Annotated in this window: 67 protein-coding genes and 1 tRNA gene (1 of these 68 only partly in view); 24 read left to right on the plus strand and 44 right to left on the minus strand. The window is 64.5% G+C overall.

Annotated elements, in window-relative coordinates; genetic code table 11:
• Positions 1-277: 277 nt before the first annotated feature.
• The 5 genes from ACXIQ9_RS11025 to petC all read right to left on the minus strand — a co-directional run bounded on the left by ACXIQ9_RS11025 (position 278) and on the right by petC (position 3,548).
• Positions 278-349 (minus strand) — tRNA-Val (locus ACXIQ9_RS11025).
• Between the two features lie 55 nt (positions 350-404).
• Positions 405-1,178 (minus strand): precorrin-4 C(11)-methyltransferase, encoded by a 774-nt coding sequence (gene cobM / locus ACXIQ9_RS11030; RefSeq protein WP_459016677.1) that lies wholly within the window; start codon positions 1,176-1,178, stop codon positions 405-407.
• The gene (gene lgt, locus ACXIQ9_RS11035; protein ID WP_459016725.1) at positions 1,175-2,017 is read right to left on the minus strand and encodes a prolipoprotein diacylglyceryl transferase; all 843 of its coding nucleotides are present in this window, start codon (positions 2,015-2,017) and stop codon (positions 1,175-1,177) included. Before lgt ends, cobM begins: the two co-directional genes overlap by 4 nt.
• 11 nt (positions 2,018-2,028) lie before the next feature.
• Positions 2,029-2,961: a cytochrome f gene (gene petA, locus ACXIQ9_RS11040; protein ID WP_459016678.1), complete on the minus strand. Its 933-nt coding sequence runs from the start codon at positions 2,959-2,961 to the stop codon at positions 2,029-2,031.
• A gap of 38 nt (positions 2,962-2,999) precedes the next feature.
• Positions 3,000-3,548: a cytochrome b6-f complex iron-sulfur subunit gene (gene petC, locus ACXIQ9_RS11045; protein WP_010317981.1), complete on the minus strand. Its 549-nt coding sequence runs from the start codon at positions 3,546-3,548 to the stop codon at positions 3,000-3,002.
• 132 nt (positions 3,549-3,680) lie between these two features.
• On the opposite strand from petC, the gene ACXIQ9_RS11050 reads away from it, so the two are divergent.
• Positions 3,681-4,016 (plus strand): DUF3067 family protein, encoded by a 336-nt coding sequence (locus ACXIQ9_RS11050; protein ID WP_247479229.1) that lies wholly within the window; start codon positions 3,681-3,683, stop codon positions 4,014-4,016.
• A gap of 1 nt (position 4,017) precedes the next feature.
• On the opposite strand, the gene tatC is transcribed toward ACXIQ9_RS11050, so the two are convergent.
• Positions 4,018-4,821, minus strand: coding sequence for a twin-arginine translocase subunit TatC (gene tatC / locus ACXIQ9_RS11055; protein WP_247479227.1), 804 nt, complete (start codon positions 4,819-4,821; stop codon positions 4,018-4,020).
• The gene (locus ACXIQ9_RS11060; RefSeq protein ID WP_459016679.1) at positions 4,818-6,536 is read right to left on the minus strand and encodes an Rqc2 family fibronectin-binding protein; all 1,719 of its coding nucleotides are present in this window, start codon (positions 6,534-6,536) and stop codon (positions 4,818-4,820) included. Before ACXIQ9_RS11060 ends, tatC begins: the two co-directional genes overlap by 4 nt.
• A gap of 59 nt (positions 6,537-6,595) precedes the next feature.
• Between ACXIQ9_RS11060 and gmk the strand changes: the two genes are divergently transcribed.
• Positions 6,596-7,165: a guanylate kinase gene (gmk, locus tag ACXIQ9_RS11065; RefSeq protein WP_459016680.1), complete on the plus strand. Its 570-nt coding sequence runs from the start codon at positions 6,596-6,598 to the stop codon at positions 7,163-7,165.
• A 58-nt stretch (positions 7,166-7,223) separates the two neighbouring features.
• On the opposite strand, the gene psaJ is transcribed toward gmk, so the two are convergent.
• Entirely contained in the window at positions 7,224-7,340 is a 117-nt protein-coding gene (gene psaJ / locus ACXIQ9_RS11070) for a photosystem I reaction center subunit IX (protein ID WP_010317976.1), read from the minus strand.
• A 38-nt stretch (positions 7,341-7,378) separates the two neighbouring features.
• Positions 7,379-7,858, minus strand: a complete 480-nt coding sequence (locus tag ACXIQ9_RS11075; protein WP_010317975.1) for a photosystem I reaction center subunit III — start codon at positions 7,856-7,858, stop codon at positions 7,379-7,381.
• 65 nt (positions 7,859-7,923) lie between these two features.
• On the opposite strand from ACXIQ9_RS11075, the gene tsaD reads away from it, so the two are divergent.
• Positions 7,924-8,991: a tRNA (adenosine(37)-N6)-threonylcarbamoyltransferase complex transferase subunit TsaD gene (gene tsaD, locus ACXIQ9_RS11080; protein WP_459016681.1), complete on the plus strand. Its 1,068-nt coding sequence runs from the start codon at positions 7,924-7,926 to the stop codon at positions 8,989-8,991.
• Between the two features lie 36 nt (positions 8,992-9,027).
• Positions 9,028-9,210 carry a high light inducible protein gene (locus ACXIQ9_RS11085; protein WP_424163534.1) on the plus strand — a complete coding sequence of 61 codons (183 nt, stop codon included), beginning with the start codon at positions 9,028-9,030 and terminating at the stop codon, positions 9,208-9,210.
• Here ACXIQ9_RS11085 and ACXIQ9_RS11090 read toward each other — a convergent pair.
• A complete protein-coding gene (locus ACXIQ9_RS11090; RefSeq protein WP_459016682.1) occupies positions 9,207-10,370 on the minus strand; it encodes a type IV pilus twitching motility protein PilT in 1,164 nt (387 codons plus the stop codon). The genes ACXIQ9_RS11085 and ACXIQ9_RS11090 overlap by 4 nt on opposite strands.
• A 102-nt stretch (positions 10,371-10,472) precedes the next feature.
• Between ACXIQ9_RS11090 and wecB the strand changes: the two genes are divergently transcribed.
• Positions 10,473-11,615, plus strand: a complete 1,143-nt coding sequence (wecB, locus tag ACXIQ9_RS11095) for a non-hydrolyzing UDP-N-acetylglucosamine 2-epimerase (protein ID WP_459016683.1) — start codon at positions 10,473-10,475, stop codon at positions 11,613-11,615.
• Here the strand turns inward: wecB and ACXIQ9_RS11100 are convergent.
• Positions 11,612-12,811 (minus strand): efflux RND transporter periplasmic adaptor subunit, encoded by a 1,200-nt coding sequence (locus tag ACXIQ9_RS11100; RefSeq protein WP_296415980.1) that lies wholly within the window; start codon positions 12,809-12,811, stop codon positions 11,612-11,614. The two genes, wecB and ACXIQ9_RS11100, sit on opposite strands and share 4 nt — an antisense overlap.
• A 115-nt stretch (positions 12,812-12,926) precedes the next feature.
• On the opposite strand from ACXIQ9_RS11100, the gene ychF reads away from it, so the two are divergent.
• Positions 12,927-14,018, plus strand: coding sequence for a redox-regulated ATPase YchF (ychF, locus tag ACXIQ9_RS11105; RefSeq protein ID WP_296415982.1), 1,092 nt, complete (start codon positions 12,927-12,929; stop codon positions 14,016-14,018).
• A gap of 9 nt (positions 14,019-14,027) precedes the next feature.
• Here the strand turns inward: ychF and ACXIQ9_RS11110 are convergent, their stop codons facing one another.
• Positions 14,028-14,282, minus strand: coding sequence for a hypothetical protein (locus ACXIQ9_RS11110; RefSeq protein ID WP_247479738.1), 255 nt, complete (start codon positions 14,280-14,282; stop codon positions 14,028-14,030).
• 37 nt (positions 14,283-14,319) lie between these two features.
• The gene (locus ACXIQ9_RS11115) at positions 14,320-14,466 is read right to left on the minus strand and encodes a hypothetical protein (RefSeq protein ID WP_010317965.1); all 147 of its coding nucleotides are present in this window, start codon (positions 14,464-14,466) and stop codon (positions 14,320-14,322) included.
• A 140-nt stretch (positions 14,467-14,606) separates the two neighbouring features.
• On the opposite strand from ACXIQ9_RS11115, the gene ACXIQ9_RS11120 reads away from it, so the two are divergent.
• Entirely contained in the window at positions 14,607-14,819 is a 213-nt protein-coding gene (locus ACXIQ9_RS11120; RefSeq protein ID WP_010317963.1) for a Nif11-like leader peptide family natural product precursor, read from the plus strand.
• Positions 14,820-14,837: 18 nt separating this feature from the next.
• On the opposite strand, the gene arfB is transcribed toward ACXIQ9_RS11120, so the two are convergent.
• Both arfB and ACXIQ9_RS11130 read right to left on the minus strand, forming a co-directional pair.
• Positions 14,838-15,272 carry an alternative ribosome rescue aminoacyl-tRNA hydrolase ArfB gene (gene arfB / locus ACXIQ9_RS11125; protein ID WP_296415984.1) on the minus strand — a complete coding sequence of 145 codons (435 nt, stop codon included), beginning with the start codon at positions 15,270-15,272 and terminating at the stop codon, positions 14,838-14,840.
• Positions 15,273-15,281: 9 nt separating this feature from the next.
• Positions 15,282-15,518 (minus strand): hypothetical protein, encoded by a 237-nt coding sequence (locus ACXIQ9_RS11130; RefSeq protein WP_010317959.1) that lies wholly within the window; start codon positions 15,516-15,518, stop codon positions 15,282-15,284.
• A 59-nt stretch (positions 15,519-15,577) separates the two neighbouring features.
• Here ACXIQ9_RS11130 and ACXIQ9_RS11135 point away from each other — a divergent pair, with 59 nt between their 5' ends.
• Complete coding sequence (locus ACXIQ9_RS11135) at positions 15,578-16,060, plus strand: early protein (E6) (RefSeq protein WP_459016684.1); 483 nt, start codon at positions 15,578-15,580, stop codon at positions 16,058-16,060.
• Here the strand turns inward: ACXIQ9_RS11135 and ACXIQ9_RS11140 are convergent.
• Complete coding sequence (locus ACXIQ9_RS11140; protein WP_296418713.1) at positions 16,034-16,189, minus strand: hypothetical protein; 156 nt, start codon at positions 16,187-16,189, stop codon at positions 16,034-16,036. The two genes, ACXIQ9_RS11135 and ACXIQ9_RS11140, sit on opposite strands and share 27 nt — an antisense overlap.
• Before the next feature lie 39 nt (positions 16,190-16,228).
• Between ACXIQ9_RS11140 and ACXIQ9_RS11145 the strand changes: the two genes are divergently transcribed.
• Together ACXIQ9_RS11145 and ACXIQ9_RS11150 are read left to right on the plus strand one after the other, a co-directional pair.
• The gene (locus tag ACXIQ9_RS11145; protein ID WP_010317956.1) at positions 16,229-16,351 is read left to right on the plus strand and encodes a hypothetical protein; all 123 of its coding nucleotides are present in this window, start codon (positions 16,229-16,231) and stop codon (positions 16,349-16,351) included.
• Between the two features lie 33 nt (positions 16,352-16,384).
• A complete protein-coding gene (locus ACXIQ9_RS11150; protein ID WP_010317955.1) occupies positions 16,385-16,567 on the plus strand; it encodes a hypothetical protein in 183 nt (60 codons plus the stop codon).
• Here ACXIQ9_RS11150 and ACXIQ9_RS11155 read toward each other — a convergent pair.
• Complete coding sequence (locus ACXIQ9_RS11155) at positions 16,564-17,781, minus strand: MFS transporter (protein ID WP_459016685.1); 1,218 nt, start codon at positions 17,779-17,781, stop codon at positions 16,564-16,566. The genes ACXIQ9_RS11150 and ACXIQ9_RS11155 overlap by 4 nt on opposite strands.
• Before the next feature lie 2 nt (positions 17,782-17,783).
• On the opposite strand from ACXIQ9_RS11155, the gene ACXIQ9_RS11160 reads away from it, so the two are divergent.
• On the plus strand, positions 17,784-19,445 hold the full coding sequence (locus ACXIQ9_RS11160; RefSeq protein WP_459016686.1) for an alpha/beta fold hydrolase: 1,662 nt from the start codon (positions 17,784-17,786) through the stop codon (positions 19,443-19,445).
• Here the strand turns inward: ACXIQ9_RS11160 and ACXIQ9_RS11165 are convergent.
• The 14 genes from ACXIQ9_RS11165 to ACXIQ9_RS11230 form a co-directional block, all read right to left on the minus strand.
• On the minus strand, positions 19,390-20,409 hold the full coding sequence (locus ACXIQ9_RS11165) for an ABC transporter permease (RefSeq protein ID WP_459016687.1): 1,020 nt from the start codon (positions 20,407-20,409) through the stop codon (positions 19,390-19,392). The two genes, ACXIQ9_RS11160 and ACXIQ9_RS11165, sit on opposite strands and share 56 nt — an antisense overlap.
• Positions 20,406-21,923: an ABC transporter substrate-binding protein gene (locus tag ACXIQ9_RS11170; RefSeq protein WP_459016726.1), complete on the minus strand. Its 1,518-nt coding sequence runs from the start codon at positions 21,921-21,923 to the stop codon at positions 20,406-20,408. The genes ACXIQ9_RS11165 and ACXIQ9_RS11170 overlap by 4 nt, the downstream gene beginning before the upstream one ends.
• Positions 21,924-22,015: 92 nt before the next feature.
• Positions 22,016-22,207, minus strand: coding sequence for a hypothetical protein (locus ACXIQ9_RS11175; RefSeq protein WP_050778503.1), 192 nt, complete (start codon positions 22,205-22,207; stop codon positions 22,016-22,018).
• A 162-nt stretch (positions 22,208-22,369) separates the two neighbouring features.
• A complete protein-coding gene (locus ACXIQ9_RS11180; RefSeq protein ID WP_459016689.1) occupies positions 22,370-23,680 on the minus strand; it encodes a homoserine dehydrogenase in 1,311 nt (436 codons plus the stop codon).
• A 39-nt stretch (positions 23,681-23,719) separates the two neighbouring features.
• Positions 23,720-24,142 (minus strand): SufE family protein, encoded by a 423-nt coding sequence (locus tag ACXIQ9_RS11185; protein WP_247479193.1) that lies wholly within the window; start codon positions 24,140-24,142, stop codon positions 23,720-23,722.
• Positions 24,142-24,594: a hypothetical protein gene (locus tag ACXIQ9_RS11190; RefSeq protein ID WP_247479191.1), complete on the minus strand. Its 453-nt coding sequence runs from the start codon at positions 24,592-24,594 to the stop codon at positions 24,142-24,144. The genes ACXIQ9_RS11185 and ACXIQ9_RS11190 overlap by 1 nt, the downstream gene beginning before the upstream one ends.
• Before the next feature lie 5 nt (positions 24,595-24,599).
• On the minus strand, positions 24,600-24,905 hold the full coding sequence (locus ACXIQ9_RS11195; RefSeq protein ID WP_010317941.1) for a hypothetical protein: 306 nt from the start codon (positions 24,903-24,905) through the stop codon (positions 24,600-24,602).
• Entirely contained in the window at positions 24,902-25,486 is a 585-nt protein-coding gene (locus ACXIQ9_RS11200; RefSeq protein ID WP_459016690.1) for a 5-formyltetrahydrofolate cyclo-ligase, read from the minus strand. Before ACXIQ9_RS11200 ends, ACXIQ9_RS11195 begins: the two co-directional genes overlap by 4 nt.
• Positions 25,486-25,959, minus strand: a complete 474-nt coding sequence (gene ruvC / locus ACXIQ9_RS11205) for a crossover junction endodeoxyribonuclease RuvC (RefSeq protein WP_010317939.1) — start codon at positions 25,957-25,959, stop codon at positions 25,486-25,488. Before ruvC ends, ACXIQ9_RS11200 begins: the two co-directional genes overlap by 1 nt.
• Before the next feature lie 5 nt (positions 25,960-25,964).
• The gene (bchI, locus tag ACXIQ9_RS11210; protein ID WP_010317938.1) at positions 25,965-27,053 is read right to left on the minus strand and encodes a magnesium chelatase ATPase subunit I; all 1,089 of its coding nucleotides are present in this window, start codon (positions 27,051-27,053) and stop codon (positions 25,965-25,967) included.
• Positions 27,050-28,387 carry a DUF3370 domain-containing protein gene (locus ACXIQ9_RS11215; protein WP_459016692.1) on the minus strand — a complete coding sequence of 446 codons (1,338 nt, stop codon included), beginning with the start codon at positions 28,385-28,387 and terminating at the stop codon, positions 27,050-27,052. The genes bchI and ACXIQ9_RS11215 overlap by 4 nt, the downstream gene beginning before the upstream one ends.
• Positions 28,388-28,398: 11 nt before the next feature.
• The gene (locus ACXIQ9_RS11220; RefSeq protein WP_459016693.1) at positions 28,399-29,448 is read right to left on the minus strand and encodes a serine hydrolase; all 1,050 of its coding nucleotides are present in this window, start codon (positions 29,446-29,448) and stop codon (positions 28,399-28,401) included.
• Positions 29,449-29,533: 85 nt separating this feature from the next.
• Positions 29,534-30,253, minus strand: a complete 720-nt coding sequence (locus tag ACXIQ9_RS11225; protein WP_459016694.1) for an RNA methyltransferase — start codon at positions 30,251-30,253, stop codon at positions 29,534-29,536.
• Positions 30,250-30,636, minus strand: coding sequence for a c-type cytochrome (locus tag ACXIQ9_RS11230; RefSeq protein ID WP_247479176.1), 387 nt, complete (start codon positions 30,634-30,636; stop codon positions 30,250-30,252). The genes ACXIQ9_RS11225 and ACXIQ9_RS11230 overlap by 4 nt, the downstream gene beginning before the upstream one ends.
• A gap of 74 nt (positions 30,637-30,710) precedes the next feature.
• On the opposite strand from ACXIQ9_RS11230, the gene petG reads away from it, so the two are divergent.
• Positions 30,711-30,824: a cytochrome b6-f complex subunit V gene (gene petG, locus ACXIQ9_RS11235; RefSeq protein ID WP_006041770.1), complete on the plus strand. Its 114-nt coding sequence runs from the start codon at positions 30,711-30,713 to the stop codon at positions 30,822-30,824.
• A 2-nt stretch (positions 30,825-30,826) separates the two neighbouring features.
• Here the strand turns inward: petG and rsmD are convergent, their stop codons facing one another.
• The 7 genes from rsmD to ACXIQ9_RS11270 form a co-directional block, all read right to left on the minus strand.
• The gene (gene rsmD, locus ACXIQ9_RS11240) at positions 30,827-31,375 is read right to left on the minus strand and encodes a 16S rRNA (guanine(966)-N(2))-methyltransferase RsmD (protein WP_459016695.1); all 549 of its coding nucleotides are present in this window, start codon (positions 31,373-31,375) and stop codon (positions 30,827-30,829) included.
• Positions 31,372-31,998 (minus strand): imidazole glycerol phosphate synthase subunit HisH, encoded by a 627-nt coding sequence (hisH, locus tag ACXIQ9_RS11245; RefSeq protein ID WP_459016696.1) that lies wholly within the window; start codon positions 31,996-31,998, stop codon positions 31,372-31,374. Before hisH ends, rsmD begins: the two co-directional genes overlap by 4 nt.
• The gene (locus ACXIQ9_RS11250) at positions 31,995-33,053 is read right to left on the minus strand and encodes an LOG family protein (RefSeq protein WP_296418127.1); all 1,059 of its coding nucleotides are present in this window, start codon (positions 33,051-33,053) and stop codon (positions 31,995-31,997) included. The genes hisH and ACXIQ9_RS11250 overlap by 4 nt, the downstream gene beginning before the upstream one ends.
• A 74-nt stretch (positions 33,054-33,127) precedes the next feature.
• Positions 33,128-33,451: a thioredoxin gene (trxA, locus tag ACXIQ9_RS11255; protein WP_010317921.1), complete on the minus strand. Its 324-nt coding sequence runs from the start codon at positions 33,449-33,451 to the stop codon at positions 33,128-33,130.
• Between the two features lie 205 nt (positions 33,452-33,656).
• Complete coding sequence (locus ACXIQ9_RS11260) at positions 33,657-34,820, minus strand: GuaB3 family IMP dehydrogenase-related protein (protein ID WP_010317920.1); 1,164 nt, start codon at positions 34,818-34,820, stop codon at positions 33,657-33,659.
• Positions 34,821-34,889: 69 nt separating this feature from the next.
• On the minus strand, positions 34,890-35,507 hold the full coding sequence (locus ACXIQ9_RS11265; protein WP_459016697.1) for a CAAD domain-containing protein: 618 nt from the start codon (positions 35,505-35,507) through the stop codon (positions 34,890-34,892).
• Positions 35,508-35,576: 69 nt separating this feature from the next.
• Positions 35,577-36,719, minus strand: coding sequence for a homocysteine biosynthesis protein (locus tag ACXIQ9_RS11270; protein ID WP_459016698.1), 1,143 nt, complete (start codon positions 36,717-36,719; stop codon positions 35,577-35,579).
• 45 nt (positions 36,720-36,764) lie between these two features.
• Here ACXIQ9_RS11270 and gyrA point away from each other — a divergent pair, with 45 nt between their 5' ends.
• Together gyrA and crtL are read left to right on the plus strand one after the other, a co-directional pair.
• On the plus strand, positions 36,765-39,395 hold the full coding sequence (gyrA, locus tag ACXIQ9_RS11275; protein ID WP_459016699.1) for a DNA gyrase subunit A: 2,631 nt from the start codon (positions 36,765-36,767) through the stop codon (positions 39,393-39,395).
• Positions 39,396-39,442: 47 nt separating this feature from the next.
• A complete protein-coding gene (crtL, locus tag ACXIQ9_RS11280) occupies positions 39,443-40,690 on the plus strand; it encodes a lycopene beta cyclase (protein WP_459016700.1) in 1,248 nt (415 codons plus the stop codon).
• Here crtL and arsS read toward each other — a convergent pair.
• Both arsS and ACXIQ9_RS11290 read right to left on the minus strand, forming a co-directional pair.
• The gene (gene arsS, locus ACXIQ9_RS11285) at positions 40,680-41,705 is read right to left on the minus strand and encodes an arsenosugar biosynthesis radical SAM (seleno)protein ArsS (RefSeq protein ID WP_459016701.1); all 1,026 of its coding nucleotides are present in this window, start codon (positions 41,703-41,705) and stop codon (positions 40,680-40,682) included. The two genes, crtL and arsS, sit on opposite strands and share 11 nt — an antisense overlap.
• On the minus strand, positions 41,702-43,288 hold the full coding sequence (locus ACXIQ9_RS11290) for a glycoside hydrolase family 57 protein (protein WP_459016702.1): 1,587 nt from the start codon (positions 43,286-43,288) through the stop codon (positions 41,702-41,704). The genes arsS and ACXIQ9_RS11290 overlap by 4 nt, the downstream gene beginning before the upstream one ends.
• A gap of 66 nt (positions 43,289-43,354) precedes the next feature.
• On the opposite strand from ACXIQ9_RS11290, the gene ACXIQ9_RS11295 reads away from it, so the two are divergent.
• From ACXIQ9_RS11295 to ACXIQ9_RS11305, 3 genes are all read left to right on the plus strand, one after another.
• Entirely contained in the window at positions 43,355-43,861 is a 507-nt protein-coding gene (locus ACXIQ9_RS11295) for a LabA-like NYN domain-containing protein (protein WP_010317913.1), read from the plus strand.
• Between the two features lie 73 nt (positions 43,862-43,934).
• Positions 43,935-45,575 carry a 2-isopropylmalate synthase gene (locus ACXIQ9_RS11300; protein WP_296418112.1) on the plus strand — a complete coding sequence of 547 codons (1,641 nt, stop codon included), beginning with the start codon at positions 43,935-43,937 and terminating at the stop codon, positions 45,573-45,575.
• Positions 45,575-46,423 (plus strand): carbohydrate ABC transporter permease, encoded by an 849-nt coding sequence (locus tag ACXIQ9_RS11305; RefSeq protein ID WP_010317911.1) that lies wholly within the window; start codon positions 45,575-45,577, stop codon positions 46,421-46,423. The genes ACXIQ9_RS11300 and ACXIQ9_RS11305 overlap by 1 nt, the downstream gene beginning before the upstream one ends.
• On the opposite strand, the gene ACXIQ9_RS11310 is transcribed toward ACXIQ9_RS11305, so the two are convergent.
• Together ACXIQ9_RS11310 and ACXIQ9_RS11315 are read right to left on the minus strand one after the other, a co-directional pair.
• A complete protein-coding gene (locus ACXIQ9_RS11310; RefSeq protein ID WP_459016703.1) occupies positions 46,424-47,584 on the minus strand; it encodes an aminotransferase class I/II-fold pyridoxal phosphate-dependent enzyme in 1,161 nt (386 codons plus the stop codon).
• Complete coding sequence (locus ACXIQ9_RS11315) at positions 47,584-47,946, minus strand: hypothetical protein (protein WP_459016704.1); 363 nt, start codon at positions 47,944-47,946, stop codon at positions 47,584-47,586. The genes ACXIQ9_RS11310 and ACXIQ9_RS11315 overlap by 1 nt, the downstream gene beginning before the upstream one ends.
• 92 nt (positions 47,947-48,038) lie before the next feature.
• Here ACXIQ9_RS11315 and ACXIQ9_RS11320 point away from each other — a divergent pair, with 92 nt between their 5' ends.
• Both ACXIQ9_RS11320 and ACXIQ9_RS11325 read left to right on the plus strand, forming a co-directional pair.
• On the plus strand, positions 48,039-48,284 hold the full coding sequence (locus tag ACXIQ9_RS11320) for a Nif11-like leader peptide family RiPP precursor (RefSeq protein WP_029626399.1): 246 nt from the start codon (positions 48,039-48,041) through the stop codon (positions 48,282-48,284).
• A gap of 12 nt (positions 48,285-48,296) precedes the next feature.
• Complete coding sequence (locus ACXIQ9_RS11325) at positions 48,297-48,773, plus strand: DUF427 domain-containing protein (RefSeq protein ID WP_459016705.1); 477 nt, start codon at positions 48,297-48,299, stop codon at positions 48,771-48,773.
• Here ACXIQ9_RS11325 and ACXIQ9_RS11330 read toward each other — a convergent pair.
• Positions 48,770-48,967: a hypothetical protein gene (locus ACXIQ9_RS11330; protein WP_296416017.1), complete on the minus strand. Its 198-nt coding sequence runs from the start codon at positions 48,965-48,967 to the stop codon at positions 48,770-48,772. The genes ACXIQ9_RS11325 and ACXIQ9_RS11330 overlap by 4 nt on opposite strands.
• A 138-nt stretch (positions 48,968-49,105) precedes the next feature.
• On the opposite strand from ACXIQ9_RS11330, the gene ACXIQ9_RS11335 reads away from it, so the two are divergent.
• The 4 genes from ACXIQ9_RS11335 to ACXIQ9_RS11350 all read left to right on the plus strand — a co-directional run bounded on the left by ACXIQ9_RS11335 (position 49,106) and on the right by ACXIQ9_RS11350 (position 50,469).
• On the plus strand, positions 49,106-49,471 hold the full coding sequence (locus ACXIQ9_RS11335; protein WP_247479146.1) for an AbrB family transcriptional regulator: 366 nt from the start codon (positions 49,106-49,108) through the stop codon (positions 49,469-49,471).
• Between the two features lie 103 nt (positions 49,472-49,574).
• On the plus strand, positions 49,575-49,853 hold the full coding sequence (locus tag ACXIQ9_RS11340) for a hypothetical protein (RefSeq protein ID WP_296416018.1): 279 nt from the start codon (positions 49,575-49,577) through the stop codon (positions 49,851-49,853).
• Positions 49,853-50,134: a cell division protein SepF gene (locus ACXIQ9_RS11345; RefSeq protein ID WP_296416019.1), complete on the plus strand. Its 282-nt coding sequence runs from the start codon at positions 49,853-49,855 to the stop codon at positions 50,132-50,134. Before ACXIQ9_RS11340 ends, ACXIQ9_RS11345 begins: the two co-directional genes overlap by 1 nt.
• A 32-nt stretch (positions 50,135-50,166) precedes the next feature.
• Positions 50,167-50,469, plus strand: coding sequence for a hypothetical protein (locus ACXIQ9_RS11350; protein ID WP_296416020.1), 303 nt, complete (start codon positions 50,167-50,169; stop codon positions 50,467-50,469).
• Between the two features lie 3 nt (positions 50,470-50,472).
• On the opposite strand, the gene ACXIQ9_RS11355 is transcribed toward ACXIQ9_RS11350, so the two are convergent.
• Complete coding sequence (locus ACXIQ9_RS11355; protein ID WP_010317901.1) at positions 50,473-50,844, minus strand: hypothetical protein; 372 nt, start codon at positions 50,842-50,844, stop codon at positions 50,473-50,475.
• 44 nt (positions 50,845-50,888) lie between these two features.
• On the opposite strand from ACXIQ9_RS11355, the gene ACXIQ9_RS11360 reads away from it, so the two are divergent.
• Positions 50,889-51,249 carry the 5' portion of an RluA family pseudouridine synthase gene (locus tag ACXIQ9_RS11360; protein ID WP_459016706.1) on the plus strand. Its footprint extends 272 nt past the window's final position, so the window shows 361 of its 633 coding nt (coding positions 1-361); it begins with the start codon at positions 50,889-50,891; the stop codon falls past the right edge of the window.

Raw genomic sequence — 51,249 nt, forward strand, 5'->3', positions numbered from 1 at the left:
ACCCACTCGCAGAACTGGTTCCACGCAGAAGCGCCTTGGCGCTGCTGGAGGGTGGTCGTCATGAGTACGGGAAAGAAGTGCCGTGCGCGAACGCCTGGCGGTTTATGAAGAGCTGGATATATCCAGCAATGAAACTTTAAGCGCTGTTCACGCTCGCCGTGCCCGCTTCCGATGCCGGCTGGTGATGGAAGTGATCAGCTCGGCTTATGGCCATGTGCCCCGAAACACAAAAAAGCCGGGCGCAGTTTGCTGCGCCCGGCCAGGGGGTTCAAACAAGTGGGCGATACTGGATTCGAACCAGTGACCCCTTCCGTGTGAAGGAAGTGCGCTACCGCTGTGCTAATCGCCCGCGTGCGCTCATCGCTCGCGCAGACAGAGCTTAGATCATGGCCCGCGCGGCGGGCCTACTCAGCGCCGCCGCGGAAGAGGTGGTTGTGGCTCGCTGAATAGAGCTTGGAGCGGGGGTCCCCAGGGGCCGCCAGGGCGGGGCTCACCACGTAGAGGGTCGTGCGGATCAGCTCGCGCTCGCGGCTGACCCGATCGATGTCCTTCAGGGGGACAACGCTGATCCACTCATCGGGCCAGCTGACGCGATAGCCAATCGCCACAGGGGTGTCCGCTGGATAGTGCAGCAGCAGTTCACGCTGCACCTCCTCGACGTGCCGAGCACTGAGGTACAGGCAAAGCGAGGCCTTGAGCGATGCCAGACGCTCCAGGGACTCGCTCTCTGGCACGCCGGTTCGCCCCCCTGCCCGTCCAAGCACAATCGTCTGCACCAGTCCGGGAATGGTGAGCTCGCTGTTCAGGCGGGCGGCAGTGGCCTGATAGGCACTGAGTCCGGGGACGACCTCCACGGCAACATCGGCATCGAGCAAGCGGCAGAGCTGTTCGTTGAGGGCGCTGTAGAGGCAAGTGTCTCCGTCATGCAGGCGCACCACGCGCTTGCCCTGCTTGACGCGATCAAGCATCAGCAGCATCACCTCCTCCAAGGTCAGGGTGCTGGTTCGGATCCGCTCGCACTCCTGGGGCGCCATTGCCGCCAACTGCGGATTCACCAGCGAATCGGTCCAGATCAGGACCTCCGCTTGTTCAATCGTTCTGGCTGCGCGCAGGGTCAGCAGATCGGGAGCGCCTGGGCCCGCTCCAACAATCCAGACCTTTCCCGTGGTCGTGCTCATGGCTGCACTCCGCTGGGGTCGGGTAGGGGGCGTTTGCGGCCATAGAGCCAGTAGAGGCCCAAGCCACCCAGCGCGATCAAGACCAGGCTGATCAGCTGGGCCATGCGCAGTCCACCGGCGCAGTAGGGCGGCGTCCCCATCAGGCAGAGCGGATCAATCCGCAGTCCTTCAATCCAAAGGCGACCGCAGCTGTAACTCATCAGATAGACGCAGCTCAGGGCGCCAGCAGGCAGTGCGATCCGCCCTTCCATCCCCCGCCGAAACAGCCAGAGCAGCAGCAGCAGGACGCCCAGGTTCCAGATCGACTCGTAGAGAAAGGTCGGGTGAAAGGTCGATTGATCGAGAAATTCAACCGGTCGGTTCGAAAACGGGATGGTCAGCTTCCAGGGAAGGTCCGTGGGAAGACCGAAGGCCTCGGAATTAAAAAAGTTCCCCCAGCGACCGATGGCCTGGCCGAGCGCCACCGAGGGAAGCAGGACATCCAGCAGATTCCAGAAGGCGATCTTGCGCCAGCGGCTGTAGAGGATCACCGCCAAGGTCCCACCAATCAGGGCCCCATGGATGGCAATGCCGCCGCGCCAGATGGCCAGTGCATCCAGCCAGTTGAAGCGGTACTGACGCCACTCAAAGGTGACGTAGTAGATCCGAGCACCAACGACGGCCGCCAGGACCAGCAGCGGCAGCAGATCGGCGATCAGCGTCGAATCGATGCCCCGCTCTTTGCCAAGGCGCGTGGCCAGGGCGAGTCCGCAGAGCACCGCAATCGCGATGAGCAGCCCGTACCAACGCAAAGAAAATGGCCCCAGCTGAAATAGCAAGGGGCCAGGGGAGGTGAACACAGCGAAGGGCATCAAAGGCCTTCGGCGGCCTGCACCTTCTCGAACTGCTTCTTCTTCAGAACAAGCATGATCTGGGCAAGAGCCACGGCGGCGAAGAAGGCCAGCAAGCCGTAGATGCGCACAGGGTTCTGCAGAACGACCTCAGCATCCAGCTGACCGAAGCCACCCACGTTGGGGTCATTGGTCAGGGCTGCACCAGCGGCGACTACATCGCCCACTTGGGCAGTGATGGTGGGGCCAGCGGGGATGGTGTCGCTCACGCTGTTGCCGTCGGCGGTCTTGATGACGACAACGGAGGCACCGGCGTCACCGGCGTTGATCGCTTCAACGGTGCCAGCAGCAGAAGCGTTGAAGACGCCGTTGTTGCTCTTCTCACCGGTGGGGTACACCTGACCGCGGCCGCGGTTACCGCCGACGTGCAGCTGGAACTTGCCGAAGTGGATGTTGCTATCGGCAGCGGGGTCAGGCGAGAGGATCGGGAAGACGATCTTCTGGTGGTCATCGCCGGGCAGGGGACCGACCAACAGGATGTTGGGGTTCTCTTCGTCCCAGGTGGTGACGTAAACGCCTTCGGTCTCTTCCTTGAGTTCGTCGGTCAGACGATCAGCGGGAGCGAGTTTGAAACCGTCGGGAAGCATCACGACAGCACCCACGTTCAGGCCGGTGGGAGAGCCATCGCCAGACACCTGCTGAACGCTGGTGTCGTAAGGGATCTCGACTTCAACCTTGAAGACCTCATCGGGGAAGACCGCTTGGGGCAGTTCCACGTGGGTGGGCTTCTTCGCCAGGTGGCAGTTGGCGCAGGCCAGCTTGCCGGTGGCTTCCCGGGGGTAGTCGTATTGCTGCTGTGCCCAGAAGGGATAAGCCCAGCTGGCCTGAGGAGCAAAGAAGAGTGCGCCGAGAACCAGAACCGAACTCAGCAGCAGGGAGAAGGAGCGACGCATGGGGCGTGGGGGCGAGAGGGAAACGGTTGGGGAGGAGATCAGACCCACCAGGGCTTCTCGCCGGTGCGGAAATCAGTTTCGGTCCACTGGCTCAGGAACACGTTGTCGTTCTCGACCGAGACGTGTGCAAGGGCCAGGGAGAGGGGGGCAGGGCCGCGCACCACCTTGCCGGTGTTGTCGTACTGCGAGCCGTGGCAGGGGCACATGAACTTGTTGGCCGCTGCGTTCCAGGGCACAACGCAACCCAGGTGGGTGCAGATGGCATTAATGCCGTAGCTGCCGATGGCATCACTGCCTTCGACGATCAGGTAGGTGGGGTCGCCCTTGAGGCCTTGCACCAGGTTGCGATCACCCTCGCGGTGGTCGCTCAGCCAGCCACTGGCGGTGACGGAGTTACCCAGCTCGTCCTTGGCGGCCGTACCACCGCCGGAGCCAGCGGCCTTCGGGGGGATGAAGTAGTTGGCCACCGGGTAGAGGGCGCCAAGGGCAACTCCGGTCACCGAACCGAAGGTCAGCAGGTTCATGAACTGCCGGCGACCCATTCCGGGGACATCACCGCTCGAGGCGCTCGCTGGGATTTGGGTCATACGGGGCGGCCTGCAGCCACATCGACGTGGGGGCCATTATGGACCTTGTCGTTCCCGCAACGGGCCCGAACTGCAGGCAGGTGGCCGAAGCCTGCAACATGCTGTTGCGAGGGCGTCTTGCTTTGCCTTGCTGTGACTGAGTCACCTGCCGCTCCCCTGGCCACTGCGGAGATCCTTGAGACCCTGCGGGGCCGTTGGCAGGCCTCCTACGACCTACAGCTGACGTCCCGGCGCGGTCGCCTTTATTTGCAGGTGATGTGGGCGTACCTCGAGCAGCAATCCTTTCCCCTGGATGCCGAGCAGTACACCGCCAAGCTCGACGAGCTTGTGGCCACCCTCAATGGGCTTGGTGTGGCCGGACAGGTTCGCCAATGGCTCACCACCACCAATGACAAACCCCGCCTGGGCAAGGCGATGAACCTGGCCCTAGAGCTTCCTGAGGGGCGGGCGAGTGAGTTCCTGCTCTGATCTAGGCCGGCCGTTGGACCACCCGAGCCAAGCCAACACCGACGAGATAGAGCGCCGTGATGGCGCCACTGAGCAGCAGCATCGTGATCGGGTCCGTCGAGGGGGTCAGCACAGCCCCGGCCAGGGCGGAGGCCATCACCACAAAACGCCAGGCCGAGAGCATGGACTCTGAGCGCACGAGTCCCAGGGCTGCCAGCAGCATCTGCAGCACGGGTAGTTGGAAGGCCAAAGCGGTGGCCACCATCAACAGCAGCACGAAGTCCAGATAGCGCTCGATGGACCACAGCGGCTCCACGACATCCGCGCCGTAACTCACGAGGAAGTTCAGGGCGGCTGGAACCAGGGCCCACCAGGCAAAGGCCAGGCCCGCCAGAAAGAGCACGGCGGACCCCGCGACCGCTGGAGCCACGAGCTTTTGTTCCCTGCGGGTCAGGCCGGGTAGGACGAAGGCCAGGCCTTCGTAGAGGACGTAGGGCAGGGCCAGGGTGAGACCGGCGTAGCCCGCCACTTTCAAAGAGACCAGCAGGAATTCCCCCGGGGCCAGCTGCAGGAAGTGAATGCCGTGGGCGGGTACCTCAAGCAGGCGTACAAGCGGCCGGACAAACAGCAGGCACGCGGCCGCGCCGACGACCACCGCTAGCAGGCTGCGCAGGACGCGGCTGCGCAACTCCTCGAGGTGCCCAACGAGGGTCATCTCCACCTCGGAGGGGAAGTCCTCTTGCACTTCAGCGGCCGGAATCTTGATGGGAGGCGGCGGCGCGACTCCAGCGGGGCGACCGTCAGGGCCCTGGGGTTGATCGCTCATGACTGTTGCTCCCCACTGAGGCTAAGGGGTTTGCCGCGCAGTAGTGCCTCAGCGGCGTCGGGGTCAGCCCAGAGGACTTCCCCGCCGCGGTGCCTGACCGTGCCTGGACCCGCCCCAGGGATCCGCTGCAACTGCTCACAGGGGGTCATGACCACCGCCACCTGGCGATTGCCGCGGGCACGGCTGAAGTGGGCCGCTAGGCTGGCCGCCGCCTGAAGATCGCTGTCCTCCGCAGGGGCGACTGAACTCTTCAGCACCACATGGCTGCCGGGGCACTCCTGGGCGTGGAACCAGAGATCCCCCTTGCGGGCCTGTTGGAGGCTGATCCACTCGTTCTGGCGGTGATTGCGGCCAACTTGGATCGTTAGACCCCTTGGGCTGGTGACGGATAGGGGGCTGGGATCCCCCTGCGCTCGCCTGCGTTCCTTGCGGTTGCTGGGTTGGCGTTGCCAGAGCCTCTCGCTGTCCTCTTCGAGGGCCTGCAGTTGCAGGAGCCCGTTGGCGGGGTCCCATTGACACTCGAGCTGGATGAGCTCCAGGAAGGTCAGGCTCGCCTCCAGTTGCTCAAGTTGCTGCTGGTGCTGGGCCAGTCGGGGGGTGATGGCGGCCACGGAGCGCCGCAGACGCCGCGCTTTTTTGTAGAGCTTCTGGGCCTCGTTCACCGTGTCTCGGCTGGGGTTGGCTTGGCAGAGCAGGGCGTCGGCCTGCTCCTGCAGTCCAGTGCTGTTGCCGACTTGATCCAGGAGCGCTTGCTGTTGCTGCTGTTGCTGCCGTTCGCGCTCCAAGGCCCGCTCGAGCCGCTGCTTGAGGGCCTGCTGCCGCTGTTGAAAGGTCCTGGCTTGCAAGCGATCGCGGTGATAGCTCGCCAGCTGGGCGTTGAGGCTGTCTGGCTGCTCTGGTGCGCGCTCGCTGCTCCAGCAGCAGTACCCCCCGCCCTCGTCCAGGCGGAATACGAAACGTTCCTCCTCCAGGGCCTCGAGCCAGAGCTGCCAGCGCTGCCAGAGCTGGTCCCAGGTCACCGGGCTGAGGCCCTGTGCGGGTTGATCGAGTAGGTCATCGCCGAGTCCCGCGACCAATTGGCGCGCGAGTGCTGGGCTGATGCCTTGATAGGCGCTGGTCAGGGCGCGTTTTAGCGGCAGCGGCAGCAGTTGCAGTTCGCTTTTCCAGTGCTCAAAGCTCTCGCTGCGGCTGGGGCAGCGACCGCCCATGGGCGGTGGGGCGCAGTAGAGATCGCCGGTGCTGATCGGCCTTAGGCGGGACTGGTTATCGCGGACCTGCCGGGCCACGGCCACGACCCTGCGGTCTTGATCCAGCAGGAAGACATTGCTGTGGCGGCCCATTAACTCCAGGACCAGGCTCCGCTGGGCCGGCTCCCCCGGCCTGGTGGCGAAGTCCAGTTCCACCACCCGCTCCCAACCGTCTTGTTGGAGGCCGGTGAGCGCCAGCCCGCTCAGTCCGTGCTGGAGCTGTTGCGCCAGGGTGCTGCCATCCCCCTGCTTGGGGGGAGGCGGGATCTCCAGCAGGCGCGGTGCTTCGGCCAGCCAGCTGAGCTCGAGCCAGAGCCGCCGCTCCAGCGTGCGGAATCCCAGGTGAAGGGTCTGCCCGTCGGCCTGTTGGGCTTTCTCAAAGCGGCTGGGCACCAGTTGCGGCCGCAGTTCCGCCAACACCGCACGAAGGCTGGTGAGGTCCATGGCCTGGAGGGACTGGGCGGCCATGGTCTGCGCCGATTCGCTGCGGAGGCACTCTTACTCTGCAGGGCCATGGTTGAGTCCCAATGGCGGAAGAGACCTCCTCCAGCGGCCGGTTGTTTCTGATCACGGGCCCCAGTGGAGTCGGCAAGGGGACCTTGGTGACTGCCCTGCTGGAGCGTCATCCCGAGATCTGGCTTTCGATTTCAGCGACCACCCGCTCCCCCCGCAGCGGTGAGGTGGATGGCACGAGCTATTTCTTTTTGAACCGGGCTGATTTCGACGCCAAGGTCTCCCAAGGGGGCTTGCTCGAGTGGGCCGAGTTCGCCGGTAACTGCTATGGCACCCCCCGTGAGCCCGTGGAGGCTCAGCTTCAAGCGGGCCGGCCGGTCCTGCTGGAGATCGAGTTGGAAGGGGCGCGTCAGGTGCGTCGCAGCTTCCCCAGCGGTTTCCAGATCTTCATCAAGCCCCCCTCCTTTGAGGAGCTCGAGCGGCGCATTCGCGGACGGGGAACCGATAGCGAGGAGGCCATTGTTCGGCGGCTAGAGCGAGCCCGGGTGGAGCTGCAGGCCGAGTCCGAATTCGATGCGGTGATCGTCAATGGCGATCTGACGGAGGCCTTGAAGCAGCTGGAGCAGTTGATGGGGCTTGGCTAGGGGCGCTGGGCAATAAAAAAAGGCCCCGATTGGGGCCTTTTTCAATGGCAACTGCCGATCACATCGGGTGGAAGAGGAGATCGGGGAAGAAGCGGTTGAATTCGATCAAGATGCCAGCGGTGACGGTGAACCAGATCGCGGCGAAGACCGGGGCGGTGGTCAGGAACTTTTTCATCGGAATGACGTTGAAAGAGTGGAGATAACCCGCCGCGATCAGCGGGGGGAGACGGTGATCTTGTCGTCGGATTCGGTCAGCTTGCCGCCGCTGAGTTCAGCGAAGGCAGCGATGGGCCAAGTGGCTGCAGCCAGGGTGCTCTTGAAGGCCAGAGACAGGTCGATCTGGATTTCCTTCATGGCGGCGTCCTTGCTGCCACGGATGGCCATCAGGTAGTTGCGACCGGCCCAGCCGATGCAACCAGCGATGTAGAGGAAGGCGATGCCGGGGATGATGAAGTCACCAGCGTGGCTGAGGCGACCATCCACGATCAGGTGGGGCAGGCCATCAGCGCCGCAGGAGGCCTGGCTGTACATCTCGAAGCGCGCCTTGGCCTGGGGGGTGGAGGCGGCGGCGGCCCGGGATTGGAAGCGTGCGCTTTCAGCGCAGGGGGTCAGGCCTGCAACATCAGCTTTCGCCACGGGGGCGAAGCCGAAGATCAGCAGGGCAGAAATGAGAACTGCAAAAAGGCGGCGCATCGTCAGGTCCAGCTGCTGCACGGCAGGATGTCACTTACGGACAGTAAGAGAGCTCTCCAGACCTAATGCCCACGCTGCTGGCCCTCGAAACAAGTTGTGACGAGTCAGCCGCAGCCGTTGTGTGTAATCAAACGGTGCTCGCGAGCGCGGTTGCAACGCAAATGGAGGAGCACGCCCGTTGGGGTGGCGTCGTTCCGGAAATCGCCTCCAGACGCCATGTGGAGGCGCTGCCCCATCTGATTGAACAAGTGATGGCGCAGAGCGGCGTCAGTTACCAGGAGCTCGATGCCATCGCGGCGACCGCGGCCCCAGGGTTGGTCGGTGCGCTGTTGATCGGATCGGTGACAGGGCGGAGCCTGGCCCGCCTTCACGGAAAACCGTTTCTGGGGGTCCATCACCTGGAGGGGCACCTCTGCTCGGTCCAGCTGGGAGATCCCCTGCCGCCTGGACCCTATTTGGTGCTTCTGGTCAGCGGTGGGCACACCGAGATGATCCGTGTGGATGGTCCCGGTGACTACACGCGTCTTGCTCGCAGTCGCGATGACGCCGCCGGTGAGGCCTTTGACAAGGTCGCCCGTCTATTGGGCCTGGGCTATCCGGGAGGCCCGGCCGTTCAGGCCGCCGCCGCCAGTGGCGATTCCAAGCGTTTCAGCCTTCCCAAGGGCCGGCTGTCTCGGCCCGAGGGGGGCTTCCATCCCTACGACTTCAGCTTCAGCGGTCTCAAGACGGCGGTTCTGCGGCTGGTCAATCAACTGCGGGCCGAGGAAGCCGCCGGCGGCGAGCCGTTTCCCTTGGCGGATGTGGCGGCGAGCTTTGAGCAGGTGGTCGCCGACGTCCTGGTCGAGCGCACGACCCGCTGCGCCCGCGATCAGGGACTGAAGACCATCGTCATGGTGGGCGGAGTGGCGGCAAACCATCGTTTGCGCGCGCGGCTGGAGGAGCGTTGCCAGGCGCTTGCGCTCGAGTGGCGGGTAGCGCCTCTGGCCTACTGCACCGATAACGCCGCAATGATCGGTGTGGCGGCTGAACAGCGCTTCCGTGCTGGCGCACAAAGCTCGATTGAGCTGGCTGTGACGCCCAGGCTGCCCCTGGAGCAGGCTCCGGTTCTTTATGAACCCCAGGCGCCCTTCTGATTTCCGTAGGCTGCTTGGAGTTTGAAGGCAGAGGCGATGGCCACTGCAGACTCCGCCCCTACCCCAGGCCAGGTTGTTGAAGCGGCTCCTGAGGAGCTGAACCAGTGGAAGCGCGGCTTTACGCCTCAGGCTGAAATCTGGAACGGCCGCATGGCGATGGTGGGCCTCTCCGTTGGCTTGAGTGTCTTGCTGATTGCCCGCCTCGCCGGCAAGGTCTAGTCCTTGCCCCGCAGGACTTGGCCAAGTTCGTTGGGCTTGAGGCTTTGGGCGAGGGCCGCCTCGGCTGAAGTCCTTCCCCCTTCCACCAAGGCGATCAGGGCCTGATTGGCGGTTTGCATGCCATCAAAGCCGCTGCGGGCCATGATCGATTCGATCTCTTCAAGCTCACCGCGCTCGAGGTAGTCCTTGCAGGCGTCGGTGTTGATCAAGATGTCGTGAAAGGCGGCGCGTTTGCCGTCGCTCGTTTTGATCAGCCCTTGGGCGACTACCCCGAGCAGGCTTTCCGCCAGGGAGCGCCGCAGACTGCCTTGGTCCTGGGGCGGAACCATCCCCAGAACCCGCTCGACGGTTTTGACGGCCGAATTGGTGTGCAGGGTGCCGAAGACCAGGTGACCGGTCTGGGATGCCTCAAGGGCAGTGGTCAGGGTCTCGCCGTCGCGAATTTCCCCAATCAGGATCACGTCGGGGTCTTCCCTCAGGGCAGCCCTGAGGGCGCTCGGAAAGTGCTTGGTGTGCTGCCCGACTTCGCGGTGGCGAATCAAGGACTGCTGGCTGCGGTGCACAAATTCCACCGGGTCCTCAATCGTGAGGATGTGACAGGCCCGGTTGCGATTGATCCAATCGATCATCGCGGCGAGGGTTGTGCTCTTGCCTGACCCGGTGGGACCTGTGATCAGAACAAGGCCCTTGGGTTTGGAGGCCAGCTCCTGCAGCACTGGGGGGAGCTGGAGCTCCTCAAGGCTGGCGATGGTTTGCGGAATCAGCCGCAGCACCATCGCGGGTCCCCGCAGGGAGTCCAGGAGGTTGATGCGGACCCTGACGAAGGGGAAGGCGTGGGAGCCATCAAATTCTTTGTCCCGCTGGAAGGCATCGATCTGTGCGGGGCTCAGCATTTCCCTGAGCCAGTGCTGGAAGCCCGCGGCATCGGTGACGGGCCAGCCCGTGCGCAGCATCTCGCCGCGGTCGCGGTAGCGGGGTTCCTCGCCCACCCCAAGGTGGACATCGGAGAAGCCCTGCTCCGCAGCAAGTTTGACGATGCCTTCGAGTGAGCTGGGTTGCTGCCCTTGGAGGGCTCCATCCAGTGGCTTAGTCGGGCTTTCTGCTGCTGCCGTTGCCTGCTCTGGGAACAGCCCGATGGGGAAGGGCGAACTGTTGCTCACTGGCCCGCAGGCGCGCTGCCGTCACTGTTGCTGCAAATCCGATCAGGGGCAGCTTTTTTGCCCGCCATCTTTAGGATCCAGAGGTCTGCCAACGGCACCTGAGTGAGCGCTCCCCACAACGTCTGCATCGTGTTGGGAACCCGTCCGGAGGCGATCAAGCTCGCTCCGGTGATCCAGGCCTTCCAGCAGTCCGATGACTTCAACACCCGGGTGGTGCTGACCGGTCAGCACCGGGAGATGGTGACCCAGGTGATGGAGCTGTTTGACCTGCAGGCCGACCACGACCTGGCCTTGATGGCCCCCAAGCAAACCCTGACCCACATCACCTGCGCGGCGCTGCAGGGGTTGAAGGCTGAGTTTGAGCAGTTCCCCCCTGACTTGGTCTTGGTGCAGGGGGACACCACAACGGCCTTTGCTTCCGCCTTGGCGGCGTTCTACGAGCAGATCCCTGTGGGCCACGTGGAAGCGGGCCTGCGGACCGACAATATTTTTGATCCCTACCCCGAGGAGGCCAACCGCCGTCTGATCTCCCAGGTGGCCCTGCTGCACTTTGCTCCGACCCACGTCTCGGCCCGCAACCTCGCGGCCTCTGGGGTGGTGGGCCAAACCATCACCACCGGCAACACGGTGATTGATGCGCTGTTGTTGATGGCGAAAAAAGCTCCCCCGTTTGAGCTGCCGGGGTTGGACTTTGAGAAGCAGCGGGTGATCCTGGCGACGGTCCACCGCAGGGAGAACTGGGGCGAGCGGCTCCAGGAGATCGGCAAGGGCTTTTTGGCGGTGCTGGAGCGCTACCCCGATACGGCGCTGCTGCTGCCGCTGCATCGCAACCCAACGGTGCGGGAGCCCCTGCAGGCACTCCTGGGCGATCACCCCCGGGCGTTCTTGACCGAACCCTTGGACTACGACCGTCTGGTGGCGGCGATGCGCGGAGCGACGCTTCTGTTGACGGACTCCGGTGGACTGCAGGAGGAGGCTCCTGCCTTGGGTAAACCTGTCCTGGTGCTGCGGCGCACCACCGAGCGGCCCGAGGCCGTGGATGCCGGCACCGCCAAGCTGATCGGCACGGACTCCGCTGACATTCTCCGGGAGGCTTCGCTGCTGCTGGATGACGCCGAGGCCTACGAAGAGATGTCCAGGGCGCACAACCCCTTCGGGGATGGCCAGGCCAGCACGCGCATCCTGGAGGCCTGCCGCAGCTTCCTCAACGAGCGCCGCCATGCGGCGGCTGAGGTGCAGGTTTAGTTCGAATCGCCTTTGCGCTTTGCCCAGGGGGGCAGGTCGATAAAGACCCGTGTCCCGGGCTTGATGCCGTCAAGGATTTGGGTGTTGCGGCCGCTACTGGCTCCGAGGGTCACGGCTTGGAACTTGGGCTGGTTGCCCGGGCCCACCAGCAGCACCCCAGGCTTGCCCCGCTCGGTCACGACCGCCACCGTCGGCACCAGCGTCCGCGGGGGGAGGTTCCCGGTATTGAAGTCGATGTCGGCGGTCATGCCGATGCGCAGCTCAGGCGCCGGCTCGACGAACTTCAGGGTGACCTCAAAGGAGGTGACGTTGTTGAGCTTGGCCGCGCGCGGAGCGATCTGACGGACCTGGGCCTTGAAGCGACGGTCCGGGAAGGCATCGACGCGCACCGAGCCGGTTTGTCCGAGCTTGATCCGGCCGATGTCGCTTTCTGGCACCTTGGCCACGGCCTCGAGGCCCTGGGCCAACTCAACGATGGAGGAGCTGCTGGCACCGGCGGAGGCGGAGGCCGAGGTGGTGGGCGTCACGTAGGCCCCAGGGTCGGCAAACCGCGCAGTGATGGTTCCTGCAAAGGGAGCGCGGACGACCAATTCACTGCGCTCCATCTCGCGCTGCTCCAGCCGCTGTTGGGCAGCCTCGACGGCGGCGCGGTCAACGAGGTAGGCCGCCTTGGCGCTGTTGTAGTTGTCCTGGCTAATGGCGCCGTTGCGCACCAGGTTTTCCCGGCGTTGCAGTTCGCTCTGGCTACGCGCCTGTTGGGCTTTGGCCGATTGCAGTTGGGCGGAGAGCTCCTCGAGCCGGTCCTGAAGGTCACCCCCATCCATCAGGGCCAGGGCCTGGCCGGCTTTGACGCTGTCGCCCTCTTCCACATAAAGGGTCTTGAGTACCCCTTGGCGTTTGGGGCTGACGTTGACCAGGCGGAAGGCCTCCAGTTCGCCACTGGCCGTGATCAGGCCCGGCAGGGAGCCTTCCTCGGCGACGGAGGTGTAAGTGTTGAGGCTCCGGGCTTGCTTGGCGCTCCGGCTGAGGTTGAGCGCCGTTGCTCCACCGGCAATCAAAACGGTCCCTGCGAGGGCGGCGGCCCAGAAGCGACGACGGGCCAGCCAGGGGCGATCAGCCGCCAGTCTCTTGAGGCTCAAGGTGTTGCCTTGCAGCCAGGTCGCAACAGGTTGTTTTCGACGACGGTCTTGGAGCATCGCGTTGACCTGCCTGGCTCCCGGTGTCACCCCAGTCTTCCTGGTGGCGGGCAGCGGGCGGGGGTTCGGTCAGGGAGGGATCACCGCCATCAAGGGCAAACCGTAGATTCCATCGATGCTTAAAGCCGGAATCGTGGGGCTGCCCAATGTGGGCAAGTCGACCCTGTTCAACGCCTTGGTGGCCAATGCTCAAGCGGAAGCCGCCAACTATCCCTTTTGCACGATTGAGCCGAACTCCGGTGTGGTGGCGGTTCCTGATCCCCGTCTGCAGCAGCTTTCGGATCTGAGCAAGAGCAAGGAACTGATCCCGACGCGGGTGGAGTTTGTCGATATCGCCGGCCTGGTGAAGGGCGCCAGCCAAGGGGAAGGACTCGGCAACAAATTTCTGGCCAATATCCGGGAGGTGGACGCCATCGTCCACGTCGTGCGTTGCTTCGAGGATGACGACGTGATCCACGTGAGTGGGTCGGTTGGACCCGCCCGCGATGCCGAGGTGATCAACCTTGAGCTGGGCCTGGCGGACCTGTCCCAGGTGGAGAAACGCCGGGAGCGGCTGAAAAAGCAAGCGCGCACTAGCAAAGAAGCCCAGGCGGAAGACGAGGCGCTTGAGCGCATCCAGGCGGTGCTGGAGCAGGGCGGTGCCGCCCGCAGCGTCAGCCTCACAGAGGAAGAGGCCGCGATGATCAAGCCCCTGGGCTTGCTAACGGCCAAGCCAATCATCTACGCCACCAACGTCAGCGAAGACGACCTCTCCAGTGGCAATGCCTACTGCGAGGAAGTCGCGGTCTTGGCGGAGAAAGAGGGTGCAGGAACCGTGCGCATCTCCGCGCAGGTGGAGGCGGAACTGATTGAGCTGCCGGAAGAGGACCGTGCTGAATTCCTGGAAGGACTGGGCGTTGAAGAGGGAGGTCTGCAGAGCCTGATCCGGGCCACCTACAGCCTGCTGGGCTTGCGCACCTATTTCACGACGGGTGAAAAGGAAACCCGCGCTTGGACGATCAAAGCCGGCATGACCGCTCCCCAGGCCGCTGGTGTGATTCACACCGACTTCGAGCGCGGCTTTATTCGGGCCCAGACCATTGGGTACAAGCAGTTGCTTGAAGCGGGTTCACTCTCTGAAGCCCGCAATAAAGGTTGGCTGCGCGCTGAAGGGAAGGAATACGTCGTTGAAGAAGGCGACGTGATGGAGTTCCTTTTCAACGTGTAAGTCGAGCCGTTAGCGAATCAGATTCATCCCAAGAAAACCGCGGCCCAGACCTGAGCTGCGGTCCTGCAGATAGGTCAGGGCAATTTCAAAATCCATCAGCCCGGCCTCTTCGATGGTCTCCCGGCTGAGCTTGCCCTCGCTTTGCGCGGCGTAGTTGGCGTAGATCTCTTCTTTGCGCGCACCAAGGAAGCTCACCACTTCCTGAACGACAAAGTTTGCCCACTCGTTTTTGTCTTTCGCGCTGACGGCGGTGGGGCCTGGCATGGGGCGACGGAGGCGCAGTCGCACCAGTTTGGAGTCTTCAGCGCTGCCCCAGCAGCTCATCCCAACTCAGCCCATCGTTCTGGAGAGTTCGAGCGGGAATGGTGAAGGTGCTCTCCGGCCATTCCGGCCACAGGGCGCGGGTCTCGTGATCCGGGGTGATGACCACGGGGAGGGTGGCTTCCATTCAGGCCGAGATGGCTTCGCGCCCCTCAGAGTGCCTGTTCTGACTCGACTCCGTTGCGCTCTAGGCCACCGGCGGCTGTGCTCAAGCCGACAGCTTTTAGCCTGGCCTCCTGAGGATGGAGCACGTTGTCTTTTCAGCAGTTGCAGCAGTTTTTTGTGCGGGTTCAGGCTGAGCCAGCCCTGCGGCAAGCGCTGGAGGAGGCAATGACGGCCGACGATGTCGCCCGCTTGGCCCAGGACCTGGGCTTTGAGGTCTCGGGCAGTGACATCCTGCGCTTCTCGGGGCAATCGGCAGCTGGTGTGAGGGTGACTCGCATTGACCATCCGGGGGAATACCCGGGGCGCTACGTCTAGGCCTTCGTCCTCGAGAGATCAGTCATCCAGGCGCGGCCGATGTTGCCGGTTGCGTTTGACATCACCTCGCATTTTTTTACTGTCCAGACGCCGGCGAGTGGCTGCTTTCGAGGGCTTGGTGGCGCGGCGTGGTTTGGGGTCTGGCTTCAGGGCCTCGCGCAACACCGCGGCCATCTTTTCAAGGGCGAGGCAGCGGTTTTTGTACTGGGAACGGTGCTCGGAGGCCTGAATGCTGAGCACGCTCGAGCCTTTCAACTGCGGCAGCCGTGCCTGCAGTCGTTGTTTCTGAAATGGTCCAAGAACTGAGCAGGCTTCGATGTCAAAACTGAGCTCGACAGCCGTTTCCAGCTTGTTGACGTTTTGTCCGCCCGGGCCAGCGCTGCGGCGAAAGGACCAGGTCAAATCCGCCGCTGGAATCACCAGCCGTGGATGAATCACAAGCTCAAGAGCCACGGTTGGGAGCTAATCCTCCTCCAGCCAGGCCCGGAAAGTCAGGGCGCGTAGGTGCTGGACCTGACGCAGGCGCCGTAGGCGATCGATCACGTAGTACGCCAAGCCGATGGCGATGGCGGCTCGGATGAAGTACCAACTCAAGCCCCAGAGCAACACTCTGGTGAGGCTCAAGAAGGCAAACACCCAGAGCAAGATCCAGAGGGCCGAGAGCAGCAGTCGAATCAATGCGCTGTTGCGTCGCGTCATCGCTTCTTTGTGTTCTGCAATTCCCTCCGTAGGGTTTTTAGCAGAGTTCATTGGGGTGAATGCCTTCCAAGCCGCGCAATCGCATTGGTGAGGTGTATGGCCAGCTCACCGTTGTACGCGCGTCAGAGAAGCGCTCCAAGGCGGGCAATGCCTACTGGTGGTGTCGCTGCAGCTGCGGTCAGGAGCGCGAGGTGCCGAGCGACAAGCTCTCCCACAACCGCGCGCGCAAAAAGCCCACAGTGCAGGCCTGTGCGGCCTGCTCCCGTGAACTTCAAGTCGAGGCGGTCTGCGAGAAAAATGACCGTGAGGAGCGGCAACGGCGTCGTGAGGCTCTGGCCAATCGCCAGGCGCTCAAGGGCCTTGTCCCAGAGAGCTGGCTCGCCTTACCCCTGACCGATGCCCATGCCCGCGAGCAGGGTCAGGTGCTGTTTTTTCGTGGCACGCGCTGCCTGCGTGATCATTTGGCTCCCTATCGCATCAACGGCGGCTGCTTGGCCTGCTCTGGCCAGCGCCCCTCAGCGACTGTTCCAGCTGCGTTCTAGGGAGGCACGGACCTGCTCGGTGCTGGGCTCGGCGAGCTGCCGGCGGAAGGGCTGGGTGAGTCGCCAGAACTTGACCCCCGCGGCCAGGGCGAAGACGGCCCAGGGAACCAGCAGCCAGAGCTGATGCATCAGGTCCATGGGTGATCGGGCACGATCAGTCTCGCGGAAATGGCTCCTGATCTGGTGGACGAGGAACTGCGCTTTGTTCTCACGTTGCTGCTGCTCGCCATCCTTCCGGTGGGATTGCTTTTCTGGGCTTGGTTGCGGCTCTTGCCTTCCAAATCCAAGTAGCTGTTCCACAATGGCGTCAGCTCCAGGTCTGCCATGACGGCTCAGCCCTCCCCTGAAACCACCGGTGACGACCGTCAGGCCCACGATTTCGATCGCCAGAAGGAGCTGCACAAGCAGATCCGCAACGATCCCGATTACGACGATTGGGAGTACGGAACCGAGCCCCTGCCCCACGAGGCCTGGGCTGCAAAGAACGCCAAAGACAAGGCCTCTTAACCCACCCGCCGCTTCGAGCGGTTCTGCACCGGTCTGACCAGCAGCAAGCTCAGCGCACAGATCGCCGCTGTCGCGAACCACAGGCCCACGCCATGACCATGGCCATCCAGCAAAACCCCCGCCAGCAGCGGTGCGGCGAAGGCACTGAGCGCGAAGCACTGAGAGAAGAGGGCCATCGCCAGGCCGCCGTGGCCACGGGGACTGAGCTCAATCACCGCCTCCGTGGCTGTCGGTAGGAAGGCGGCTTCGCCCAGGGCGATGATCGTGAGGGCGATGACCACCAGAACGAGGCCGGAGTGGCTCAGGGCTGAGGCGGCCAGGAGCAGGGTCCCGCTGCTGAAGCAGATCAGGCTCAGCCCCAGTCCGGTCCCCACTGGCCGCAGGGCCAGGGCTCGGCCTACGGGCCATTGGATCAAAACCAGCAGACCCAGTTGCAGACCGATCAGGAGGGCGCTCAGGCTTTCTGTCTGGCCAGCTCGGTTCAGGCCGCCGCGGACCAGATCCAGCGGCAGTGCGCTCTGCATCAGCGCTGGGATGGAGGTGGCCACCACCGAGATGCCAAGCATCGGCACCAGGGCTGGCAGCCATTGCCGCAGGGGACGTTGCCCCTCCGCGTACTCGCTGGCCTTGGCGGCTTTGGGCAGGGGTTTGAGCAACAGCAGCGCCGCAAGGGAGAGGACCGCCGCGATGTCGATCCAGTAGACCCCGCGCAACAGCCCGGCGGCCGCGAGTAGAGAACCGCAGAGGGTCCCTGAGGCCACACCGAGGGCATCACTGCTGCGCACCAGGGCGTAGCCCTTCGCCGACGGCAGTGGGCTCGCGCACTGCGGCACAGCGAGTTCAACTGCAGGCCAGTAGAGGCCTCCGGCCATGCCGATGCAGACCTGGCCAGCGATGTAGCCCCCCATGCTGCTGGCCTGCAGCAGCAGAGCATCACCGGCAAACCCACAGGCCGCCGCCATCAGCACCGGGGTCCCGCAACTGCGGCCCTGATCCAGGAGGGCTCCACTGATGAAGCGCCCAACGGTGCCAGCCAGTGCAGCGAGGGCTAAACCCAGACCGATGGAGGCGGCATTGAAGCCCTGCTGGTGAAACACCATCGGGGTGAGATACAAAATCCCACCGGCCCCAAAACTCGCGACCAGTCGAACACTGGCCAGTTCCCGGAGTGCCGGGGGAAACTGGTGCCACCAGCTCCAGCCTGTTGCCTGCATCCGTGGTTGAGCCAACCCGCTTGCGTCGCCGCCGTGCACTGACCAGCAGTCTGCTGGCTGGCGTTCTGTCCTTGGGCTCCCTGCTGGCTGCGCCACTGCGAGCCGCTGAGCAACTCGACATCCACCTGGAGGGGTTGGACCTGCCCCTCAACCTGGTGGAGCTGGAACGCTGGAGCCGTGATCCGTCCACACGTGCCGGGGAGCTGGCGGTCTGGCTCAACTTGCTCGATCCCCAAAGCCAGCAGCAGTTGCATCAGCTGCTCAATGCCCCACTGGTGGAGGAGCGCAGCTTCACTCAACAGATGATGCGCAGTTGGGCGGGCCAGCGGGTCGCCGAAGAACTGGGCGTCTTGATCAGCACCGAGAACGGCAATGCCGGTCCGCTGGTTCTCAGCACCCTCAACACCTTGCTCAAAGAGCAGCGGCAGGTGACGGTGATCGAGCTGATGCGGGCACTGCCGGCCCAGCAGCTCACCATCAATCTCGATGGACTCCAGCTGCTCGCCCGCGGTTGGCAGCAGCAGTTGTTCGATCAGGAGCTGGCGCTCCAGGCCCTGCAGACCTTGCCGCTGCCGCAGGGGACCCCGCTGCTGCCGCTCTCCGATGGCGTGCTGCTGGATCAGCAATCCTCTGCGGCTGATCAGGCTCCCCAGCGCTGGCGTTTGCCGGTTCCCCATCGCCAGCAGCCCCTGGCGCTTGAGCTCTGGCCGGTCTCTGATGCCAAGACCTGGGTGTTGCTCATGCCTGGCTTGGGGGGCAGTACCGATCAGTTGCGCTGGTTGGCCCAGGCCCTGCATGAACGGGACTGGCCCGTGGTCCTGCTTGATCACCCCGGTAGCAACGAACTGGCGGTGCGGGAGTTGGTTCAGGGGCGACGTCTCCCCCCTGGAGCTGAGACCCTCCCCGGCCGGGTGCAAGACCTGCAGGCCGTGGTGGCCGCGGCGCAGACCGGGGGCTTGCCGCAACTGGGGCAGCGGGTGGTCCTGATGGGTCACTCCCTGGCGGGGCTGACGAGCCTGTTGGCGGCAGGGCTGCGTCCGGAACCAGGACTGCAGCGCCGTTGTAAGCGATCCCTGGCGGATCTACCCCTGATCAACCTCTCGCGGCTGCTCCAGTGCCAGCTCCCCGAGGTGCCCCTGCCGCCGGCGCAACCGCTGGCCCAGCCGATTGCAGGGGTGGTGACCCTCAACGGTTTCGGCAGCCTGCTTTGGCCCCACCGGGGTCTGCGGGGCCTGGAGGCGCCCGTGTTGATGGTCGGCGGAAGCCTGGACTTGATTACGCCGCCGCTCAGTGAGCAGCTGCATTTGTTTTTGCCAGATCCCAATCCCCGCAGCCGTCTTGTGTTGTTGGAGGGGGCGAGTCATTTCTCCCCGGTTCGGATGCAGGCCGGAGGCGAGGCCCCCCTGTTCAAGTTCGGCGAGGAGTGGGTTGGTGTGGATCCCGCCCGGGTGCAGAACTTGATCTTGAGCTTGAGCAGTGAGTTTCTCTGGGGCCTCGATCAAGGGGGGCTGAAGCGGGACCTACCGCCCCAGCGCCGGCACGTTGGTGGTGTCAGTGCCTATGTGCTTGACCACGACCTGGCCAAGCTCTGGCAGGAACGCATCGAGGTCAGAACTTCACGCGTGGATCGAGTAGCGCCACCACCAGGTCCACAAGAACGCTGACCGCCACCACCAGGCTGGCCACCACCACGACGATCCCCTGGACGACGGGGTAGTTCCGTTGGCTAATGGCCTCCTGCAGCCGGAAGGCCACCCCAGGCCAGGAATAGGTGACCTCGATCAACAGGGCTCCACCGATCAAGGAGGCCACGGTGATCCCGGCGATGGTCAGGACCGGCAGCAGGGCGTTGGGCAGGGCATGGCGAAGCACGACCCGGCGTTCACTGAGGCCGCGGCTGCGGGCCGCTTCCACATAGTCGGAATCCAAGGCCCGGCGCAGATTCAGGCGCAGGGCATTGGCGAAGATCCCGCTGAGCAGGATCCCCAAGGTGCTCGCGGGCAGCACGAGATGCCGGATCGCTCCCCAGAATTGCTGGCCGTTCCCCTGCAGCAGGCTGTCGAGCAGATAAAAGCCACTGCCATCCGGTGGGATCAAGGTGGCGGGGAAGCGTCCGCCGACCGGTAGCCATCCCAGCCAGACCGCGAAGACCAGCTGGACCATCATCGCCGCCCAAAACGGCGGCATGGCGTAGGTCCCAATCCCATAGAGCCGGGCGGAGAGATCGAGCTTCCCCTCGGGCCTGGCAATGCCACTGAAGCCAACGGCCAGGCCAACGACCGCTGCGATCAGCAGGGCGGTCAGGCCGAGCTCCAGGCTGGCGGGAAGACTGCGGGCAATCACCGCCGTCACAGGCTCTTGGTTGGTCAATGAGGTCCCGAGCTGGCCGTGCAGCAGGTCGCTCAGGTACTGGCCGTACTGGACCGGAAGACTTTGATCGAGGCCGAGTTGTTGCCGGAGGGCTTCTCGAGCGCTTTGCGGTGCCCGCGGGCCAAGCAGGGCATCGATGGGATCGCCAGGGGCAACCCGAAGCAGGAGAAAGACCAGGCTCGCGATCAGCCAGAGCATCACCGGCACCAGGGCCAGGCGGCTCAGCAGGTAGCCCCAGAGGTGATGGCGTCGGCTCATCGCTTCACCGGCTCCAGCTGCTGCAGGATCACCCGACCGGTGCCATCGAACTGGGGCGCACTGAGGTTTCGCTGCCCCCAGGCGCGCGCATTGACTTGCCAGAGCGGAACAAAGGAGGCCCCATCCGCCGCCTCCCGTTGAATCGTCAACAGGGTGGCTTGGCGCGCCGCACCCGTACGGCTCTCACTGGCCTGGAGCTGCTGTTGCAGGCCTGGCCTGGTCCAGAAGCTACCGGAATCGACGCTGCTGCCCGAGAGGCATTGGTCGCCCTTGCTCTTGCGGCAGCCCAGTAGGGGTGCCAGGTAGGTGTCGGGGTCGGGGTAATCGCCAATCCAGTCGTAAATGATCATGGGGAAGACCCCCTGGGACAGCTGCCGGTAGGCGCTGGTGGACTCCACCCCTCTGATCTCCAAGCGCACGCAGTCTCCGAGGTCCCGGCGCAACTGGGCTTGCCAGGTCAGGGCAAAGAGACGATCCGAGGCATGGTTCGAGCGGAAGGTCAGCGGCAGCGTCAGCCGTTGCCCTGAGCAGTAGCCCTCTTGCCGGTAGAGGGCCCGAGCGGCCTTGGGGTCGTAGGCCGGCCAGCTGGGCGGGCTCGAGCCGGCCAGCGGTGGTGGCACCAGGGAGCGCAGGGGTTCGCTCATGTCAAAGCTGACCCGTTGGCTGATCAGCCGGCGATCCAGGCTGAGGGCCACCGCCTGCCGCAGCCTGCTGCGGTTGAAGGGAGGGCGTTGGCTGTTCAGGGCCATCAGGGCGATCTCGATCGCCGGCCCTTCTCCGCTCACCAGCTCACCGCGCGCCACGCGGGTATCGAGGGCCTGCTGCTGGTCACTCTCGAGGCCACTGGAGATCAGCAGGTCAACCTCTCCGCTGATGAGGGAGCCAAAGAGGGCCGTGGAGTTGCTCAGGGTGATGAGGTGGATCCCCGCGTTCTTGGCGGGCTCGCCCCAGTAGTCCGCAAAGGGGAGCAACTGCTGTTTGCGCGGGCTGAAGCTCACCAAGCGGTAGGGGCCCGTGCCGACAAAGCGGCCCGTCAAGGAGCGTTCGCCGTAGTCCCGGTAGGCCGTCGGGGAGACCGGGGTGAAGGTGATCGAACTCAGCAGCGCCGCTAGGGCGCGGTAGGGGCGCGTCAGGCGGACTTCGATCGCGTAGGGCCCAACGCTGCGGACGGATTCGATCCGATCATCCAGCAGATAACTGAGTTTCCCCAGGCGCCGAAAGCGGTTGAGGTTGAAGACCATCGCCTCGGCGTCGAAGCGGGTTCCGTCGTGGAACAGCACGCCTTGGCGCAGCGGAATCCGGGCGCTGAGTCCATCCGCACTGAATTGCGGCAGGGCCGTGGCCAGCCTGGGTTGGAGTTGCCCCTGGCGATCGGCGGTGTAGAGCGGGTCGCCGACGGCGCTCAGCAGTTGCGTTCCGGCCAGCAGATAGACGTCCACCGGGTCGACGGAGTCCAGGCTGCTCTTGTTGGCCACCACCAGCTGGCCAGCGGGATGGGGTGGTTGGCAGCCCATCAGCAGCTGCAGGGCCGGCAGCAAGGCGAGCAGGCCGGCAGCAGCGGGAAGGCGAGTGATGGGGCGCTTGGCTGAGCGCCCCTATTCAAGCCCTAAGACATCGATTTGCGGGGCTCGAGCTGTTGCAGGGAAATCTCAAACACCGGGCACCCATGGCGGGCCAGGGGCCAGCGCCGCACCCAGCAGCGGTCGTGGCTGTCATCGATTCCCACCACTTGATAGGTGTGGGAATCACTGATCAGGTTGACGCAATCGCCTTGATGGAAGGCGCGAGATGGGTTCATGGCCAACAGAGCAAAGAGGCCGAGGCTCAAACCAACTGACCCGCCAAGAATTCCGCCTTGTTTGCGCTCAAAACGTTTGAGGCGCTACAAAACTGCGCTTGGGTCAGGGGAACGGCACGAATCGATCCCCCAACTCTGGCCCAGGTGCCAGCTCCGCTGCCACTAGAGCGTGGGGAGGCAGGCGGCCACGGCTTTCACCTCTGGTAGGGCCTTGATGGCGGCGAGTGCCGCCGCGAAGTGCTGCTGCTTCACCTCATGGGTGATCACCACGATCTCGGCGTCGGCCGCATCCCCGGTGGTTTCGAACTGGACGATGGAGCGGATCGAGACCCCTTGCTCGCCAAAGCAGCTGCCAATGCGGCCGATCACTCCGGCTTCATCACCGGTTTGCAGGCGCACGTAGTGACGCTGCAGGGTCTCGCCCGCATCCACCAGGGCGCAATTACGCCAACGGCTGGCCGCCAGCAGCGGGTCCAGTCCGCCACTGTTGCCGGTGGCCGCCCGGATGCCGGCAATGTTCAAGATGTCAGCCACCACGGCGGAGGCGGTGGGCCCGGATCCCGCTCCAGGGCCGTAAAACATCACACGACCCACCGGGTCGCCTTCTACCAGGATCGCGTTGTTCACGCCATGCACCCCGGCCAGGGGGTGATCCTTGGGCAGCAGGGTGGGGCTGACGCGTACATCGAGCTGCACGGTGCCATCGCTGGCGGTGCCCAGATTCTGGGCTTGGGCTACCAGTTTCACGACGTAGCCCAGTTGCTCGGCGTAGGTCACATCGCAGCCATCCAGTCGATCGATGCCTTCGGTTGGAATGGCCGCGCGCTCGATCGGTCCGCCGTAGGCCAGGCCCGAGAGGATGGCGATCTTGTCGGCGGCATCGCCACCACCCACATCGGCAGCGGGATCGGCCTCGGCATAGCCCAGCCGTTGGGCATCAGCGAGCACCTCGGCATAGGCCGCACCCTCATCGGCCATGCGGCTGAGGATGTAGTTGGTGGTGCCATTGATGATCCCGCTCACCCGTTGGATGCGGTTGCCCCCTAGGGATTGCTTGAGGGGTTCGATGATCGGGATCCCGCCGCCAACGGCGGCTTCGATCAGCACATAAACGCCTTGTTTGGCGGCCGCAGCAGCAATTTCTTCGCCATGGCGGGCAATGACCGCTTTGTTTGCGGTGACTACGGGTTTGCCAGCCGCAATCGCCGCCAGGATCAGGCTGCGGGCAGGCTCGAGGCCGCCCATGACCTCAACGACGATGTCGACCGCGGGGTCCTGGACCACCGCTTCAGGGTCGGTGCAGAGGATGTCGCTGGGGAGATCGATGGGCCGAGGGCGGTTCAGATCCCTTACGGCGACCCGTTTCAGCGCCAGTTCTCCCACCAGTGGATGGCGACCGTCAGGGGTCTGCAGGATTTCCGCAACGCCTGCTCCCACAGTGCCGAGCCCGAGCAAGCCGATGCCGATGGTCATCCTGACGCCGTTCCGAAACGACTGATCCTAGAAATCGACCTAGTCGGCTGAGCTGAGGGCGCTGGCTTGGGCCTGCATCATCTTGAAGATGTTGAGAAAGCCATTGGCCCGCGAGGGGGTCAGGCTGGCCTGCAGGCCCGTTTCACTCAAGAAGGCCGGGTCAATGCCGGCGATGGCCGAGGGATCCAGGCCCTCGGTGCCCTCAATCAATAGAGCGAGGAGGCCTTTGGTGATGGCGGCATCGGAATCGCCCTGCCAGTGGAGTTTTCCATCCACGAGCTGACCGACCACGTACACCTGGGAGACGCAGCCCTTGACCTTGAAGACGTCGTTGCGGAACTCCTCCGGCAGGGGCTCCAACTTCTTGGCGAGCCAGAGCACGTATTCGTAGCGGCGCTTGGGGTCGGCCGTGCCTTTGAGGCGGTCAACGATTTGATCGAGCTTCTGGCTGCCGGTGGCCATTAACGGTTGCGTCTAGTGCGCTGAAGTCCCAGCAGCATGGCAGTTGCACCCAGGGCACTGAGCCAGAGCAGCGGACGTTGCCGGGGCCCTGCGCTGATCTGATCGAGCTGGACCTGACCGCCCTGGACCGGCATCTCCAGGTAGTCGCGATGGCCTGGCCCCCCATCCACCTGCAGTTCAAAGGAGCCTTGGCTGCCAGGGGGCAGGGCAAAGCTCAGTCGACCGCTCGCGTCAGTGCGGCCCAGCTCCTGGCTGCTTCCATCCGGGCCAATCAGCCGGACGAGGGCATCTTGGGTGGGCTCTCCGGTGGAGAACTGGCTCTGAAGCACCAGCTGGGCATTGAGGGCCTCGAGCCGGTTGATGCTGGTCTCAATGCCATGGGCCCTGGCGGGCGGCGTTGAGGCCCAGATCAGAACTGGAGTGGCGGCGCAGAGGACAGCAGCGGCTCGCATTTGGATTAAGCGGACCAGCGGCTGTCTGTCTTGGTTTTGCCGGCCTGAACCATGTGAACCATGGAGCTCACCATCATCGAGAGGGCGTCGCTGCTCTCATCGCGCCCTTTGAGCTCCGAGGCCATGACCTGCTCGGCTGCTGTGCCGCGGTTGATGGCAATGCTTGGCCCGCGGCGCTGCTCTTCGGAGGCAGATTGACGCCCGGCAGTGATGGCGGAGAGGAATGCGTCGTTGCCAGCCAGATCCACCGGTGCCGCCCTGAACTGCTCCGATCCTGCCAAATCCAGCGCGCCGGTGCGCCTGGACTTCACGGTTGCTCAACAGGTTGCAACCCAGGCCGCCAGTGCACCCCCTCCTCATCCAGCCAGCCTGGGAAAGGCACATCCCAGGCCTCAGCGGGGAGGTGCTCCACCAGGCATCCGCTGGTAACCACCGCCAGGGCTGGGATGTCCCTCCAGGGGGAGGATTGCCTCAATCGGTCAAACCAGCCACCGCCGTAGCCCAGGCGGATTCCGGATCGATCGAAGGCCAGGGCAGGGGCCAGCAGGAGTCCAAGTTGTTCCGCCTCCAGGACTGAAGCTGCGTCGCTGGGGGCGGGGATCCCGGTCTCATCCGCTGCGGTGGGGTCACCGGGACGCCAACGCCGGTACTGCAAACGGCCCCCGGCGATGCAGGGCAGGGCGATCCGGCCGCTGAGCGACAGCAGATCAGCGAGGCACAGCAGGTCCACCTCTCCGGCCAAGGGCCAGTACAGCCCAAGCAGGCGTCCTTCCGGCAGCAGGCCCGGCAGGTGCTGGATCGCCTGGGCCTGAAGCCGGGGGGCGCAGCTGGCGTGCAGGTTCAGCCGCCGCTGTTTGAAGGTCTGGCGTAAGGGCCCTTTTTGACCTCCCATCAGCGCTGAAACCAGCCGGTGAGCGCGACCGCCAGGGCATCGGCGGCATCATCGGGCCGCGGCGGGGTCTCGAGGTTGAGCTCTCGCATCACCGCATCGAGCACATCGTCCTTGTCGGCATGGCCGTGGCCGGCCAAGGCCAACTTGATCTGCATGGGCGGGAACTCCACCACCGGGATGCTGAAGCGGGCCAGGGTCATCATCAGCACCCCCCGGGCTTGCACCACCGAGATCGTGGTGCTGGAGCGGTAGAAGAAAAACTTCTCCACCGCCGCTAGATCAGGCTTCCAGTTGCGGATCAGGACCCGTAGATCCTTCGCGATTTCCACCATCCGCTCGCCATCACTGCGGCCCGGGTCGGTGCGGATGATCCCGCAATCGAGCATGGTTTGGGCCCCGCCAGGACCCTCCTCGACATCAATCACCCCGTAGCCCACGCGAGCCAGACCGGGATCGATGCCGAGGATTCGCAACAGCCTTAGGCGGCGAGGGCCAGTTCGAAGGCGGCCTTGTCGCTGCTTTCAGGGCGCTCAAACACCTTGCAGAAGACCTTGACCACGCGATCGCCTGAGTCGATCTGCTCGAGGGGGTCCTTGCGCAGGCGGTGGCGCAGGCAGCAAGCAGCCACGCGGGCAACGTCGTCTTCGGTGACTTCCGTGCGCCCTTCGAAGGCGGCCAGGGCCCGGGCGGCCCGGTTGGTGACGATGTCGCCGCGCAGGCCATCCACATCCAACTCACCGCAGATGGCGGAGATGCGAATGCGCAGGTCGTCGTCGATTTGAACGTGGGGGAGACGGTTCTGCGCCTCAACAACACGGGCCTGGAGGCCGTCCTGTGTTCCCTGAACGGCGTTGTTGAAGCCGTCGGGGTCGTTGTCAAAGGCGGTGCGTTGGTCCACCACCTGCACCCGCAGTTCGGGGTCGCGCACGGTGCGCACCTCGACGCTCATGCCGAAGCGGTCCAGCAGCTGGGGACGCAGTTCACCCTCTTCCGGGTTGCCGGAGCCAATCAGGACGAAGCGGGCAGGGTGGCGAACGCTCACGCCCTCGCGCTCAACGGTGTTCCAACCGGAGGCGGCGGAGTCGAGCAGCACGTCCACCAGGTGGTCGTCCAGCAGGTTGACCTCATCGACGTAGAGCAGGCCGCGGTTGGCTTTCGCCAGCAGGCCGGGCTCAAAGGCGCGAACACCTTCGCTGAGGGCCTTTTCAATGTCGATGGTGCCGCAGAGGCGGTCTTCGGTGGCCCCCAGGGGGAGGTCCACCATGGGCACCTGGCGCTTCTCGGTGGGAAGTTGCTCACCCTGTTCGGCCCGCTGACGCACCTCGCTGCTCTGCAGGTCAGGGTCGCTGGAGGAGCTGTTGTAGGGGTCGCCGGCGACGACGTCGATCTCCGGCAGCAGATCAGCCAGGGCGCGGATGGTGGTGCTCTTACCGGTGCCGCGGTCTCCCATGATCATCACGCCGCCAATGCGGGGGTCGATCACGTTCAACAGCAGGGCCAGCTTCATCTCCTCCTGACCCACGATGGCGGTGAAGGGAAAGACCCTGCGCTTGCGGGCTTGCGTCACGGCTGGAGGCTGTCTGGCGGTGCTGGCGATTGTTTCACAGGCAGCAGGCTGAGCACCTGCGGCGGGGTGGCATCGGCGGGGTAGATCAGGCGCACGCGAAGCTCCCGCGTCTCCCCTGGAGTCAGGCTGATGCGGCCCAGTTCAGGACCTTGCTGGCCCGCCCGCTGGACCAGATGGAAGCTCTGGCGGCTGGGTTGACCGTCGAGCCCGTTGAGTTCCACCGTCCCGCGAAACATCACGGAGCGCGATGGACTGCTGTTGAACTGCAGTCCGCCGACGGCCTGATCGGTCTTGAGCGGTGACTCCAGGGCAACGGCCAGCGCTGCGGGGCTCTTGGAGCGATTGCAGAGCGGAATCCGAATGTCGTAGGCGACCCCGTAGTTGCCGTGGGCGGCCCAGGCCGTGCCCGGATAGTGCGCCTTGAGCTCGGCGGTCTGCACCTGGCCGGTTCCGAGGCGACCACGCTCCAGCGAGGCAATCGGCCAGGAGATGGGGGCCGAGGCGGTGGAGAGGCAGCTCTTGCCCGGATCGCTCACGGTGGCGCTCCAGGTACTCCCGATTTGCACGCCGCTGACGCGGGAATAGACCATGCGCCCCCGGGCGCCCCGTGGGGTGGGTTTGTGCTCCTTGGGGCTCAGCACGCCCGAGCTCAGAATTTGTGCGAGTGCCTGCTGGGTTGGCGGCTGGTTTCCGTTCCCGAAGGCCGCCAGGGTGGCGACGCTGATCGCACCGCTGGCCTGGAGCCGCAGTTGCAGATTGCGGCCATTCAGCAGTGGATCGAGTCCCTGCACCGGAATCGGCAGCAGCAGCAGGGTGGTGGGGGACCCCGGGCGCAATGTCCAGCGTTTCGGCAGGTTGGGGTTGCGTTGGCGCAGCAGCAGTTCCGTGGCCACCCGGCTTCCAGGGCCTGCGTAGGTGGAGCCGTCCTGGCGCATCCGCTCCGGCAGGGGCAGGAAGGGCGCCTGGGGTTCGCGTCCGTCCGTGGATTGGGAGAGGGCGGTGGAGCCACTCAAGAGCGAAAGCTCAACCGGTTGCTCGCCTCTGGGTTGGGCCACCACCGCCAGCCAGATGGTCGAGTCCGGTTGCTCTGGGGTGCCCGCATAGACGTGGTGGCTGAAGAGGTCGAAGCGACCGTTCAACGGCAGATCCAGGTGGGCGTCGCTGTGCCTCGGGTCGTCGAAGGTTGAGAGCAGGATCCCTGGCCCACTGATCAACTCGGGATTGTTGTCATTGAGCATCAACACCGCATCGAGGCTCCCCGGTAGAGGGCGGACCTGTTGCGGGCGAAGGATGGGAGCCGCTTGGGGGCTTGCCGCCAGGAGGACAGGAAGCATCGAAGGAGTCCTCAGGCGGTGGGTTTCTTGGGCTTGGCAGGCGCAGGCGCTGCTTTGCGCACCAGGTTTTTGGAGATCTCCCCCGCCATGGCCCGGATCAAGTTGGTGGAGCGCGGGTCGTTGAACGGCCCCTTGACCATGAAGGCGGCCACGGCCCGTTTGCCGTCGGGCAATTCGATCAGGCCCGCATCGGCGTAGGCAATGCCGATGTCACCGGTCTTGTTGTAGACGGTCACCCCGTGGGCCATCAGCTCGCTGTCGGGGGTCGCCGAATCTCCCCCAAGGCCCATCAACATCCCAAGGGGCAAGAGGGTGTTGGTGCGGGAGCGGCCCATGACCTCACGGAAGAGATCGCGGGCCCGCGGGCTGAGTTTTTCGCCCGTATCCACCAGGGCGATGGAGCGGGCGAGGTCGTAGGCGCTGGTGGTGTTGGTGCCGTCGAGGTCCGGCAGCCAGTTGTTGACGACGGTGCTGCTGAGCCCCAGGGCCTGGAAGCGGGCGTTGATGACGGCTTTACCGCCCACGCGTTTGATCAAGAGGTTGGTGGCCGTGTTGTCGCTGACACGGATCATTTCGTTGGCCGCTTCCCAGAAGGGAAAGGTCGTGCCGACGGGCTTGTTCGCCATCCAGCCCGCGCCGCCACCGACCACCTCTTTGGTCATCGGTAGCCGTTCGTCCCAGCGCAGTTTCCCGGCATCAAGATCCTCAAGAGCCACCAGTAGGATTGGGGTCTTGATGGAGCTGGCGGCGGGCAGGGGCCGTTGGGGGGCGAGCTCGGCAAAGCGGCCGTCATCGAGCACCAGCAGATAGCCGCTGACGGTCAGGTCCTTGTATTGCGAGGCGAGTTGGGCCCAGCGCTTGCTCAGGCCGGTCAGCTCGAGCCTTGGCTCAAAGCGGCCGAGATCCAGGCCGCGCGGAAGCGGCCGTCCTGGGGGTGCGAGCAGCGATTGGGGCTTGGCGACTTGGGCCGCCCCTTGCCCCAGTTTTGGAGCCAGCAGTTTTAGGCCGGTTCCGGCAATCACCCCCAGCCCCAGCCCCATCACCAGGAGACGGAGGACCAAGCGCAGCGGTGCTCCCCAGCTGGAGCGGTTTGAACGTTGTGACCGACCTGCGCCCACGGAAGCGATCGAAGCTTGGGCTCAGACGTTAGGGGCAGTCTCGCTGTGATGCCCAGCGCAATTGACGCACCATTCCCCGCAGCAGGGCGACTTCCTCGTCGCGGATCTCAGCCCGTTGCAGCAGGGCACGCAGCTTGGCCATGCGCGCCTGGGCGGTATGGGGATAAAGGAAGCCCACCTCCAGCAGCAGGTCTTCCGCATCGCTGAGTGCGGCCTCTAGTTGCTCCCGCTGGCAGGGCTCCGGCTGGGGGGCGGTGGGTGCGGGGCAGCGCCGCAGTTCGTGCAGGCAGACCGCAACGGCATGGGAGAGGTTCATCGAGGCGTAGGCCTCGCTGGTCTCCAGGCGCAGGATTCGCCCAGCCTGCAGCAGTTCTGCATTGCTCAGGCCGCGGTCTTCTCGGCCAAAGACCAGAGCCGCTGGGGCGGAGGAGGCATCCGTCTCTGAGGCCTGCAGCCAGGAGAGGGCTTCTGCGGGACCGTTCAGGGGCAAGGCCTCCTCCTCGATGCGGCCGCTGGTGGCCACCACGCGGCGGCAATCGGCAAGGGCGGCCTCAAGGGTGGGGAAGAGTTGGGCCTGCTCCAGCAGTGCCTCGCCATGCACGGCCATCAGACGGGCCTCATCGCCCAGGTGATCGCAGCGGGGGGCGACCAGGCGCAGTTCATTCACCGAGAAATTGGCGCAGAGGCGCGCGACGCTGCCGACATTCAGGGGGCCCGCCGGCTCCACCAGCACCACCGCCAGGCTCACGAGAGGCTGTGGAGGTAGGCCAGCAGATCCGCCATGGCTTGGGGTTCCGGTTGGAAGCGCGGCATGGGCGGCGTTCGTCCGCTGACCACCTGCTGAATCAACTGGCGATTGTTCTTGCGGTTATCCACCTTGTGGAGGTTGGGCCCCACCAAGCCCTGGGCGGCAATGCCATGGCAGCCAGCGCAGTTCAGCAAAAACAGCTGCTCGCCCTGTTCGGCGGAGCCGCTGAGCTGCAGGGTGGTTCGGGTGTAGGGATCGCTGCGGGCAGCCGGGATCACGACCACCAACATCACGATCGTCACGCAGATCGCCGTCAACAGAACCAGCGCCGAGATCAGGCCCCGCTGGGGTTGCTGCGCGGGGGTGGGGGTCTCTGCAGTCACGGTTGATGGAGATCGGTCACGAACCCAGCCATGGGCGTGGGAGAATTGTGCAACCAAAGCTGGTTGCTCCGTCCATGATCGAACCCCTGCTCTGCGGCATCGTGCTCGGTCTGATTCCCGTGACCTTGCTGGGTCTGTTCGTGGCCGCCTGGAACCAATACCGCCGCGGCAGCGCCCTGGGCGGCTGATCTCAAGAGCGAGCGAGCACCAGAAGGCCGCAGCTGCCGTAGTGCTTTTGCTTCTCGACCACCCAACCCGCCGGGATCTCCGGCGGGTTTTTTGTTGCGTGCTCCAGCAGCACAAGGGCCTGTGGATGGAGCCAATCTCCGGCGGCCAGGCCCTCAAGCAACGCGCCATAGAGGCCAGCGGCATAGGGCGGATCGGCATAGACCAGATCAAAGCTCTCCCCTTGGGCTGATCCCAGCCAACGGATCGCCTCCTGTTGGATCACCTGGACCGAAGGTCTCGGTTGCAGGCTGGAGGCCACCAGCTCCAGGTTGCTCCGGGCCGTGGCGCCGACGCGACGGTCCTGTTCCACCGCTACCACCTTGGCAGCACCGCGCAACAGCGCTTCGCAGCCCATCACTCCGCTCCCGCAGAAGAGATCAAGCCAGTGGGCTCCAGGGAGCTCGGCCGCCAGCATGTTCATGACGGCTAGGCGCACCCGAGAGGCCGTGGGGCGAGCGATGTCTCCAGGGGGACTCAGCAGTTTGCGTCCGCCACTGAGTCGCAGGCTCATGCCTGTTCCTCGACCCAGTGCAGCCAGCGGCGAAGCAGCTGCTCACCCGCTTCTGAGGATTTTTCAGGGTGGAACTGGCAGGCTGCGACGCTGCCTTGCCAGACGGCTGCGGTGACGTCCTGGCCGGCAAAGGACACCGAGGCGGTGATGCAGCTCGGATCCTTGGGCTGGGCTGCAAAGGAGTGGACGAAATAGACCCAGCTGTCTGGCGCTCCCTCGGGCAGTAGCGGGGAGGGCGTTCCGGGAATCAGGGCTTCCCAGCCCATGTGGGGGATGGGATGACCCGGAACCTTTGGCAGCGCTGCGATGTGACCTGCGAGCAGTCCAAGGCCGGAGGCTGAACCCTCATCACTGCTCTCAAAGAGCAGTTGCAAGCCCAGGCAGATCCCCAGGAGGGGGCGCCCTGCATTGCACCAGGCCTTGATCGCGGGCACGAGCCCGGAGGCATGGAGACGCTCCATGGCCGGGTCGAAGGCCCCCACCCCGGGCAGGACCAGGGCCTGGCAGTCCTCCAGAGCTTCGGCCTGCTGCAGGATCCGCACTTCACAGCTCAGGCGCTCTAGAGCCCGCTGCACGGAATGCAGGTTGCCCATCCCGTAGTCGATCAGGCCGATGCGCGTCATGGGGTGGGCGGGAGCGAGCAGAGACGTTGTCCAGGTTGCTCGATCGAGGGGGGGAGCTCGAGCGGCAGGCCATTGAGCACATCGATCAGTTGGTAGAGCAGCCCGACCTTGCGGCGATCGAGCTGGAAACGCAGGCAGGGCCGAAGGATGCCGTTGGGGTCGCAGCTCTCCCCTTGGCTGATGTTCCCCTCATCCACGAGGAGATCAAAGCGTTGGTTGAGCTCGGCCACCGTGGCGGCAGGCAGAGGGCAATGCAGCAGAAGCTCCGTCTGCTCCCCCGCGAGTTGAGCGCCGTGGAACACCCGGTAGAAGCGGCTGATCTGCTCCAGGGCCTCGGCGGCACTGCGGGCCTGTTTAAACAGGGAGGTGTCCTCGCTAGAGATCAAGGCCCTGTCCTGCAGGGTGCCGTCAATGGTCTTGAGCCAATCGCTCCAGAAGCTGTCGTCCTCTGGAGCCAGGAGGACCAGGGGGATCGGCGGGGTCCGTCCGGTCTGAATCAGGGTCAGCGATTCGAACAGCTCATCAAAGGTCCCGAAACCGCCTGGCATGACCACCAGGGCGTCGCTTTCGCGCAGGAAGAAGAGCTTGCGGGTGAAGAAGTAGCGGAAGTGGAGCAGGCGCCCGTCGCAGGCATTGACGTAGCGATTGGCGTGCTGCTCAAACGGCAGGTCCACATTCAGGCCAATGCTGCTCTCGCAGCCCGCGCCGCGGTTCGCCGCCTCCATGACGCCGCCGCCGGCTCCCGTCATCACTTCAAAGCCGCGCCGGGCTGCTTCGCGGGCGAGCTCCTCGGCCAGCGCATAGGCCGGCTCCGCCGACTGGGTTCGGGCGGACCCAAACACGGTCACCTTGCGGGTCTGGCGATGGGGGGCAAAGACGTTGAAGCCATCGCGGATGTCCGCCAGGGCACCGGTGATCAGTCGCCACTCATCGGCATCACGGCTATTGCGTGCGATCTCCAGCAGCTGAACCACACTGCGCTCGATGGAGCGGCGTTGGGGATGGCCCTCCAGGGCATCGGCCAACGCGTCCAGGGGGCTTCGCTCGATCGCCATCGTTTGGGATCAGGACAGAAAAGCCCGGCCAAAGGCCGGGCTTGAGGGGAGGTCTTGGGCGGTGCCGCTGACGCTCAGAGGTACTTGGAGATGGTGCCGGAGAGGGTGGTCTTGGGCACAGCACCGACAACGGTGTCGACCTTTTGGCCGTCCTTGAAGATCATCAAGGTGGGGATGCTGCGGATCCCGTACTGGCTGGCGACGTTGGGGTTCTCGTCGGTGTTGAGTTTGAAGACCTTGATCTTGCCTTCGAACTCCTTCGAGATTTCATCGACGATCGGAGCGACCATGCGGCAGGGGCCGCACCAAGGCGCCCAGAAATCCACAAGAACGGGTACATCGCTCTTGAGCACGTCTTGCTCGAAGGAAGCGTCGGTGACGGCTGCGGCGCTGGACATCCGGTCAGGATCAGTGTTTTCGGAATGTAGCAACGAGTTTTCGGCTTCGGCTGAGGCCTGGAGGAACTCGTAACTGGGTGGAGTGGAGCCGGCGGCGATGCCGCCAGTCCCGGCCAAAGAATGAAAGCTCGGACGCGCCGAGCCGGGGGGTGTGAGGAGTGTGAGGGCTTTTGGCCCCACACACTCCGGAGGCTAACGCGGTCGCTTACTTACCCATGCCCAATTGCTGGGCCTTCTGATAAACCTTGCCTTCGGTCAGCAGGGAGGGGGCGACAACCACCTCCACCTGCTGCATCTCCTTGAGGGTGCGTGCCCCCAGGGTGCCCATCGAGGTCTTGATGCAGCCCAGCAGGTTTTGGGTGCCGTCGTCGAGGGAGGCCGGGCCGCGCAGGATTTTCTCGAGGCTGCCGGTGGTTCCCACCTTGATGCGGGTGCCGCGGGGAAGAACGGGACTGGGTGTGGCCATCCCCCAGTGGAAGCCACGACCGGGGGCTTCGGCGGAGCGGGCGATCGGTGAACCGATCATTACGGCATCGGCGCCGCAGGCGATGCACTTGCAAATGTCACCGCCGGTGACGATCCCTCCATCGGCAACGATCGGCACGTAACGGCCGCTCTCCTTCATGTAGTCGTCGCGGGCTGCAGCGCAGTCGGCGACTGAGGTGGCTTGGGGAATGCCGATGCCGAGGACGCCGCGGGAGGTGCAAGCGGCTCCAGGGCCGATGCCGACCATCACGCCAGCGGCGCCGGCGCGCATCAGTTTGAGGGCCACGTCATAGGTGACGCAGTTGCCGATGATCACGGGAACCCCGAAGTCGCGGCAGAGGGCCTCGAGGTCCAGGCTCTCTTGGCCCTCCGGTCCGATGTGTTCCGTGCTGACCACCGTGGCCTGCACAAAGAACAGATCAGCACCGGCCTCGGCGATGGCCTTGCCGAATTTCAGGGCGGCCACGGGCGTGCCACTGACGGCGGCGATCCCGCCGCGCTCTTTGATTTCAGCGATCCGCTTGCGGATCAGGTCTTCCCGCACGGGCTGGCTGTAGAGCTCCTGCATCAGGGGCACGAACTCTTCCTTGCCCACCGAGGCGATCCGATCGAGCGCAGGGTTGGGATCGTCGTAGCGGCACTGAACCCCTTCAAGGTTCAGAACGCCCAGGGCGCCCTGCTTGGCCAGCTCGACGCACATCCCCACATCAACCACGCCGTCCATGGCGCTGGCGATGATCGGAATCTCGCGGGTGATGCCCCCCAGGGTCCAGCTGCTGTCGGTGACGGCCGGATCAACCGTGCGACCGCCTGGCACCAAGGCGATTTCATCGATGCCGTAGGCGCGGCGCACAGTACGGGAACGGCCGAGCTGAATGTCCACCTGAGACCTTTTGAAGCAATCAAGCCAAGCTATCAACCGGCCTGACTGCTTCTGGCCCTCAACCGTCTGCTAGCGCTGACCCCGGAAGCTGCTCCAGCGCTGCTTCAGGCCGTCGATCACCTGATGGCGATCGTCGCTCTTGACCAGGCGCGTCAGGCTGAATCTCACGACGCTGATCACACCCACCAGCTCCAGCAATCCAGGCAGCAGGGGCACGCTTTCCACCACGCCCAGCAGGGCGCCATAGATCCGCAGAACGAGCAGAAGGCCGATCAGGCCGGCAACCAGGGTGATGGGGGTGCGAGCGGTTTGCCACTGCTGCTGCAGTTGGCCGCTGGCAATCCACTGCTTGACCTTCTCAACCAGTAACTCCCATTCGCCGCCCTCGCCTTCGTTCGCGGTGGCCACCGCCGCTGGGCTGGCCGGCACATCGGTTGTGCTGGCGACCTGGGGGGTCCAGGCATTCACCGGTTCAGCGGCAGCAACGGGCTCCGGCTCCGGCGCTGGAGTCGGTTCGGGCTCCGGTGCGACCTCGACTGTGGGCTCCGCCGCGGTCTCTGCTGCCGTCTCGATCAGCTCGGTTTCGACTGTTTCAGTCGTTGCGACGGTTTCAGTGGCTTGGACCTCGAGAGCCTCAACTTCGGGCTGTTGCTCGGCGTCCGGCTGGGGGGCAGGAGCATCAGCCATGGCTTGGGGTTCGGGATCAACGGTCCGGGAGCTTACGGCTGTTTTCGATCGTTGTCGGTTCGGTTGGTGTTAGTTCAGCGCCCGCACAGTCCGATCGCTGGGCAGTGGAGCGAGGGGCAGGCGCAGGGGGAAGGCACCGCGTTGCAGCATCTCTGCCAGTTGCGCTTCGGCTTCCGCCGCCAGCCGGGGGCTGTGGGCTGGTGCGGCCGTGAGCTGCCGATCACCGAGCCGAATGGCACCGCTGAAGAGCTCGCTGTAGCGGGCGCTTGCCGGAGAGGGGCGCACCCGCCTGGGGATGCCGTAGTCCAAGACCGGCGCTGACAGCTCTTCGGCTGTTGCCGTCAGTTGCTCCGCAGTGCTGAGGCTCAACAGCGGGATGGGGGCGGCGATGGCCACGAGCAGGCCGCTGCTGCCGTCGGCAAGTCGGGTGGCCCTGATGGCCGATGGCTTCAGTCCATGCAGGTCCACCTCCAGGGCACAGCAGGCCCCGGGCCCGAGCGCAAACCCGTCGCTGCTTCGTTTCGTCTTGGGGTTGTGGCCGCTTCCAGGCCCGCTGACCCAGCCGATGGCGCCCCCCACGAGGACGGGGGATCCCGCTCCAAGGCCCGTCAAGCCAGGCATGCTCAGACCAATGCTTCCAGGCCCGCGGCAGCTGTAGAGCGCGCTGGTCCATGGGCCGAGCACGGGCCCCCAGGGGGTTGGGGTGAGGCCTTCTCGACTGCTGACTGCCACCACACCGTTTTCGCTGATGCCGCGGTGCAGCAGCAGGCGGCCACAGGGGATGTCCTCCAGGCCGAGTTCGGTCTCCAGCTCAACCTTCGGCTGCTGCTGACTGGGCGTCCCGCCAATGGAGAGGGGCAGACGTTGCCCCGCAAGCAGTGCGCTGAGCAGGGCCGCGCCCCCGGTCCCCATCGGAATCACGAGATCGGTGTTGCCGTGACCGCCTTGACCTTCAGCAGGTCCAAAACGGAACTGACGAATCCGGATTGGTGGATCGCTTGGCCCCAGGTGCAGGACCAGCGTGGCCTGCTGCATCAGCTCGGCGTCGCTGGCGACAACGACGTGGGTCTCCAGGTAGGCCTGCTCCAGTCCCCGCGCCTGGGCCAGCTCACGAAATTGCGTAGCGCTGCGGACCTGGAGTTCCCCGTCCCGTTGCAGTTGCAGCAGTTCTGACTCGCTCCGAGTGGGGGTTGACCCAGGGGAGGCAGACACAGGCGCAAGTACCGATAAAATGCGTTCTAATCAAAGCTGTCACGAATGGCGGATCCAACCGAACCCCGTGAGATGCCCGCGGGGGACGGAGAAGGACCAGGCGGATCCGACGGCCGAATTATTCAGGCTGACCTTCGCAACGAGATGTCGCGCTCCTATCTGGAGTACGCGATGAGCGTCATCGTGGGACGGGCCCTGCCCGATGCCCGCGACGGTCTCAAACCTGTGCATCGCCGCATCCTGTATGCGATGTACGAGCTGGGCCTGACGAGCGATCGGCCCTACAGAAAGTGCGCCCGTGTTGTGGGTGAGGTGCTGGGTAAGTACCACCCCCACGGCGATACGGCTGTCTATGACGCGCTGGTGCGCATGGCGCAGGACTTCTCCATGCGCATGCCGCTGATCGACGGTCACGGCAACTTCGGTTCGGTGGATAACGATCCGCCGGCCGCCATGCGATACACCGAATCGCGGCTCCGGGCTCTCACCACCGACAGCCTTCTCGAGGACATCGAGAGCGAAACCGTCGATTTCATCGACAACTTTGACGGTTCGCAGCAAGAGCCAACGGTGATGCCTGCGCGCATCCCCCAGCTCTTGCTGAACGGATCGACAGGAATTGCGGTGGGCATGGCCACCAACATTCCTCCCCACAACCTCACCGAGCTGATTGATGGCCTGCTGGCCCTCATCGCCAACCCTGAACTCACCGATCGCGAGTTAACGGGTTACGTCTCGGGACCCGACTTCCCCACGGGTGGCCAAATCCTTGGCCGCCGCGGCATCCGTGAGATGTACGAAACGGGCCGCGGCTCCGTCACGATGCGTGGCGTCGCTGCGATTGAGACGGTTGAGGCCAAGGGGCGCCCCGATCGCGATGCGGTGATCATTACCGAGCTGCCTTACCAAACCAACAAAGCGGCGCTGATTGAGCGCATTGCTGAGTTGGTCAATGACAAAAAACTCGAAGGCATCGCGGATATCCGCGATGAATCCGACCGCGACGGGATGCGCATCGTCATTGAGCTGCGTCGGGATGCCTACCCCCAGGTGGTGCTGAACAACCTGTTCAAGCTCACCCCGCTGCAGAGCAACTTCAGTGCCTACATGTTGGCGCTGGTCAATGGCGAGCCCGTGCTGCTCACCCTGCGCAAGATGTTGCAGGTCTTCCTCGACTTCCGGGTCGAGACGATTGAGCGCCGGACGCGATACCTCCTGCGCAAGGCCGAAGAGCGCGACCACATTCTGCTGGGCCTGCTGATTGCGCTCGACAATCTCGACGCCATCATTGCCCTGATTCGCGGTGCTGCAGATACCGCCAGCGCCCGATTGGAGCTGGTTGAGCAATTTGGACTGAGTGAAGTTCAGGCGGACGCGATCCTGCAGATGCAGCTTCGCCGCCTCACCGCCCTTGAGGCCGACAAGATTCGCCTCGAGCACGAAGATCTGCTCGCCAAGATCACGGACTACAAGGACATCCTGGCCCGCAAGGAGCGGGTCTATGGCCTGATCACCGACGAGCTGGGCGTCATCCGCTCCCGCTACGACTCCCCGCGCCGCACTGAGATTCTCGATGTCGAAGGCGGTCTCGAAGACATCGACCTGATCGCCAACGAGCGCTCCGTCGTGCTGCTGACCGAGAACGGCTACCTCAAGCGGATGCCGGTCAGTGAGTTCGAGGCCACCAGCCGCGGCACCCGCGGTAAGGCCGGCACCAAAACCCAAGGGGAAGAGGCGGTCCGTCTGTTCATCAGCTGCAACGACCACGACTCGCTGCTGCTGTTCTCCGACCGTGGCGTCGTCTACACCGTGCCCGCCTACCGGGTGCCGATGTGCAGTCGTGCGGCCAAGGGCACGCCCATCGTCCAGCTGTTACCGATCCCGCGGGAGGAGCAGATCACCTCACTGCTGGCGGTGAGTGAGTTCACTGAGGACGCCGTTCTGGTGATGCTCACCAGCGGTGGCTACGTCAAGCGCACCCGTCTCTCGGCCTTCGCCAATATCCGCTCCAATGGCTTGATTGCCATCTCCTTGGAAGAGGGCGACGCCCTGACCTGGGTCCGTCTTGCCCAGCCGGGTGACAGCGTTCTGATCGGCTCGCGCAATGGCATGACCATCCACTTCCGCCTCAGCGATGAGGAGCTGAGGCCTTTGGGCCGTACCGCCCGGGGCGTGCGGGCGATGAACCTGCGGCCTGGGGACCAGCTGGTGAGCATGGACGTGCTCCCGGTGGAACTCGCGGACCGGGTCGAGGGCAGCAGTGCTGCGAGCGACGAGGACGACACGGAGGAGGTGGCGCCCAGCGAGGGGCCGTGGGTTTTGGTGGCCTCGGCCAGCGGCCTGGGTAAGCGGGTTCCTGTGGATCAGTTCCGCCTCCAGAAGCGCGCCGGCATGGGCCTGCGGGCGATGAAGTTCCGCCGGGACGGCGATGTGCTCGTGGGCCTGCGGGTGCTTGGTTCTGGTGAGGAGTTGCTGCTGGTTAGCGAGCGCGGTGTGATCGTGCGCATGCAAGCCGACGCGGTGCCCCAGCAGTCCCGTGCCGCCACGGGCGTGAAGCTGCAACGCCTCGATAGTGGGGATCGCCTCTCCGAAGTGGTGCTGGTTCCGCCAGCTCTGGAGGAGGACGAGGAGTCGGGCGAGGACGCCAGCGGCGAGGCTGTTAGCGCGGATGTCTGATCACCGGGGCGATCGTTCGATCGCCCACCGGGTGAATGGCCTGATTCATGGGTGTTGACGTCCTCGTCATCGGCGCTGGCCCTGCGGCCCTCTGCATCGCCGCAGCGCTGGTGGAACGGGGAGTCAAGGTGGCGGGTGTTGCCCCTACCTCCCCCGAGGCGCCATGGCAGAACACCTACGGCATCTGGGGGCCGGAGGTGGATGCCCTGGGCATGGCCCATCTGTTGGGACACCGCTGGAGCCACACCACGAGTTACTTCGGTGCAGCGCTCGGGACCGAGGCCTTTGCCCATGGCATCGACTACGGCCTCTTCGACAAAGCTGCGCTGCAGCGCCACTGGCTGACCCCTTGTCAAGCCGCTGGTGTGCCCTGGACCTGCGCTGCAGTCACCGGGATTGAGCACCACAGCCAGGGTTCGGTGGTGATGACGGATCAAGGGGAGCGCCTCGAAGCGCGCCTGGTGATTGATTGCAGCGGTCATCACAGCCCGTTCCTCAAGCGCCCGGATGAAGGTCCGGTGGCGGGGCAGGCGGCCTACGGGATTGTTGGGCGTTTCTCCAAGCCCCCGGTGGAGCCTGGCCAATTTGTCCTGATGGATTACCGCTGCGATCACCTCAGTGAGGCGGAGCGTCGCTGCGGAGCTCCAACGTTTTTGTATGCGATGGACTTCGGCGAGGGGCGCTTTTTCGTGGAGGAAACCTCCTTGGCCCTGGCCCCGGCTGTTCCCTATGCAGTTCTCAAGGAGCGTCTGCTGAAGCGGTTGGCCCATCGCGGTGTTGAGCTGCTCGCCATGGAGGAGGAGGAGTTCTGCCTCTTCCCGATGAACATGCCCCTCCCAGATTTGGAGCAGCAGCTGCTGGCCTTCGGGGGCGCCGCCACCTTGGTCCATCCCGCCTCGGGCTACATGGTGGGCTCCTTGCTGCGGCGGGCACCGCTGCTGGCAGAGGCCATCGCCGTTGGCCTCGCCGATGGCAACCGTTCTGCGCCGTCCCTCGCGCGTGAGGCCTGGCAGGCGCTTTGGCCGCTCGAGTTGCAGCGCAAGCACGCCCTCTATCGCTTTGGCCTGGAGAAGCTGATGCGTTACCCCGAAGACCAACTCCGGCAGTTTTTTGCCACGTTCTTCGCCCTGCCCAAACAGCAGTGGTACGGCTTCTTGACCAATACCCTCAACCTCTCAGCCCTGATTGGCGCAATGTTGCGGCTGTTCGCCGTCGCCCCCTGGACTGTCCGTTGGGGCTTGATGCAGCAGCAGGGGCGTGAGTTGCCCTTGATGCTGCGTCTGCTCAAGCCGTAGCGCCTGCGCAGGAGCTCCCTTGGCCTGCGGTGCAGCCAAAGCAGTGGTTGCCCCAACGGATCGGCTGTGCCTTCCACTGCTCGAGATCGATGGAGCGAATGTCGGCTCCTCCGCTCAGCGGTAGGTCCAGCATCTGGTTGAAGTCGCAGTCATAGATCGAGCCATCGGCGGCCACCGAAAGCGTGTCGCGGCACATCAGACCGGCGAGGGCACCGGGATTGAAGGCGCCCTGCAGCAGCTTCAGATAACAGTTGACGTGCCCATCGGCTTGCAGTTGCTGCAGGAAGCGGGCAATCGGCATGTTGTTCAGGCCGATCAGACGATCGAATTGGACGCCGGCTTTCTCCTGTAACTCCCGTTTCCAGCGCAGCTCGTCGCAGGCGGTGAGCTGTTGCAGTTGGGTGCCGCAGGGATTGCTCATCAAGGTCAACTGACGCTCGCTTTGCCCCTGGCCGTAGCCGTTGGCATTGAGACGTCTCAGGGCTTCAATCGAGGCCTCCCAGGTGCCATCGCCCCGTTGCGCATCGGTGCTGGTCTCCTCCGGCTGGGGCAGGCTGGCGACGATCTCCACCTGGTGCTCCGCCAGGAAACCCACCAGATCCGAGAGGGCTGGCAGGAGCAGCACCGTGAGATTGCAGCGGTCGATCACGTGGCAGCCCCGTTGGCGTGCCGCACGAATCAAATCGCGAAAGCGCGGGTGCAGTTCCGGTGCTCCACCGGTGAGGTCCAGCACCGCCGGGCGGAGTCGCTCGATGGCGGCGATGCAGGCGTCGACCACCGCATCGCCCATCTGGGTGTGGCCTTGATGGGGGCCAGCATCCACATGGCAGTGGGAGCACTGCATGTTGCAGAGCTTGCCGAGATTCAGCTGCAGCACCCGCAGCCTGTCGTGCTCTGGCTCGGCGGCGGATTCGGCTGCCATGCTGCGCTCGAAGGACAGCTCGGCGGGCAGCGCCGCCGTGAGCAGCTCACGCTGGGCCTGGGGCTCCAGCAGGGAAGGACGGGGATCGCTCATGGGGCCGGCAGCCTGGCCCAGTCGGCGGCGTTGATCAGGGGAAAGAGGCCGTCTTCCCGTTGCACGGCTTCAAGCCACCCCTCCGGTGGAGGGGTGTTGGTGTTGATCGCTTCGATCAAGCACCAGAAGCGTTTGAGATGGCGCTCAATCCGCTCCTTGGCCAGTTCCGTGGTGGTGCCGGCCCGCAGGATGAAGCTCCAATCTGAGCTTTGGGCCAGCAACAATTCGCGGCCCGCCTGCTGCAGCCAGTCCCTGGCCTGCTCGCTGCCGACTCCGCGGCTGACCCGATCCACCATCGCCCGCGAGGCCCGGTTCCACTCGGGGATCACCCAGGCATTGCTCTCGTTGAGCCAATAGGTGTGGTAGCCCCCCTGCCCCCAGCTGGAGGGGGACGGTTGGCAGAGCTGAAGCGCATCGCCTCGGCTGAGGGTCTCCCGCAGGGTGGCCAGACCCACCCCCTGACGCGGCGCCTGCTGGAACAGCTCCGCCAGGAACTGGGGACCTTCAAACCACCAATGGCCAAAGAGCTCCGCATCAAAGGGAGCGACCAGGAGTGGTCGACGTTCCATCGAGCCGCTGAGGTCCTGCAGTTGCTGCGCTCGGCCCGCCAGGAAGTGTTGGGCATCGCGCCGCACGCTGGCGGCGGCCTGCGCCGGGTCGTAGGCCTGCTTGGCCTCGAGGCTGCACTGCCTGCCGGTGACGCGATGGAGCTTGAGCCCAAGGGGGCGCGGGCTGGTGATGCCGTGTTGCTGGAGCTCTTGCTCGGGGAGATCCCAGCCCAGATCGCGGTGGAATTCGCGGTAGCTGGGATCGCCGGGGTAGCCCTCCCGGGCACTCCAGACGGGCAGGGTCGATTCGCTATCCCGGCCGAAAAAGGCCATCCCGCCGGGACTGCAGATCGGTGCATAGACCCCATAGCGGGGCCGCGGCTGTCCATGCAGCAGGCCGTGGGCATCGAGGATCGCGTAGCGCAGCCCGCAGCTGACCAGCAGCCGATCAAGCCCCTCGTAGTAGGCGCACTCCGGAAGCCAGATCCCCAGGGGCCGCACCCCCAGCAGGCGTTCGTGCTCCCGCACGGCCGTCAGCAGCTGCGCCCGCACGGCTTCGGGGCAGTCCCGCAGCAGTGGCAGATAGCCGTGGGTGGCACCGCAGGTCAGCAGGTCGAGGACCCCTTGCTGTTGCAGCGCCTGAAAGCGCGGCAGCACATCACCCTTCGCCTGCTTCCAGGCCTGCTTGGCCCGCTGGAGTTGCAGCCCGAGGCCGGCCGCGGCTGCCGCATGGTCCTGGGGTGCCTGGCGCAACAGCTCTTGGCGGACCTCCAGCCAGGGGATAAAGCGCTGACTGAGGACCTTGTTGCTCAGTAGGGAGAGCAGCGTGGGCGAGAGCCCCATGGTCAGCCGCGGTCGCTGGCTGGGGTCAGCGGCGGCGGCCTCGAGGGTGTCCAGCAGAGGCAGGTAGCACTCCAGAAGGGCCTGGAAATACCAGTCCTCCTCCAGGGATCCCGGTGCGCTGGAGTGCACGTACGGCAGGTGCGCGTGGAGAACAAGCGCTAGATCGCCAGCGTCAGCGGGTCCTGCGGCCAACGCCCCTGCTCAGAGTGAGGCGACTTTAGGTGCAACTTCTAGGCTCGACGGAGTGAAGGGGTGCGGATGCAGCTGGCTCTGGCGGTCGATGGCCACAGCATGTTTTACGTGCAGCAAAAACTCGGCTGGTTTTTCGATCCCCGTCGGCTGCTGGAGTACGCCACGGCGCAATCCGGCGTCGAGCTCGGCTCAGCGTTTTGGTACACGGGCCTGAAGGACGCGACCGATCAGCGTCCCTTCCGTGATGCCCTCACCAGCCTGGGCTTCACGGTTCGCACCAAGCCCCTGAGGGAAGTGGGGCATGACTCCGATCAACGGCAGTTCGCCCGCGCCAATTTGGACGTGGAGATCGCCATTGATCTGATGGCCGTGGCCCATCGCATCGATGAGGTCTGGGTGATGAGCGGTAGCCGTGACCTGGAGCGTCTGTTGGAGGTTCTGCGGATCCGGGGCCTGAAGGTGGTCTTGATGAGCACCGAAGGCATGGTTCCGCGCGAACTGCGCAATGCGGCGGATCGGTTTGTGGATCTCTCCAGCCTGAAGCCGCAGCTCGAGAAGACCGACGGTCACTGAAGCGGCTGAGCCGCATCCAGGCCCACCCGACTAGAGTGGACCTAACTCATAACCATTCCGACTTGTAGCCGCCATGGCCCGCGATCCCGGCCGGGTATTGATCTTCGACACCACCCTGCGTGATGGTGAGCAGTCCCCTGGGGCCAGCCTCAACCTGGAGGAGAAGCTGGCGATCGCTCAGCAGCTCTCCCGGCTTGGCGTCGACATCATCGAGGCGGGCTTCCCTTTCGCCAGCCCTGGTGACTTCAATGCGGTGCAACGCATCGCCCAGACGGTCGGTACCGCCGAGGGTCCGGTGATCTGTGGCTTGGCGCGGGCCGCCAAGGGCGACATCAAGGCCTGCGCGGATGCAGTCGCTCCGGCGGCCCATCGCCGCATCCATACCTTTATTGCCACCAGCGACATCCATCTGGAGCACAAGCTCCGCAAAAGTCGCGCGGAGGTCCTGAGCATCGCCGGCGAGATGGTGGCCTACGCCCGCTCCCTGGTGGATGACGTCGAGTTCTCCTGCGAGGACGCGGGCCGCTCCGATCCGGAGTTCATGTATCAGGTGATCGAAGCTGCGATTGCCGCTGGAGCCACGACGATCAACATTCCCGACACCGTTGGCTACACGACGCCATCGGAGTTCGGTGCGCTGATCGATGGGATCAACCGCCATGTGCCCAACATCGATCAAGCGGTGATCTCGGTGCACGGCCACAACGACCTCGGTTTGGCCGTGGCCAACTTCCTCGAGGCCGTGAAAAACGGTGCCCGCCAGCTGGAGTGCACGATCAACGGCATTGGTGAGCGGGCCGGCAACGCCTCCCTGGAGGAGTTGGTGATGGCGATGCATGTGCGCCGCAGCTACTTCAACCCCTTCCTGGGCCGCGACGTCAGTAGCAGCGAACCCCTCACCGGCATCCGCACCGAGGAGATCTACAAGACCTCCCGTTTGGTGAGCAACCTCACCGGCATGGCGGTACAGCCCAACAAGGCGATCGTCGGCGCCAATGCCTTCGCCCACGAAAGCGGCATCCACCAGGACGGCGTCCTGAAGAACCGCCTGACCTACGAAATCATCGACGCCCGCACCATCGGTCTGGCTGATAACCGCATCTCCTTGGGCAAGCTCAGCGGCCGCAGTGCGTTCCGCGCCCGCCTGGAGGAGCTCGGTTACAACCTCGAGCGCGAGGACCTCGACGATGCCTTCGCCCGCTTCAAGGAGTTGGCCGACCGCAAGCGGGAGATCTCCGACCGCGATCTCGAGGCCATCGTCAGCGAACAGGTGCAGCAGCAGGACCAGGCGACCTACAGCCTGAAGTTGGTGCAGGTCAGCACGGGCACCAGCCTGCAACCGACGGCCACGGTCACCCTGCTGAATAGCGAGGGTGAAGAGCTGACCGAAGCCGCCATTGGCACCGGTCCGGTGGATGCCGTCTGCCAGGCCCTCAACCAGCTGGCCCAGGTGCCCAATGAGCTTGTGGAGTTCTCGGTGAAGTCGGTCACCGAAGGCATTGACGCCATGGGTGAAGTCACGATTCGCCTGCGGGCGGATGGGGTGCTCTACTCGGGCCATGCCGCCGACACCGACATCGTCGTGGCTTCTGCCCAGGCCTTTGTGAATGCCCTCAATCGCTTGGTGGCGGGCAGTCAGCACTCACCCCTGCACCCCCAGAAAGCGCCCTTGCCGGTGGGTGAGATGGCCCCTGCCGATCGCCCTCGCCTCTGATGGCTGAGCCCATCAGCGGCCGCCGGCGGTCTGTGTTGCTCCGCGGTCTCCAGTTGATTGCGCTGCTGCTGATTGCGGTGGCGATGCTCGTGCCCCTGCTCTGGCTGGTCAGCACGTCCTTGAAGGGGCCGGCCGAAGACATCTTCACCAGCCCCCCGGCGCTCTTCCCGAGCCAACCGAGCCTGGAGGCCTACCTGCGCTTGTTCGAGGACAACCCGATGTGGGGCTACATCCTCAACAGCACCATCGTCAGCGGTTGCGCGGTGTTCGCCAACCTGCTGTTCTGCTCCCTAGCCGCCTACCCCTTGGCGCGGATGCGCTTTGCCGGGCGAGGCCTGGTGCTGGCTTTGGTGGTGGCGACGATCCTGATTCCTTTTCAGGTGGTGATGATCCCGCTCTACCTACTGATGGTGCAGCTGGGTCTACGCAACACCCTCTGGGCCCTGATCATTCCCCAGGCGGCAACGGCCTTTGGCATTTTTCTGTTGCGGCAAAGCTTTGCTGGCGTGCCAGTGGAACTCGAGGAGGCGGCTCGGATTGATGGCTGCAGTCGCCTGGGTGAGTGGTGGAACGTGATGATCCCTGCGGCCAAGGCGGATTTGATCACCCTGGCGATGTTTGTCTTTATCGGCACCTGGAGTGATTTCCTCTGGCCGCTGGTGATCCTGGATGACCGGAACCTCTACACCCTGCCCTTGGGGCTGCAACAACTGGCCAGTAGTTTTTCCCTCGATTGGCGCCTGGTGGCCGCCGGTGCGGTCGTCTCGATCGTGCCGGTGCTGGTGTTGTTCATTGGGCTCCAGCGCTTCATCCTCCCCAGTGCTACCGGCGATGCGGTGAAGGGCTGATTAGATCAAGGCCAAGAGCCCGCGCTCGAGTCGCCTTAGGGCTTCGGCGAGGTCGTCTCCGCTGAGCATCCCGTAACTCAGTCGCAGGCAGGCACCCTTCAGCCCAAAGCTGCTGCCACTGGCCAGGGCTACTTGATGGTCAACGATGAGGCGCTTCATCACCTGGTCTGCGCTCAGGCTGCTGTCCAGTTCAAGCAGGGCGTAAAAGGCACCTTCCGGTTGGTTCAACAGACGCCAGGGGCGCTTGGGGGTCGCTGGCCCAAGGGCAGCGAGGACCTGCTCCCGCCGCTCCGCCAGGGTCTGGATCTTCTCCCGGCACCACTGGGGTCCCACGGCTAAGGCGGCCCGGGCGGCCCATTGGTTCAGCTTGGGCGGCCCGATCAAGGAGGTGTCCTGCACCTTGGTCAGGGCTGACATCAGCTCCGGCGGCACCACGGCCCAGCCGATGCGGTAGCCCGCCATGCCATGGCTTTTGGAGAGGGATCCCAAGGTGATGGTGTGCCCGCCGCTGCCGGCTCTGGCACCGGGGCTCCAGGGGCGCTCCGCTCTGTAATGGAAGAGGGCGTAGGCCTCATCGCTGATGTGGATCAGGCCGTGGCGGGCGCAGAGCAGATTGATAGCCGCAAGAACCGGCCGCGGAACGATCGCGCCGCTGGGGTTGTTGGGTGAGACGGTCACGATCGCCCGAGTTCGCTCCGTGATGGCCTCCTCCAGCAGAGCGGGATCAGGGATGACCCCCGCCTCAACCGCTCGCGGATGTCCTCCGGCGATGCGGACTGCCATCTCGTGGTTGAAGTAGTAGGGGACGGGCAGGATGACCTCATCCCCTGGATCGCACAGCGCCTGCACCACCGCCTGAAAGGCCATGTTGCTGCCGGCTGTGATCAGGATCTCGCTGGCGCTGCAGTCGATCTGGTGTTGCTGCTCAAGCCAGTGCCGTAGCTCGGCGCGAAGCTCTGGATCTCCGGCCACCGGTCCATAGCGATGCAGGTCGGGATCGTTGCGCAGTGCCGCTGCAATGGCCTGGAGCACCTCCTCTGGTGGCGACCAGGGGGCCACGCCTTGTCCGAGGGAGAGGGTTCCTGGGGTGGCCGCGATCAACTGGGCCATCACGGGGATGACCGGTGTCTGGATCTGATCGAAGCGTTGAGCGGCCGCCATTAAGGCAGCTGCGGAAGTGTAGGCAGGGGGCGCGAAGGCCCGCCTGACTCATAGGGGAAGAGTGAGGAGCGGGACCGCTGCAGATCCCGCAGGGTCTGGACTTGGCTGCTGAGGCTCTGGACTTTTTGCTCGATGCCCTCCAGGGCCTGCAGCCGTTCCACCGTCGAGCGCAGTTGCTCTTCGAGGGCGTTGGTGCGCTCCAGGTCGTTGGCGTTTTCGATCGTCTGCACCTTGTCCTGCAGTTGCTGCAGTCGTTGACCCTGCTCACGGGTCTGTTGCAGCACCACGACAAACAGCACGGCCAGCAGCCCCGTGAGCCCCGCACCGAGCAGGCGCATCCATTGGGGGAGGGGGGTGGACATGCCGATGCACGCGTCTGGGGCAAGTTTGATGCGCGATCGGTCCTTTGACGAGGGCTGGGTTCCGTTAGACCGGTGCTTTCGAAAAAAGGGTCGTGTCGCTGCAGCAGTTGGATGCCTTTCTTGCGTATGCCCGCTCGCAGCCGCAGATGGCTGAACGGCTGAAGACACCGATGGATCTGGCGGAACTCCTGGGCTGGGCTGCGGAGCTTCAGTTCCAGGTTGAGGAGGCCGACGTGATTGCGGCCATGGTGCGCGAGGACGAGCAGCTCAGCGATGCCGAGCTCCAGCACCGCGCCGGAGAAGAGGCTCGGAAATTGCGCAACTTCATTCCTGGTTGAGGCTGAAGCCTGATGGCACCCACTCCAGAACGGGTCTGTGACTACCCCAGGCCTCCTGCCCTGCAGGCTTCCGCACAGCACATTCAGGTGCGGGCCCTCGGAGCCCTGTTGGCGGAGAGCCAGAAGAGTTTTCGCGTCTTGGAAACTTTCCATCCGCCCACCTACTACCTGCCGGCGGAGGCGTTTACCGCCGGTGCCTTGGTGCCCGCTGGCGGACGCAGCTTTTGTGAGTGGAAGGGGGTCGCGAGCTACTTCGACATCGTTGTGGGCGATCGCTGCTTGCCCAAGGCGGCCTGGACCTATGTCCAACCCACAGCCCCGTTTGCGCCGATCGCAGGGTGGATTGCGCTCTACCCCGCGCTGATGGATGGCTGTTGGATTGATCAGGAGCTGGTGATTCCCCAGACGGGTGGCTTTTACGGCGGTTGGATCACCTCAGCCGTTGAGGGTCCGTTTAAAGGGGACCCCCGTCATCCGGAATTGATCTAGGCCGAGCGGGCGTGGTCGCCGAGCATGCGGCAGCCGATTTGAATCACGCCCTCATCGAGCAAGCGCCCCAGCTTGAGGGCCATCGCCTCTTCTTGTCGGTCGAACTGGCTTTGCTTTGCCGTGATCCAGGCGATTTCTTCAGCTGTGATGACGCCGGTCGAGACACTCTCGAGGAAAACTTCGCCAACGAACATGGTGAACGCCTGTGTCTGGTTTGACGCTAGGGATGTCGTTTGATGTTGCTTGAGTGTGCAATGTCTCTTCATGCACACCATCCCCCTTGGTGAGTGTGGCTTGGCCCGCTATCTTTCCCGCAACCGAATTTCTATTCAATGCTGACCGGATCTGATCTTCTCGCCAAGGTCAAAGAGTTGGGTGATGTCAGCAAGTCTGATCTTGTTCGCTCCTGCGGGTATGTCAGTAACAAAAAAGATGGTTCAGAGCGTCTGAACTTCACCGCCTTCTATGAGGCTCTGCTGGAGGCCAAAGGTCTCAGCATTGGCGGCGGCGGTGGTGGCACCGGCAAGGGCGGCCGCAAGCTCAGCTATGTGGCCACGGTTCAGGGCAACGGCAACTTGCTGGTGGGTAAGGCCTACACCGCGCTGCTGGGCCTGGAGCCCGGCGATGAGTTTGAGATCAAACTCGGCCGTAAGCAGATCAAGCTGATCCCCGCCGGCGCTGAGGCGGAAGAGGACTGATCCCTCTCTTCAGGGCTTCGATTCCTGGCTGGACCGCATCTGTGGTCCAGCTTTTTTTGTGCTTGGTTCTTCGTAGGCTCAGGGCAACCGAGCGCAACGGGCCGTGACCTTTTTTGAGTTGCTCTGGAAGGGGGAAAACTGCGGTGACGCGGGTGATCTGGAGGAGGCCTTGGTCCATTTCCAGGAGCTCAGACCGAAGCATCTGAGCTGGCAGGAGGTCTGCAGTGACCCTGAGATCGAGCCCACAATCTGTCGCTTCCGCTCCTTTGAGGCCTTCCTGGACAACGAGGATGCCCTGGAGACGATTCATCCGACGGCCGAAATGCTCGAGCGTTTCCGCCCCCAGGAGGAACCTGAATCCTCTGAAGAGCCGAGCGGCTGATGGATCCATTTCTTCCGCCATCGGAGCAGGACGCTCCCGGCTGGGGGCCGGAGGTGATCGTGATCCATCCGCCCAGCTTTGATGCGGTTCAAGAGGCGATTACGGCCCTGCGTGATCAGGCCACGGTTGTGGTGAACTTCAGCGCCTTGGCCGAAGACCAGCTGCAGCGGGCCGTCGATTTTTTGGCGGGTGCAGCGGTGGCCTTGGATGCCCAACAGGTGCGTCTGGGGGAGCGGGTGTTTCTCTATGCCCCGCACTACGTCCAACTGAACCGGGCTTGACCGCGGTCCAGCCGGCGGCAGACAGTGAATCGATGCAGGTGTTTGACGTCGATCTCTCTGGCTTTGAGCCGGTGAACCATCTTTGGCCTCAGCTGGTGGAGCGGCTGGGAGCCGACACCTCGGCCCGCGCCGTCCGTCAGGCCTTGGATCTCTTGGGCATGCGCGGTGGGCCTGGGTTGATGCCCGCGCTGCTGGTGGAGACCTGTGGTGTGGCCTTGGTGGATCGCCAACAACTGCGCCGGGTGACGGGACTGCCTGTGGCGGTCGATGGCGATCAGTTGGTTTTGATCAGCCGGCGCGCCAGTGAGCTGCAGCTGCTCCAGTGGAGCGCTTGAGCCTCAGTAGCTGCAGGTGGGTTTGAGCCCGGGCACGCTGAATTCCATGAACCAGAGGTATTCGCGGCTCCGCCAGCCGAGATCAAACGGTTCGGTGCTTTGCCATTCCTCGGGCGTCAGGCCGTAGGCGGCCTCAAGGAATGGGGGCACGAGTGCTTCAACCGCCTCCTGGCCCTCTTCCCCCTCGTCGAACAGGCGATCGGTGTAGATCACGGCGAAGATCTCGTGCTCTTCATCGCAGATCACGACTTCAAAGCCGCTGCCGCCGTAGCTGGGGAGGGTGTTCAGCTCGAAGTATTCATCGCGCTCGAGGGGATCCTCGGGGGCCTGCTCGAGCAGGGCGGAGAGCGCCCGTTTGAACTGGTCGAGTGCCATGGCCCGGCTACTACTAGGGCCAGTGTGGCCAGGGTCGAGCGTTCTTGCCTGCGTTGTTTGATCCGCTTTGGTTGGTCTACGAGGATCCGGCCTTGCTGGTGCTCGAGAAACCCAGCGGCCTGTTGTCCCAACCCGGCCTAGGCCCCGAGCTGTCGGATTCCTTGATCACGGCCGTCCAGTCCGAGTGGCCCGAAGCCCATTTGGTGCATCGCCTCGACCGGGACACCTCCGGTTTGATCGTCGTCGCCCGTTCAGCGCTGGTCCACCGCGCCTTGAGCCAGGCCTTTGCCGAGCGGCGGGTTGAGAAGCGCTACGTCGCCGATGTCTCCGGCGTGCCCGATGGCGAGGAGGGCTGGATTGATCATCCGATCGCCAAGCGACAACACAGGCCTCCGCTCTATGGCG

Source organism: Synechococcus sp. LTW-G, from assembly GCF_054459035.1.

Excerpts from the sequence above, each read along its gene's own strand:
- cobM (WP_459016677.1), bottom strand. The coding sequence starts at position 1,178 with ATGAGCACGACCACGGGAAAGGTCTGGATTGTTGGAGCGGGCCCAGGC.
- petA (WP_459016678.1), bottom strand. The coding sequence starts at position 2,961 with ATGCGTCGCTCCTTCTCCCTGCTGCTGAGTTCGGTTCTGGTTCTCGGC.
- petC (WP_010317981.1), bottom strand. The coding sequence starts at position 3,548 with ATGACCCAAATCCCAGCGAGCGCCTCGAGCGGTGATGTCCCCGGAATG.
- tatC (WP_247479227.1), bottom strand. The coding sequence starts at position 4,821 with ATGAGCGATCAACCCCAGGGCCCTGACGGTCGCCCCGCTGGAGTCGCG.
- ACXIQ9_RS11060 (WP_459016679.1), bottom strand. The coding sequence starts at position 6,536 with ATGGCCGCCCAGTCCCTCCAGGCCATGGACCTCACCAGCCTTCGTGCG.
- gmk (WP_459016680.1), top strand. The coding sequence starts at position 6,596 with ATGGCGGAAGAGACCTCCTCCAGCGGCCGGTTGTTTCTGATCACGGGC.
- psaJ (WP_010317976.1), bottom strand. The coding sequence starts at position 7,340 with ATGAAAAAGTTCCTGACCACCGCCCCGGTCTTCGCCGCGATCTGGTTC.
- ACXIQ9_RS11075 (WP_010317975.1), bottom strand. The coding sequence starts at position 7,858 with ATGCGCCGCCTTTTTGCAGTTCTCATTTCTGCCCTGCTGATCTTCGGC.
- tsaD (WP_459016681.1), top strand. The coding sequence starts at position 7,924 with ATGCCCACGCTGCTGGCCCTCGAAACAAGTTGTGACGAGTCAGCCGCA.
- ACXIQ9_RS11085 (WP_424163534.1), top strand. The coding sequence starts at position 9,028 with ATGGCCACTGCAGACTCCGCCCCTACCCCAGGCCAGGTTGTTGAAGCG.
- ACXIQ9_RS11100 (WP_296415980.1), bottom strand. The coding sequence starts at position 12,811 with ATGCTCCAAGACCGTCGTCGAAAACAACCTGTTGCGACCTGGCTGCAA.
- ychF (WP_296415982.1), top strand. The coding sequence starts at position 12,927 with ATGCTTAAAGCCGGAATCGTGGGGCTGCCCAATGTGGGCAAGTCGACC.
- ACXIQ9_RS11110 (WP_247479738.1), bottom strand. The coding sequence starts at position 14,282 with ATGCCAGGCCCCACCGCCGTCAGCGCGAAAGACAAAAACGAGTGGGCA.
- ACXIQ9_RS11115 (WP_010317965.1), bottom strand. The coding sequence starts at position 14,466 with ATGGAAGCCACCCTCCCCGTGGTCATCACCCCGGATCACGAGACCCGC.
- ACXIQ9_RS11130 (WP_010317959.1), bottom strand. The coding sequence starts at position 15,518 with ATGACGCGACGCAACAGCGCATTGATTCGACTGCTGCTCTCGGCCCTC.
- ACXIQ9_RS11135 (WP_459016684.1), top strand. The coding sequence starts at position 15,578 with ATGCCTTCCAAGCCGCGCAATCGCATTGGTGAGGTGTATGGCCAGCTC.
- ACXIQ9_RS11140 (WP_296418713.1), bottom strand. The coding sequence starts at position 16,189 with ATGCATCAGCTCTGGCTGCTGGTTCCCTGGGCCGTCTTCGCCCTGGCC.
- ACXIQ9_RS11145 (WP_010317956.1), top strand. The coding sequence starts at position 16,229 with ATGGCTCCTGATCTGGTGGACGAGGAACTGCGCTTTGTTCTCACGTTG.
- ACXIQ9_RS11150 (WP_010317955.1), top strand. The coding sequence starts at position 16,385 with ATGACGGCTCAGCCCTCCCCTGAAACCACCGGTGACGACCGTCAGGCC.
- ACXIQ9_RS11155 (WP_459016685.1), bottom strand. The coding sequence starts at position 17,781 with ATGCAGGCAACAGGCTGGAGCTGGTGGCACCAGTTTCCCCCGGCACTC.
- ACXIQ9_RS11165 (WP_459016687.1), bottom strand. The coding sequence starts at position 20,409 with ATGAGCCGACGCCATCACCTCTGGGGCTACCTGCTGAGCCGCCTGGCC.
- ACXIQ9_RS11170 (WP_459016726.1), bottom strand. The coding sequence starts at position 21,923 with ATGGGCTGCCAACCACCCCATCCCGCTGGCCAGCTGGTGGTGGCCAAC.
- ACXIQ9_RS11175 (WP_050778503.1), bottom strand. The coding sequence starts at position 22,207 with ATGAACCCATCTCGCGCCTTCCATCAAGGCGATTGCGTCAACCTGATC.
- ACXIQ9_RS11180 (WP_459016689.1), bottom strand. The coding sequence starts at position 23,680 with ATGACCATCGGCATCGGCTTGCTCGGGCTCGGCACTGTGGGAGCAGGC.
- ACXIQ9_RS11185 (WP_247479193.1), bottom strand. The coding sequence starts at position 24,142 with ATGGCCACCGGCAGCCAGAAGCTCGATCAAATCGTTGACCGCCTCAAA.
- ACXIQ9_RS11190 (WP_247479191.1), bottom strand. The coding sequence starts at position 24,594 with ATGCGAGCCGCTGCTGTCCTCTGCGCCGCCACTCCAGTTCTGATCTGG.
- ACXIQ9_RS11200 (WP_459016690.1), bottom strand. The coding sequence starts at position 25,486 with ATGGGAGGTCAAAAAGGGCCCTTACGCCAGACCTTCAAACAGCGGCGG.
- ACXIQ9_RS11215 (WP_459016692.1), bottom strand. The coding sequence starts at position 28,387 with ATGCTTCCTGTCCTCCTGGCGGCAAGCCCCCAAGCGGCTCCCATCCTT.
- petG (WP_006041770.1), top strand. The coding sequence starts at position 30,711 with ATGATCGAACCCCTGCTCTGCGGCATCGTGCTCGGTCTGATTCCCGTG.
- rsmD (WP_459016695.1), bottom strand. The coding sequence starts at position 31,375 with ATGAGCCTGCGACTCAGTGGCGGACGCAAACTGCTGAGTCCCCCTGGA.
- hisH (WP_459016696.1), bottom strand. The coding sequence starts at position 31,998 with ATGACGCGCATCGGCCTGATCGACTACGGGATGGGCAACCTGCATTCC.
- ACXIQ9_RS11250 (WP_296418127.1), bottom strand. The coding sequence starts at position 33,053 with ATGGCGATCGAGCGAAGCCCCCTGGACGCGTTGGCCGATGCCCTGGAG.
- trxA (WP_010317921.1), bottom strand. The coding sequence starts at position 33,451 with ATGTCCAGCGCCGCAGCCGTCACCGACGCTTCCTTCGAGCAAGACGTG.
- ACXIQ9_RS11265 (WP_459016697.1), bottom strand. The coding sequence starts at position 35,507 with ATGGCTGATGCTCCTGCCCCCCAGCCGGACGCCGAGCAACAGCCCGAA.
- gyrA (WP_459016699.1), top strand. The coding sequence starts at position 36,765 with ATGGCGGATCCAACCGAACCCCGTGAGATGCCCGCGGGGGACGGAGAA.
- crtL (WP_459016700.1), top strand. The coding sequence starts at position 39,443 with ATGGGTGTTGACGTCCTCGTCATCGGCGCTGGCCCTGCGGCCCTCTGC.
- arsS (WP_459016701.1), bottom strand. The coding sequence starts at position 41,705 with ATGAGCGATCCCCGTCCTTCCCTGCTGGAGCCCCAGGCCCAGCGTGAG.
- ACXIQ9_RS11295 (WP_010317913.1), top strand. The coding sequence starts at position 43,355 with ATGCAGCTGGCTCTGGCGGTCGATGGCCACAGCATGTTTTACGTGCAG.
- ACXIQ9_RS11300 (WP_296418112.1), top strand. The coding sequence starts at position 43,935 with ATGGCCCGCGATCCCGGCCGGGTATTGATCTTCGACACCACCCTGCGT.
- ACXIQ9_RS11305 (WP_010317911.1), top strand. The coding sequence starts at position 45,575 with ATGGCTGAGCCCATCAGCGGCCGCCGGCGGTCTGTGTTGCTCCGCGGT.
- ACXIQ9_RS11310 (WP_459016703.1), bottom strand. The coding sequence starts at position 47,584 with ATGGCGGCCGCTCAACGCTTCGATCAGATCCAGACACCGGTCATCCCC.
- ACXIQ9_RS11315 (WP_459016704.1), bottom strand. The coding sequence starts at position 47,946 with ATGTCCACCCCCCTCCCCCAATGGATGCGCCTGCTCGGTGCGGGGCTC.
- ACXIQ9_RS11325 (WP_459016705.1), top strand. The coding sequence starts at position 48,297 with ATGGCACCCACTCCAGAACGGGTCTGTGACTACCCCAGGCCTCCTGCC.
- ACXIQ9_RS11330 (WP_296416017.1), bottom strand. The coding sequence starts at position 48,967 with ATGTTCGTTGGCGAAGTTTTCCTCGAGAGTGTCTCGACCGGCGTCATC.
- ACXIQ9_RS11335 (WP_247479146.1), top strand. The coding sequence starts at position 49,106 with ATGCTGACCGGATCTGATCTTCTCGCCAAGGTCAAAGAGTTGGGTGAT.
- ACXIQ9_RS11345 (WP_296416019.1), top strand. The coding sequence starts at position 49,853 with ATGGATCCATTTCTTCCGCCATCGGAGCAGGACGCTCCCGGCTGGGGG.
- ACXIQ9_RS11350 (WP_296416020.1), top strand. The coding sequence starts at position 50,167 with ATGCAGGTGTTTGACGTCGATCTCTCTGGCTTTGAGCCGGTGAACCAT.
- ACXIQ9_RS11355 (WP_010317901.1), bottom strand. The coding sequence starts at position 50,844 with ATGGCACTCGACCAGTTCAAACGGGCGCTCTCCGCCCTGCTCGAGCAG.